Source organism: Bacillus sp. SRB_331 (assembly GCF_003264175.1).
Classification (GTDB): domain Bacteria; phylum Bacillota; class Bacilli; order Bacillales; family Bacillaceae_G; genus Bacillus_A; species Bacillus_A mycoides.
Map to the genome: position 1 here is coordinate 1 of NZ_NADV01000018.1, position 57671 is coordinate 57671.

Here is a 57671-nt window from a genome sequence, read left to right on the forward strand (position 1 = left end):
TTTACAAAGGGTACAGATTACAAAAGTACAGCTGCTTTTTTCTTGAAAACATTATTATGCAAATAGCATACTTAACGTAAACTTGCGCTTAACGGTACTTGTGAATAAATTGTGAAATTGCTACTCTATGTTTCTAACTAACATTTTTGCACCAGAACCATATAAAAAGATGACGAATAGTTACGTCTTCTTTTTATATGGTTATATTAGTTACAAAATAATATCATTTAAATAAATCTTCTATTATATTAGCAGGGGATAGTGATAGAAAAGTGTGTTCCTTTTCCTAGTTCACTTTCTATCTCTATATCTCCGTTTAATTCTTTAATAATACTGTACGCAATCATAGTACCAAGGCCAGTACCTTTTTCTGTTGTTGAATAAAATGGCAAGGCAATACGTTTTATTTGTTGGGAAGACATTCCTATTCCTGTATCAATAATATCAATTACAATATTATCTTTTATTTTTTGTATATTTATTTGTAATACGCCACCATTTTTCATAGCCTCAATTCCATTTTGTATGATGTTGGTTAGACATATTTTTAATTTTTCAGTATTAGCATTTATGTAAAGGGAATCTGTTGTAATATGCTGTTTTATTTCAACATTATATGAAAGAGCGAGTGGTGAAATATTATCTTTCACTTGATTTAATATGTAATTAATATCTAGTTCCTCTTTTATAATGTTTTGTGGTTTGGTTAAAGATAAATAGTTATTAATAGTAGATTGTATTTGCTGCATTTCAAGTAACATAATTTCTAAGTACTTATCTTGAGACATCTTAGCACTCTCATCTTCATTTAGTAATTGAGTGAATCCACGTACCGTGGTCAGTGGATTATGAATTTCATGCGCGATCGATGCAGCTAGTTCGCTAGCTATATAAAATTTTTCTGCTCTTTGCATTCTTTCTTTTATTTTATATTTCTCGATCATTCCTTCTATTAAATAAACTGATAATAATACTGTGAAAATATTTATGATTATATAATTGAATAAATATTCAATGAGAGTAGAGTCAATTTTACCACCTGTATTTATTTGCGTTACAATACCGCAGATAGAAAGGGAAGTTGTACATATCAAAATAAGTAGAATACTTAATAATATCTTCTTTTCCTTGAAATAAGTAGGTGACAAGTAACGAAACATGATTGTAATAACAGAAATAATAGTAAAGATAATAAATGATGGGAAGACTCCGCTTCCACCTAAGTAAAACCTATAAGAAAGATATAAAACTCCAATACAAATAATGCTCTTTGTATTTCCATATAGAAAAACTAATATAATGGGAATAAAACGTAAATCATAAATGAACCCAGCGTGTAAATGAAAAGGAAAAGTCATACAAAAAATAATTGTAATGGAGGAAAGTACAGAAATTAATATATTATTACATGCCATTTTTTCTTTATGTTCTAGCCAAAATACTTGGTAACTAAGGATACAAATAATAATAATAAATGTATTTAATAATAGTGTAGGAATTCCCATAGTTTATACCTCTCTGAGAGTTTGTAAGTAGGATTATGTATGTGTTTAATCTAGGTGTTTGATTTTATTAGATTTTCTATCTTTAAAAAAGAAAAGGAAGGGCACTTGAAAAAGTGCTTTTTTACTATTTATATTAAAATCGATGAGGAAGATAGAAATAAAAAGTTACTTTTACTTATGAACAAAAAAATTGAAAGTAGCCCTTGTATAGGTAAAAGATGAAGTAAATTACTGAAATAGTTACGTTTCTCTGGAGTGAATATTCCGAAAAAACATTGTGTATGGCGAAATCCATTTTATAACCTTCGCCATATTAACATGTAACTTATTAAATTACAAAGAAAAAATTAAAAATTATTATTTTTAATTTTTTCTTTGTAATTTTAATTTATTTAAAAACGTAAAAGTATTCAAGAGGTTACCATTGAGATGCTAGTCTACTTAGACCAATATTCGAACTTCATAATAACGTTGTTACTTTTTTACTAATATTCTTAATACTAATTTTAGTATAATTAATTGAAAGTTCCGATAAATATCTACGTACCCCTTTTTTTATATCATTTTATATTAAATACAATGATATTTATTGTCACATAATAATGCAAATTTCCAGTAAACTAATAGAAAAAATCCTATAAAAACATAATTTACTATCTTTTATATAAACATTGCAGGTGTAAATGCAATAAAATTTCATTATTAATACATATATTCAATCTGAAAATATCTGTTTACATATTAAAATATCTTTGTAGTGGTCCTTCATGCCAAGAATCGTTTCCGTACTCCAACTACCGTTATTCTAGTATTTTACCAAGTTTCTTATTTTGTTAAGGTATCCTAATATTGTTACTTTCGTGAAATGAAATGTTTTAATATTATAATTTATAGTGGATATTGAGAAAATAAATAATTTGTAAAAATAATATAATATTTGTAACTTTATGTCTTATAATATGAAATATCTTCGTTGTGATTATTTTAAATATTTGAATAATACATCGGATTCATTTTATCTAGGGAGGTTTTAAAATTTGGGAGAAGAGTTGTTAAAAGAGTTTTTGCATTATTATCAGTACTAGCATTATTCTTTAATGTGTTTCTACCGAAGGCAAATGCGGAGGTTATGACGCATGAAAAGTATTCAATGAACTGGAGTTATAGCAACAGTTTAGGTAAGTACATTCGAACTGAAATTATTAAAAATTCAAGCGGTCAAATTGCTTATTGTTTAACTCTTGGCTTAAAATCACCAAATGGTGAAGATCTTCCTGAAATGGGGAAAACAGATAATGTAGTATATAGGGTTCTATTAAATGGTTTCCCACAAAAAAGTATAGAACAACTGGGAGTAGCTAATAAGAATGAAGCACATTATGCAACTCAGCTTGCGGTTTGGAATGCAATAGGTCAACTTGATGTAAATGAATTAAAGCATGAAAATAAAAATGTTGAAAAAGCGGCTAAGACAATTATTAATGCTGCAAATAAAAGTGAAGATACTCAAGATATTTTTATGAATGTGATTCCTGCTGAAAAGCAAAAGGCAGAATTAAAGGGTGAGTTTTTTGAAACAAACCTATACACAGTACAAACAAATGCTAAGAGTGGTTCTTATAAAGTAGTAGCGAAAAATGCACCTAATGGAGTTAAAATTGTTAGTGAAAATGGAGAAGTGAAAGATCAGCTTTCAGTTGGGGAAAAAATCCGTATCCAAATTCCTAAAGATACAAAAACAGGTGAATTTAATCTAAGTGTTGCTGCAAATTTAACTAAAGTTCAAGCAATTGCTTATCGCGGTACTGATACTGTTCAGAATGCTACAGTGCTACTAGAAAGAAATGAGGAAAAGCTTAGTAGTGACCTTGCAGTAAATTGGGAAGCTGCTGGTTCTTTAAAAATTAAAAAGGTTGGGGAAAATGGAGAAGTATTAGCTGGTGCAGTATTTGAAGTCTTTAATGCAAATAATGAATCAGTTGGAAAAATCACGACGGGTGCTGATGGTACTGCAGAATTAAATAACCTACCAATTGGTACCTACACAGTAAAAGAAATTAAAGCACCAACAGGTTATGTTTCAGGTGATAAACCACAAACTATTGAAGTTAAGACAGGGGAAATAGGAGCTGTTCAAGTAGTAAACAACAAAGTAAAAGGTAACATCGAAATAAAAAAACTTAGTGATTCAGGTAAGATGTTACCTAATGTTGAATTCACGGTCTTTACTGAAGATGGAAAAGAAGTGAAAAAAGTAGTAACAAAAGAAAATGGAATTGCAAATGTTGATGGTCTTACGTATGGTAAATATTATTTCTTAGAGACAAAAACACCTAATGGATATATTGGAAATAAAACAAAGTATCCTTTTGAAATTAAAGAGCACAATAAAACACTTACTTTTACAGTGGAAAATACAGAAGTGAAAGGTAGTGTGAAATTACTAAAAGTAGATAATGAAGATATCAGTAAAAAATTAGAAGGTGCAGTATTCGAGTTAAAAGATGCAAGCGGGAAAGTAATTGGGGAATATAAGACAGATAAAAATGGTGAAGTTAACGTCAAAGATTTAGCGTATGGTAAATATTCATTTGTAGAAAAGGCTTCTCCAAATGGTTACGTTCTTATTACAGAACCAATTGTGTTCGAAATAAAGGAACACGGAAAAATTATTGAGTTATTAGCAGTTAATCATCTTATCAAAGGTGATCTAGAAATTACAAAAGTTGATGTAGCTGATGGAAACAATAAGCTTCCGAATGCAGAGTTTGCTATTTATAATGAAGCAGGAAAAGAAGTAGTTAAAGGGAAAACAGACGATAAAGGTATCGCGAAGTTTGAAAAGTTACCATTTGGAAAATACACATATAAAGAAACTGTTGCACCAAAAGGTTATGTATTGAATGAAGAAATATTCTCTTTTGAGATCAAAGAGAATGGTCAAATCATTAAACATATTGTCAAAGATGAAAAGATTCCATCAGTAAAAACAACAGCTACTGATAAAACCGATGGTACAAAAGAAATGCACACTTCTAAGTCTGTAACAATCCAAGATAAAGTGGAATACAAAGACCTACAAGTAGGTAAAGAGTACACTTTAAAAGGTAAATTAATGGATAAAGAGACTAATAAACCATTAGTTGTAAATGGTAAAGAAGTAACTGCTGAAACTAAGTTTACACCAAAAGAAGCAAACGGTTCTATTACACTAGATTTCACTTTTGATGCAACTGGTTTAGAAGAAAAAGAAGTAGTAGTATTCGAAGAGTTACTGAAAGACGGAAAAGTTGTTACTACACATGCTGATATCAATGATAAAGGTCAAACAGTTAAGTTCGTTAAGCCATCAGTAAAAACAACTGCTACAAACAAAGCTGATGGTGGAAAAGAGATTCATTCAAAGGATTCTATCACTATTCAAGATAAAGTAGAGTATACTAACTTAGTTGTTGGTAAAGAGTACACTGTAAAAGGTAAATTAATGAACAAAGCTATTAACAAACCATTATTAATTGATGGTAAAGAAATAACAGCAGAGACTAAGTTCATTGCAAAAGAAAAGAATGGTTTTGTAACATTAGACTTTACTTTCGTTGGTGCTGAACAGCAAGGAAGAGAAGTAGTTGTGTTTGAAGACTTATTGCATGAAGGTCAAGTAATTGCAACTCACACTGACATTAACGATGTAGGTCAAACAGTTCGATTTGTAGAGCCTTCTATTAAAACGACAGCTACAAACAAAGCTGATGGTTCTAAAGAGTTAGACGCTTCTAAATCTGTAACAATCCAAGATAAAGTGGAATACAAAGACTTAATCGTGGGTAAAGAGTACGTTGTAAAAGGCAAACTAATGGATAAAGCAACAAAAAACCCATTATTAGTTGATGATAAAGAAGTAACAGTAGAATCTAAGTTTACTGCAAAAGAAAAAAATGGTTCTATCACATTAGATTTCACATTTAATGCTTCTGCATTACAAGGTAAAGAAGTAGTAGTATTTGAAGAACTGTATCAAGATAATATCTTAGTAGCTATTCACGCTGAATTTGAAGATAAGGGACAAACAGTGAAATTCAAAGAGGTAAAACCGGAACAACCTAAACCAGAACAGCCGAATCAAGATAAAAATACTCCAACATCAGAGCAACCTAAAGAGCAAGTAAAAGAGCAACCACAACCTAAGAAAGAAATTCAATCTAAAATTGGATGGTTACCGCAAACAGGCGCTGACCTTACAAGTTGGATCTCTATGGCTGCAGGTGCATTATTGTTAATTGTTGGTGGAGTGATTTTCCTAAAACGTAAAAATGCATAAAAATTAAAAAATAATTTAGTCCTATTTACAGTATTTTAATCTATTTGCTTATTTTTGAGTTGTTGTAATAATTCCCTGTTTTCTTTTCCTTAGCCTCCAAAGTGTCAGCTTCTAAATTCACTGTGAGACAAAATCCCTTAGCTATTTCAAAAGGTCTCATAGAGAACTGGGGGATATAATGCTCTTTTTTTACAAACTGTGTTTTTTCTGCCGTGATAAAGCAACAAATCCTTTCCTGCTATCATTATAGAGATAATTTTATCAAAAAAAGAGAGCGTTATCTCTTCAATTTAGATAAATGGGACACAAAGTAGTATGGTGTGACAGAAGTGGCTTTGGCCTTACTGAAATGTTAAAGGGAATTTTCATTCATATAGATTGTTTTAAAAAAGATGCGAAGTCAATTCTATGACTTTGCACCTTTTTATTTCACTTGAACTTTGTTTAAGCGCGTTTATCTACTCATTGTTACGCGTGAATTGCGTTTAAAATCGACACTTTATTCGTAGTAAATAATACATAATTTTGTTTTACAGTTCTAATTAATATACGATCAGTTGTCCCATATGCTGTTCCGATACGGATTGCACTTGGTTCTTCAACACCCGCATAGGTAGCATCTTCGGTAACCTCAATCACATCACGTAATGGAATCGTGACCTCCGCAAATTGCCATGAAATAATTAACTCTTCTTTTGTTTTTTTGACATCAATACCTAGCATTATACCAAGACCTTTCTATAATAGAATGCTACACTTCTTATCTTATTATACAAATTTTTAGATTATTTTTCTACATGTATGAATAGAGCTGATATTTTAAGGGTGCCAAAAGAAAGGGAAGATATACTATCAATCTATTAAGGAATACGTTATGAAGAAAAGTTCACAGGGAATTAATATGGATTTGATATGGTTGAAGTATGATGAATGAGTAACAGTAGGAGTTGCAGGAAGGAAATGAATGATGAGACTTAAATTAGTAGGAACCTTAACTTGTATAGTAGTAATGCTAGGTATCTTTATCATTTACACCAATATATCTATTGGTAAAGAACCATATAAGACAAACCATGAAACTAGTGAAAACTCCATAAATAAAGAAAAAAATAGTAAGCAAAATGGGACTTCAAATAAGATAGCAAGTTCCTTTGCTAGTATACAGGCTGTAGTAAATAAGGAATATGGTTTACCCGAAGACTATATGCCAGAGGATTTAGTTGTACCAAATGTACCGTTCTCATTTAGTGGAACGGTAGAAAAGAGTCATCTTCGTAAAGAAGCAGCGGAAGCGTTAGAAAAACTATTCCTTTTAGCTAAGCAAGATGGGATCCAGTTGAATGCTGTTTCAGGATTTCGTTCCTATGAGTATCAAAAAGGTCTGTATGCCAACAATGTTAAAAAGAAAGGGCAAGAGCATACGGATCGCTTCTCTGCAAAGCCAGGGCATAGCGAACATCAAACAGGGTTAACGATGGATGTTTCTTCTAAAAGTGCGAACAATGAACTAGAGCTATCCTTTGCGAATACGGAGGAAGGAAAATGGCTGAAAGAAAACGCGCATCGTGCAGGGTTTATCATTCGTTATCCTAAGGGGAAGGAAAGTATTACGGGTTATGCATATGAACCTTGGCATATTCGCTATGTAGGAGATATTGCTGAAAATATATATAAGGAAAAACTGACTTTAGAAGAATATATGAATCTGTGAAAATAGAATTGAAGAGTTAAACTGTATTCATTGTTTATGAATGCTACTTTTTCTATTAAAAAGCCTAATTTCTCAATGTTTTGTAGAGAAATTAGGTTTTTTTCATCACTTCATTAGAGTTTTTTAGGCTTCGTTCGTTGGTATACTTCACACAATATTATAAAGGAAATAGAACTTACTGAAGATAACATATGAATGTTTTATAAATGTATCAAAAAAGTGAACAAAATCGTTATTTTGCACAACAAGGTAGTCAGCTTAATGAAATAACTGCTTGTAAAAAAAGAAGCCCTACAGGAAATATTACAGGGCTTCACCAAGTTGAGTTATGTCGTATTCACAAGGGATTTTAACATGATATTTGTGTTGAATAAACTGGTAAATCTGTCCAAGTAATTTGGAGCTATTTTATAAAAAAAGAGAAGCGCTTAATCAGGACGCTCCTCTTAATGCCAATACACAATAACTATCCCATTATACTGTATAAGCGTAAAATATTTAACAATTACCTTCATGGTAAATATTTCATTTTGTCTTAGTACCTTTAAATCACGAAAAAAGGTTCCGCTGTTTCCAACAGAACCTTTCCTAAAATGGCAAAGAGTAACTCTTACCTTACTCTTTGTTCATATACTACAGGAGTTTTAATGAAAATCCAAGGCTCCTTATATTGAGAAATAAAGAAGAATCATTCTAAAGAATCTTATCTTTGTTATAAATATAAGAGCAGTTAGCAAAAACTAACTGCTCAATACAAGGAGATACAGAGAAAACTAAATGGATTTTGGCATACAGCCTATCAACATTATGGACATAATATTGATTTTTATTCGAAGGAATTCATGTTTTACAAATCAGATTATGATAGTCGATATTCTCCATATTGACCAGAAAAGAATCAAGAATTCTAGTGAAATTCCAAGTGTTCTTTTCCTAGTTTTTTGAAATTCTTTTACTAAATAGCCAATAGCGCTAATTGCTATAAGAATGAAAAGAATAAGTTCTAGTGTAACTGGCATTTGATTTACTCCTAATCTTTTAATTTAATTTAGTATATAACGATTATAAGATATTTTTTTGTGGTTAGTGGTGAGAAATTAAACAAAACCATCTCTTTACGAAAAAAGGTCCTGTTGTCTCCAACAGAACCTCTCCTAAAATGGCAAAGAGTAACTCTTACCTTACTCTTTGTTCATATACTACAGGAGTTTTAATGAAAATCCAAGGCTCCTTATATTGAGAAATAAAGAAGAATCATTCTAAAGAATCTTATCTTTGTTATAAATATAAGAGCAGTTAGCAAAAACTAACTGCTCATCTCCAAGGGGGAACAAGGAGAAAAATCTAATGTCATCTATATTATTGACGGAATATTGAGTTTTACTCATAAAAAACTACGTTTAACTTAATGCATAACCCACAGTCAAAGTTAGTGTTAAAAACACTGATAATAACAATGTTAGTAAGACTGTTGCTACACTCCTAAGCATCGCAATCCAATTATTCATCTTAGAAAATCCTATAATGCCAGCAAAAAAAGTTCCTATTGTTAAAACTAGTAATATAAATAAAGGGTGAATGTGTAATGAATCCGTGAAAAATTTGAATAATTCAAGTGGAATTTCAAAATATAAACGGAATAGTCCAACGCAAATCAAAGAGCATATAAAGGACCATAGATTGAGGTTATGCTTCATAGCTTTCTCCTATGTTTTCAAAATAGTTTTACTCAATTTTAATGGGAAATGAAGGGAAAAGATAGAGGTTATAAATTAGAATCAATTTTTAAACAAAACAATCCTTTTAATAGAAAGCGAGGAATAACAATGGGACTCGGAAACCGTGGGATGGCATTTGAAATGCTTATCAATCTAGCGAATGAAATGTATCATAGAAACAATTAAAGAAAAAGGCGCTTCTATTAAGTCGTTAAAAGACAATTGGCTTGATACTACAAGCGATAATCCATACAGCACTTTCCTACTCACTGTAATGGCTGGTGTTAATCAGTTAGAACGTGACCTAATTCGAATGCGGCAACGAGAAGGTATTGAACTAGCTAAAGAGCGTGGTGTTTATAAAGGGCGCCCTAAGAAGTACGATGATGATAATCCTAATATGGAACATACTTTAGATCTGCTTGCAAACCGAAAGGAAAACAAGCTTACAGTAAAGAAGATATGTGAAGTTACAGGTGTAAGCCGCACGGTTCTTTATGAGAGAGCAAAAGAAAAGGGAGTTATGTAGATTTTAAAGCAGCGAATCCGCTGCTTTTTTATTTTATCAAATAAATTGTTTTTGAGTAGAAATGAAAATAGGGGTTTGCCTTAAACATTTATTATTAATCAAGAATATGAGTATAGAAACAGGCTTAAAATTTGTAATGGTGGAGGGGATTGTTGTGGACATAACTCAAAGTGTGGTAAGAATAGTGGTTAATGGGAAAGACCTTCCGTTCACTTCAGTTCAAACCTCTGCATGGAATCATGGACCTGTAAATGATTTAATCGTTTCGACGAATCAGAGAGTGAATGAGCTTTATCAATTCATGTGGTCACAAGTACCAGTTACGATCTCGGTGTATTTTCTTCAAGGGGCGGACTTAATGAGATTCGCTAGGATCGCTGGAATTAATGAACGTGTAACGGGAGAATATATATATCATTTCATTTGGGGATAAGAAGAATTCAAAGGAGCTTAACAGCTGCTTTTTTATTTTGCATAGAAAAAGGAACCATAATAGGCTCCTTAATTTGATTCAGAAGTTGTGTAGTTTTTCTTGATGATATCTTTTATGTTGATAATTAAGGATATAAGGAATCCAGCAGCTAGGATACCGTTTACCCAGTAATATGTATTCCCGGATGTAAATTTATTATAAAAGGAATCGATATTATAATACACTAAGCCTGCTGAAATGACGGTAGAGATTACTAACGTACCAAAACTTTTCATGACGCTGCCCTCCGATTCTGAAATTTTAGACTTTTAATACAATTGTACATTTAAATAAAAAGGTTTACAAAGGAATTACCATAAGGAGGAGTTATAACGAGTTTCTTCCAATTGATGGTTTTTATTTTTGAAAAAATAACTATTTTATAAAAAATATTTTTTTGACCCCCATAAAATTATTTGTTTCTTCGAATATATATAAGTAGAAGAAAACAGTAGAAGAAAACAAATGGAATAAAAAGCTAAAATTACCAAAAATATAGCGAAGAGTTATTCAAAGATTGCAGCTAAAATAGAAAAGAGCAAGAAGAACAAGTGGTATTGCAAAAGAAAACAAGAAAGTAATACAAAATACAGACTTCACTTTAGTACAAGTGGAAAAAATAGTCATATAAAAAGTCGGCCTCGAAAAATATGAGCACCAGCAAGAAGACAAGCCCAAAGAAAAGTACTAAGAAAATGTGGTTAAATGGTCACTTGTTTAGTGGCCATTTTGCTATTTGAAGCAGAAGGAGGCAGGGAGATTACTAGTGTTGAGTTTAGTAATGAAAATCTTAAAAAAAACGAAAATAGAAGATATCGTATTTAACATACAAAACAACGGAGGAGATAAGGAAGCTTTTATCGTACAGTATCAGCCGTTTATTAGAAAATCAATCTCGTCTGTCTGCCGCAGGTACATTACAGAACAGGATGATGAATATAGTATTGGATTGTTTGCGTTTAACGAAGCAATTGAACAGTATTCATATAAAAAAGGAAAATCTTTTCTAGCGTTTGCTGATCTTCTTATAAAAAGAGATGTAATTGACTATATACGCAAGGAGTCTAAGCATAATCTTGTCTTTTTAAAAGAAGATAAGCAAGAGGAAATATTAGAAATACAAGTATCGCTTACGGAGTATATGAAAGAGATGGAAAATAGTAACCGTAAGGAGGAAATTCTTCATTTTCAAAGTGTGCTAGCTGAGTTTAAAATCACATTTTCAGAGCTTGCTAAGGAATCCCCTAAGCATCGTGATACGCGTGAGCACTTAATAGAAATTGTAAAGATTATTATAAAAGACGAGAAAATGATGGAAGAGCTGTTCCGAAAGAAAAAGTTACCCCTTAAACATATTGAACCACGTGTTAGGGTAAGTCGTAAAACGTTGGAGCGACATCGAAAATACATTATTGCGATGTGTATTATCTTTGCAAACAACTATACATATATTCTGGATTATATAAGAGGGGAGAAGCATGATGAATAAAGGAATTGTGATGGATATAAAGAAACATAACGTAGTTGTTTTAACTCCAAATGGAGAGTTTATTACGTTTAAAAGAAAAGTACACTCTTACATGATTGGAGAGGAAATCTCGTTTAACGAACAAGAGCAAAGAGCACCGCGTTTTTCAATGCCACCTTTCTTAAAGCCTACAACAGTAATTGTTGCTGGTTTTCTATGCGTATTGCTGTTCTTCTACAATCAACCAGAAGAAAAAGTGTTTGCTTATGTCTCAGTTGATATAAATCCAAGTTTAGAGGTGAGCGTAACGGAAGATCTTCGTGTTATAGATTTGCGGGCTTGTAATGATGACGGAAGGCGTATTTTAAAAGAAATGAAAGGGTGGGAAAATAAGCATCTGCAAGATGTGATACGCACTATTATAAAGCAGAGTCAAGAGGATAAGTACTTAACGAATGATAAGCAAGTTATGCTAACAGCTGTTGCAAAGGACAAGTCGCTAGAACCACAGTTGGAAAAGGTTATGCAGGAATTAAAGAAAGAGTATGAGATAAAACATATTACAGTTGAATATCAAAGCAGTACGATGCAAATGCGGGAGGATGCCAAGAAAGCAGGGGTTGGAACGGGCGTTTATATAAAACAAGAGAATGAGAAGCAAAAATCGCTTACTCCACCTGCACCTCCGTCTAATCAAGAACAACAAAAGTCATCTTCTGATGCATCATCGGACGCATCTCCTGTAAAAGAAGAAAGCAACGAGAAGAAAGAGCATATAGAACAAAAGCAATCTAATGAACAACAACCGAAGCAAATAAAAGAAAATAATGGGAATCAGCAAGAGAACAACGGAAGAGGATCACAAGGAAATAATGGAAATGGGCAAGGAAACAACGGCAGAGGGTCACAAGGAAATAATGGAAATGGGCAAGGAAACAACGGCAGAGGATCACAAGGAAATAATGGAAATGGGCAAGGAAACAACGGAAGAGAGTCACAGGGGAATAATGGAAATGGGCAAGGGAACAACGGAAGAGGGTCCCAAGGAAATAATGGAAACCAGCAAGGGAACAACGGAAGAGAATCGCAAGGGAATAATGGGCATCAGCAAGAGAATAACGGAAGAGAATCGCAAGGGAATAATGGAAATGGTCAAGGGAACAACGGAAGAGAATCGCAAGGGAATAATGGGAATCAGCAAGGGAACAACGGCAGAGGGTCCCAAGGAAATAATGGGAATCAGCAAGAGAACAACGGTAGAGGGTCCCAAGGGAATAATGGACATCAGCAAGAGAACAATGGCAGAGGGTCTCAGTAAGGAAAGCTCCTACCACATAATATTTAGTGAAAGAAAAATCTATAGAATATTGAACGGAGGGGAGATTCCTTCCATCTGAAGATATTTTTTAACATTTTTTTAAAATGACGGACATAAAATCGTATATCCTTTCGAATTATATATATGGATATCATTAATGTTTATATAAAAGGGGAGAAAAAATATGAAAGAAATGTATGAAGAAATCACTGAAGTATTGAAGGTATTAGCACATCCTGTCCGTTTATCATTAGTAAAAATAATGCTTGCAAAAGGTCCTATTAACGTAACGACAATGTATGAAACATTACAAATGCCTCAAAGTACAATTAGTCAACATTTATCTAAACTAAAAGCTACAAAGGTCGTTACAGGTACTCGGAAAGGGTTAGAAATTTTTTATGAAGTAACAGATAATCGTACAAAAGCGATATTATTAAGCTTGGCTTAAAGGGTAACTGTTTAGATTTCAAAATTAAGTAAGCAATTCAGCGACTATAATTTTCTTATTAACATTAGTCGTATGTGTTGTTGTTTTTAATTTGTTTAATACATTTCTTTATTAGGGTCTTGCCGTATCACTATCAAGCTAAAGTTTAAATGGATTATAAAAATGAAAGTTTTCTTATTAGGGTCTTTTTGTTAGCTTGATAGTGATGTGCCATTCCCACTAGTATGTAAAGAATTTGGTAGTTTTTTTAGTCATTTAATCTTTTGATCTGATGGTCTTTTCCCCATTCAAATAGTTCATCCATAATTTGCATTAAAGATTTTCCATGTTCGCTTATTGTGTACTCAACCTTTGGTGGTACTTCTTGATATACAGTACGATGGATAATCCCATCAGCCTCAAGTTGCCGAAGTTGCTGTGTGAGAACTTTTTGTGTAATGTTTGGAATTTCTCGTTTTATTTCATTTGTTCGCATTTTTCCATCCGCCAAAACACATAAAATATGAATTTTCCATTTTCCACCGATCACGTCGAGTGTCGTTGCGATTGGGCAATTATCATTTTGATTCATATAACACCTCCAAAGGTACTTTAAGGTTCCTATAGCACTTTAAAGTACGTACTTTTCAATTATATGTGACTCATTCATACTAATACTAAAGCGTTTGAATTATTTATAAGGGGGAAGAAAATATATGAAAACACTTGTAATTGTAGCACATCCTGATATTGAAAAGTCTCGAATTAATAAAAGATGGGTAGAAGAACTTGAGAAATATCCAGATGAAATAACGGTGCATGAATTATATAAAGTGGCACCAAATTGGGAATTTAATATTGAAGAAGAACAAAAGCTGTTAGTAGAGCACGACCGATATATATTTCAATTTCCACTCTACTGGTATAGCTCACCACCATTATTAAAAAAATGGTTCGATGATGTATTAACATATGGATTTGCCTACGGATCAAAAGGGGATAAAGTGAAGGGGAAAGAATTTGGTTTAGCTATTTCTATGGGTGGCTTAGAAAAAGACTATAAAAATAGTGGAATTACAATGGATGAATTAACGAAACCATTCCACGCTACGAGCTTATATACAGGAATGGAATTTATACCATCATTTTATTTATATGGTGCGGAATATGAAATCAGTGATGAAGAGATTGACAAAAGTGCACCTGAGTATGTGAAATATGTGATGAATAAGGAGTTTTCTAATATATAAGGAGAAATAGCCATTTACTTGTTAAGTAGATGGCTATTTTTGTTTATCCCGCATTAACCGCCCGTAAGGTGTGGACTAATAATCAGTGGGGATGAACACCCCACATCGACTAAAGATTCACTTCATTTAAATTCACTAAGTTTAATCTTTAGTAAATTAATAATTAATCTGGTAAAATAAAAACCCTAACATATATAAAGGGGAGTTTTACTTGAGAACGATGCGACAATTATTACAAAAAAGAGCAATGCAGTCACCAAATTTGGAAGCGCTTATCGGTGGAGAGAAAAGGTATTCGTTTCAGCAGTATAATGAACGAGTAAATCAGCTTGCACATTATTTGTTACATACCGGTGTGAAAAGAGGGGATCGTATAGGAATTCTATGCAAAAATAATCATCCGTTTCCAAGCGTTATGATGGCAAGCTTAAAAATTGGAGCGGTATTTATTCCGCTTAATCATCAGCTTACTGCTTATGAATTAGAATCGATTGTAAAAGAAGCGAGATTAAAAGTATTAGTTATTGATGATGAATTTAGTGAAGTTGTATTAAAGATTAATGCAGTTAAAGAAATTCCTTATGTAATTGAGACGACAAAAGAAGGATTTGGCTCATTTGAATTAAAATTAAAGGAACAGCCAATAACAGATCCGAATGTGGAAGTTCATGAAGATGATGATGCCATTTACTTATTTACTTCAGGAACGACTGGACAGGCAAAAGCATGTGTAATTGGTCATAAAAACTTACATCATTATTTTACTGAAATTGCGGGGCAAAGAGAAATTCCAGCAGGTGAACGCTTTTTATCAGTGCACCCATTGTTTCATATGAGTGGCGTGCTTTCTATTTTAAATTGTATTTATCATGGCATTACGATGGTCTTTTTAGCTGATTCGAATCCTACTCTTATTTGGGATAAGATTGAAGAAGAGAAAATTACTACAATGCTTGCGTTCCCAGCTGTTTATAGTTACATGCTTGATGAATTAGATAAAAAAGAGCGCAACATTTCGGCCTTTAAAGTAGCGCAAAGTGGTGGTACAAAGGTGCCAGAAACACTCATTCAAAAATATATGGAAAAAGGTATTTATATGGTGCAAGGTTATGGGAGTACAGAAGGTTGGGTAGTAACTTCTTGGCATCCAAATATGGGAAAAGAAAAAATGTCTTCTGTAGGGAAAACTTTGAAACATGTAGAGCTGAAAATTGTTCATCCAGAAACAGGTGATGAGCTAACAACAAATGAAGTTGGAGAGATCCACGTAAGAAGCCCGTACATGTTTAAAGGATATTGGAATAATGAAATGGCGACAAAGAAGGTAGTAAAAGATAATTGGTTTAACATGGGTGATGCCGGTATGATAGATGATGATGGGTTTCTACATATTATGGGAAGATATAAAGACGTTATCGTACGCGGTGGTGACAACGTATATCCAGATCAAGTAGAAGATGTAATTCATGAAATAAATGGTGTTTTAGAAGTTGCAGTAGTTGGGATTCCAAATGACTTTTGGGGGGAGGTTCCAACAGCTTACATTGTAAAGGATATTCAAACGTCTTTAACAGAAGAAGAGATTATTCAGCATTGTAAAGAAAAACTAGCAAGCTATAAAATACCAGAAGTTGTATTTATGGACGAATTACCGAAAAACGCTTTAGGGAAAGTGTTGAAGAGGGAATTAAGGGATGTTTTTCTTGTGAAATAAAAGGTTATTAAATAATGAAGAATCCAGTTATGTAAAAAGCATAACTGGATTTTTGTTTATAAAAAACATAATGATTTACTAGATTTTGTATTTTGTGTAAGATAATAAAGAATATTCAATTAACAATTAAAGGAAGAGATATAAATGAAGCTGCCACTATTACAAGTAGAGACAGAGAGACTGATTATTCGTCCATTTCAAAAAGAGGATTATGAAAGTTGGTTAGATGGATTCAATAAGAGGTTATCATCTCAATATAAATACGATGATGGCTATCATGACATGTCGTCTTCAACAAAAGAATGGTTCACGGAATGGATAAGAGGATTTGATGAGGCGGCACGACGGGATGAAATGTATGTGCTAGGTATTTTTCAGAAAGAAGATGGCGCCAATATTGGAAAGCTAGAACTTATAAAAATTTTACGTATGGACTATCAATGGGCGATGATGGGTTACTCTATTCATAATCAACATTGGAAAAATGGATACGGAGCAGAAAGTGTAATAGCTGCGCTGCCGTTATTTTTTAATGGCCTTCAATTTCATAGAATCGAATTACATATACATATCGATAATGAGCCATCTATTCGTCTTGCAGAAAGAGCTGGTTTTTCATTTGAATGTACGAGAGAGGCATTTTCTATGGGGAATGGTAAGTGGGCAGATTTTCTTATTTATTATAAAAATAAGGAGATGGATATATGAGGGTACTTATTACAGGTGGAAATCGTGGATTAGGGTTACAGCTAGTGAAAGTGTTTCATGAAAATGGACATATTGTTTATCCGCTAGTTAGAACTGAGGTTGCGGTAACGCAATTGAAGAAAATGTTTAGTTCTAGATGTTTTCCTATATTAGCAGACTTATCGATTGATGAGAGTACGGAGCAAATTAAGAACCAGCTGGAGGAATATACAAAGTATATTGATCTAGTTATAAATAACGCTGGAATTACTGGTAAGGAAACCGAGATTTTACGTACAAATTCTGAAGAGTTAATGGAACTATTTAATGTTCATTGCTTAGGAGTTATTCGAGCTGTAAAAGGTACATATATGGCTTTAACTAAGTCGAATCAACCAAGAATAATAAATGTATCCTCTCGTTTAGGTTCATTACATAAAATGGCCGGAAAAGAATTTCCACAAGGGCAGTTCTCATATTCATATCGAATTGCTAAAGCCGCACAAAATATGTTAACGCTCTGCTTACAACAAGAGTTTGAGAATAAAGGAATTCGTGTAACCGCAATTCACCCTGGAAAATTAAAGACTGACATTGGTGCCTTTGATGCGAATATGACTCCGGCTGAAGGAGCACAAAATATATATGATTGGGTAATAGATTCAAATGAGAAGGTTTCAGGGAAGTTTATTGAGCCGGGTGTAGGTGAAATAAAGTGGTGAAGTACGATCTTACAGTTGTTCAAAATTTATTTGGTCCTTCGAGAAAAGTATTAAATGGTTTACCAAATGCAGTAACGATTGAAGAAATAGAAGAAGATGTTTTTTATAGCGTACAAACTTACAAAGAAAAGGTAAGTAGATTTGAAGAAGTTTGTTTTAACTGGGAGTTAAAAAGAGCGAGTATTGTATTAAACAAAAGGTTTAGTAGTTATAACGCAAGTGTAAAAGTGTTACTTGATGAGGGCTTTGATTTGTACGCGGCAAAGATAGAAGTGTGTAGAGAGTTGAACAATATAGAGGCGCTTGAAAAACAATATACATATCGCTCGATAGAAGAAGGGACATTATCGGAAAGGGAATTCACATGCATCTGGGAGCAATGTATGTTGGAATCAGGAAATCGACCGTCAATTCTGAATGTCGATGAACATTTGCATTCAGTGCAAACAGAGTTAGGTAAAGGTTGGGAAAAGTCATGCATTGTTTTTTATGATAAAAATGAGCCGATTGGTTTGTCCATACCGTATATAGAGCCTGGAACAGAAAGTGAAGGACGATTATTTTACTTTGGGGTAATGCCTTATTATCGCGGGAAAGGAATTGCTTCCCAACTGCATCTTCAATCTTTACATATGTTAAAGGAAATGGGGGCTACTTATTACATCGGAAGCACACATACTTCAAATGAAAAGATGCAGAGGATATTTTGGAGAAATAATTGTGTGATAAAAACGGAGATAGAGAGTTATTATAAATTATTTAAAAAGGGTTAGGAGATAGGTAAATGAAGAACATAAACGTATTTCATTACGACGCATTTACGAATAAAACTAATATGGGAAATCCAGCAGGTGTTGTACTAGAGGCGGATGGATTAACGGAAGAGGAAATGCAGCGTATTGCTGAAAAGGTTGGATTTAACGAAACGGCTTTTGTTCTTTCTTCAGAAGTAGCAGATGTAAGAATTCGCTATTTTACACCTGGTCATGAAAATGATTTATGTGGTCATGCGACAGTAGGGACTATATATGCACTTCATGAAAGAGGTTTATTAGAAGGGAAACATAATTTAACAATTGAAACGAAGGCAGGGGTTTTGCCAATACATATAGGTACGAATGAAAATGGGGAAACATTTATTAAAATGAGACAAGCAACACCTCAGTTTCAAAGTTTTTCAGGTTCCAAAGAGGCATTAGCTAAAAGTATTGGTCTTGAAATGAATGATTTAGATGAAAATGTACCGATTGTATATGGAAGTACTGGTATTTGGACTTTAATTGTACCTATTAAAAAACTTGAAGCATGTGAAAGGATGAAACCTAATAATAGTGAATTTCCATCTGTATTAAAAGAAATGCCAAAGGTTGCTATTCATCCAATTTGCTTGGAAACATATGATGCAGAAGCAAAAATGCACGGTCGTCATTTCTCATCACCTTATTCTGGAACGATTGAAGATCCAGTGACAGGAACAGCTTCAGGTGTAATGGGAGCGTATTATGTGACGTATTTGGAGAAAGATTTTGACCATGAATTGGAGTTAATCGTTGAGCAAGGACAGGAAATAAATAAAGATGGCCGTGTGACGGTTTATGTAACGAAAGATGTAGAAAATGAGAAGTTACAAATAGATATTGCTGGAACGGCGGTGTATGTAAAAGAGTTTGAAATTTCAATATAAAGTGAAACTTTAATCAGTGGGGGTTTTGTTCATCCCCCACTGATTATCAACCCTCACCAATCGGGCTTTTACGGGCAGTTGATTCCCCACCTAACTTCTTTGCTTCCGCTGAATTTTGAGGTGGAGGTCTTACTGCACGGCAAATAGCGGGATAAAAAAAGAAAGCCCGGAATACATCCAGACTTTCATTATCTGTTCAACACTTCAATATACGAAGCATCTCCAGTTGTTCTTAAAGCAGAGCGGAAATTGTTGTTTTTTAACGTTTTAGCGACTTGTTGTAATTGCTGTGCATCATCATGATGGATAAGTAAGCTGTCGGCACCGCTTTCTTCTATATGAATGTGTTCGACACTTCCAATGGCATCATGTACTGCTTTTAAAAATTCAGGTTTCATATTGTCCTCCTAATATGTATGTAACGTTGTTGTTAGTATTTCCTTATTTTTGAAATATAAAAGTAAATGATTTTTTGTTATATTAAGATTTTGGAAGGGGTTTCCTATTCGTTTGTCAAATAATAGTAAAGTTGTCTTTTGAATTGGGGGAATCTTCGGAATTAAAGGGTGAGAGAATGGGCATTTCAATAATTGCTGCACAACTAGTTAAGGAGAAAGTTATTTCACATGATCCAAATAGCGTAAAAGCGTTGAACGGAGGAACGACAAGTACTGTATATTTGTTGGACGAAAAATATGTAGTAAAGCTGAATGAAGCGGAAGTAATACGTGAAGAAGCTAATTTTCTCTCATTTTATGAGGAGAATAGTTTATTTTCAAAGCTTTTGTATAAGGAACCTTTACATACATATTTCGTGTATTCTTTCCTTGAAGGTAATACTTCGTGTAAACAAGGATATAAACGAAGTACGCTTCGTACACTTGTAAAAGAAGTTATCAATAAGTATAAAATGGTTCCAGGGGCAGAAGGCTGGGGATGGAAAGAAAGTCCGGTTCAATCTTGGAATGAATTTTTAACGGCAAATGTGATGGAAGCTTATGAAAATGTAAGACGTTACATAAGTGAGGAAGATTATAGAATTGTTCTTAAACTAGCAAATAGGGATGCCGGAGTAAATCAGCCATTTTTATTACATGGTGATTTCGGATTTCATAATTTTATATTTCGAGAGAATAGGTTACATGGGGTAATTGATCCGTTACCTATTTTAGGAGATCCTTTATATGATTTAATTTATGCGTTCTGTTCAACTCCGGAAGATGTAACAAAAGAAGCGATCGATTATGTGATGAAACAATGTGTATTTCTTAAAAAAAATCGAGATCTATACGAGGAAATAGTCATAGGATTATATTTGCGTATAGATACATGTTTGAGACACCACCCGAAAGATTTAGAAGATTACTTAGTAGCTTGGCGTTATTGGATGAACGAAATTGAGCCGGCTTTATAGTACAAATAGTTTGGGGGAGATAGTGAAATGAACATAGCAGAAGCAAAACGAGATTTAGCACAAAGAACGAAGAGGGGAGTTCCTGTTATAATAGCTGGTATTTTGTTTTGGATTGTAGCGAGTGTAACGGGTATTCTTCTTTCAGAAAAACAAGTTGTGTGGGTGTATTTAATTGGTATGGGTTGTGTATTTCCTTGTGGCTTAATGATAGCTGCTATATTGAAAATTGATATGTTTGCGAAAGGAAATCCGCTAGGGACTTTAGCTGGAATAATTGGTGGGATAAATGTATTAAATATTCCGTTAGTGTTACTTGCATATTTTCAATTTCCAGAATGGTTACCTTTTGTAGTAGCAATGTTAATAGGTGTTCATTTTGTACCATACGTATGGATTTATGAAAGTAAAAGTTATGGTGTATTGTCAGTAGGAACCGTATTTGTGACGTCAGTTTGCGGGATTCTTTTTGCAGACAATGGACTTATTGTAATTCCATTGTCAGTTACAGCTGTCTATTTACTGACTCTAATAGGTTTAGTAATCGAAAATAAAAAAGCAGAAAACTATCAAAAAATATCAGCTTAATAAAAAATTAAAGGGATAGGGGAATGAATATGAATAATTTCGTTTGTACAACGTGTGGCGTGCAGTATGCAGCGAGTGTGGAAGAACCGGTAAGTTGTGTTATTTGTGATGAGGAGAGACAATATATTAATCCGAAAGGGCAGTCTTGGACGAGTTTAGAAAACTTGCAAACGAGTGATACATATAAAAATGAAATTATAGAAGAAGAAAATGGGCTTTATAGTATTACGACAAAACCAGAATTTGCGATCGGTCAGACGGGATTTGTAGTAAAAACAGAGTCATATCGTTTGTTATGGGATTGTATTACTTATTTAGATGAAACGACAATTGAGAAGATAAAAGAGTGGGGCGGATTAGATGCGATTGCACTATCTCATCCGCATTATTATTCAACACAAGTAGAATGGGCAGAAACATTTGATGTACCAATTTATATACACGAAGACGATAAAGAGTGGGTTATGCGCCCAAGTAGTCGTATTATTTATTGGTCTGGCGAGTCTTTACAATTAGCAGATGGAATTACCATTCATCGTCTCGGAGGACATTTTAGTGGCGGTTCTGTATTACATTGGGAAGAAGGAAATGATGGGAAAGGTATATTATTAACAGGTGATATCATTCAAGTTGTAGCGGATCAGCAGTGGGTAAGCTTCATGTATAGCTATCCAAACTTAATTCCATTACCGGCGAGAAAAGTTGAGGAAATGGCGAATCGAGTGAAACCGTTACAGTTTAATCGTCTATATAACGCCTTCCACCGAGTAGTAAAAGAACATGCAAATGAGGCAGTTGAACGTTCTGCGGAAAGATATATGAAAGCGATAGAAGGAAAGCTGTTTCGTACGTAAAGGAGTGCTAGATTAATGAAAAAGACGATTTACACTTTGGACCACAAGGTTATGGGTATTTAGCGAAGTTAATTAGTAAAAAGTTAAAAGGGATTCTATAAGAAGCAAAGCGCCCAGCGCTTTGCTTTTCATTGTTTCTTTTAAAGTAAATCAATCTAGAAATGCTTGTTGCAATGCCTTCAGACCATCGCTGTAGATGCCATGAAACAGATTAATTGCCTCTTCATCATTAACCCCTACAGGAGTGAAGTTACCAGACCACTCTACTAACGATGTGTTACTTTCAGTACCTTCTTTAACCTGGATCGTGGATAGATAATTAGTGACTGGGAAGGATGCATTCATAATTGAATACGTGTAGTAGCGCTCCTTATCATTGAATACTTCTAAGCGCTCTATAATCGTATCACCATCTGGATTAGCTAGATGACGTACGCGTCCACCTTCAGCTACTTTACTGCTAGGTATATAAGGTAGCCAGTCTGGAAGGGAGTTGAAACCTCCGATTAATTGCCATACTTGTTCAGGTGAAGCAAAGACTGTCATAGATGTAGTAGTATGTGCCATGTTCATTACGCTCCTTTTTATCCCGGTATTTGCGGGCAAATAATCAGTGGGGGTGGCCCCACTGATTAAAGTTTTAATTTATCCCGCTATTTGTGGGCAGTAAAACTCCCACCTCAAAATTCGGCTGGGGCAAAGAAGTTAGGTGGTAGATCAACTGTCCGTAAATGCCCGATTGGTGAAGGCTAATAATCAGTAGGGGATAAACCGTCCCACTGATTAAAGTTTCACTTTATTTTACGTTGATTGGTAGTGGTGCATTAGGTGCTACTAGTTTTTGTTCGCGCATTTCTTCCCAGAATGCTGTTGGAATTACTGTGTTTAATGCAGCTTGGTCTTCTACAATTCGTTCCGGCTTACTTGCGCCAGGAACAACAGCTGCAACAGCTGGATTAGCTAGTGAAAATTGTAATGCAGCAGCTTTGATGCTGATTTCATGACGATCTGCAAGAACTTTGATTTTCTCAACTTTTGCAATGATTTCTGGTGATGCTTTTTGATATTCGAAGTGAGCACCTCCAGCAAGAATACCTGAGCTATATGGGCCACCAACAACAATATCCATATTATGCTTTACAGCTGCAGGCATTACTCGTTGCAAGGCACGCTCGTGGTCTAATAATGAATAACGACCAGCTAACAAGGATATATTTGGCTGCGCTTCTTCTAAATCAAGCATCAGTTCAATGGATTCTACTTTGTTTACTCCAAGTCCCCAACCTTTAATGACCCCTTCTTCACGTAAACGTGTTAGCGCACGGAATGCTCCTGTACGAGCCGTTTCAAATTGTGAAATCCACTCGTCGCCATAAAAGTCTTGTGCTAAATCATGAATGAAAACAAAGTCTAGACGATCTGTTTTTAAACGTTTTAAACTTTGCTCAATAGATGTGAAAATCAAAGGCTGACCAAATCAATCTATGCCATCTCATTGCCTGACAAAATGCATTATAAAAGTATTTAAACAGTTAAAAAAGTACGCACTTTAAAGTACGATGGGTACTAAAAGGTAAAGTAGGTAATTTCTAATACTGTATTACTCACTCAACTCTTACATATGCCATTATGAAATGTATTTTACATAATAAAAAGTATGTACTTTAAAGTGCATCTGGAACTGGTTGGCGTAACACTACGGGGACATTCACACAAAAGAAAACGATTTGTTACGTTAATAGATTTAATCCAAGACTTAACAGTTGATTAATATAACTGTAAAGTTTAAAATTACAGTATGGTTTTAAGAAGTGAGTTGTCATCGTCTGTAAAATGTAGATACAGTAATTTTATTAAAGCATCATTATAAAAGGGAACGGATAGTTAAGATAAATTAAATATTGTCGAATAAATAACATTACGTGAATTTAATTCTAAACTGTAATTTTTTTTAATACATTTCAATAACCTATATTTAAAATAATTGTACGTTTGATAAAGAACATTAAAGGAGTGAGTAAAATATGGTGATTCTATATACGACAGCAAGCTGTGGTTCATGCCGAAAAGCTAAAGCATGGCTTGAGGAGTATCAAATTAATTATATTGAAAAAAACATCGTATCAAATTCTATGACAGTTGATGAACTTAAATCAATTCTTCGTTTAACTGAAGAGGGGGCTACTGAAATCATTTCAACTAGATCTAAAACTTTTCAGGAATTAAATATAAATATCGAGGCGCTTTCGCTTAATGAATTTTATAAATTAATAATTGAACATCCACAAATGTTGCGTCGCCCAATTATGCTGGACGAAAAAAGATTACAGATTGGTTTTAACGAGGAAGAAATTCGCAAATTTTTACCACGTAGCGTTCGAACAGTTTTGAGCATGGAATTGCAAAAGTTGGCTAATTAATAAGTAATATTTCTTAAGGAGAATTTTTTTGAAAGGAGGAAGTAGAAGATGATTGAAGTATGCGTTACAGTTAATTATAAAAATAGAAACTATCAAACAAATGTTATTGTGAGCAAAGATACGATATGGACAAAAATTAAACAATTAGCAGAAGAACAAGTCAAGAAACAGTGGGATTTTTAAATTTATTTTAAACTTAAAAAGCATGAATGATAAAAAGGTTGTTCAAATAGCTAAATGAATTTATTTAGACATAGATGAGCTAGGATAGAATACAAAGGAATTTATTTCTTCATGGTAAGAATTATTTATATATCTTAACGTTTGACAAACTTATCTGTAATATTTATAGTTACAGTATCTTGGAAAGTGATTAGCAATTTATATCGTAGGAGGAAGACCATGAACAGTGACTTTACCTTGGCCGTTCACAGTTTAACTTATTTAGCTTTACAGCCAGACCGGATGTCAACAAGTAATGCTATTTCAGAAAGTGCAGGTGTTCATCCAGTACGCATTCGCAAAGTGTTAAGTTTGTTAAAAAAACATAAGTTTATACAATCAAAAGAGGGAATTGGTGGAGGATTTATTTTCGCTCAAGATTTAAGTGAAGTTAATCTCTGGCATATTTATCAAATAACCTCAGAAGGTGCTTTGCAACCTAAATGTCCAGAATCGAATGACCAGTGTATTGTAGGTTCGAATATGCGAAAAGTCCTTTTTACTATTTTCTTAGGTGCTGAAGAACATCTAGGTGAATATTTAAAGAACTATACGATGAAAGAAGTAGTCGATCTAATCAATCAAGAACGATAAACGGCTTAATTGTTACATAGCCGTGTAGTTCTTATTGTCTAAATGTAATGAAAAACATTACAGTTTGAATTTTTTTGTATATCTTGTTTGTCGCCTCTAAAAATGAGGAACTACTCCTAATATATTAATACTAAAATCATTTGTAGGAAGGTGAAAAGGTATGATGTCAAATAATAATCATGTTTTAAAAGTAGGAGATTGGGTTCGTGGAATATCAATAGAGGGTGAATTAATACTTGGTTATATTGAATCATTTGATAATGTAGGGGAAGTAGTTAAGGTTAATGTTGTTAAATGTGACAACAGAGATACAATAAGTAAAACAATGTCCTTTTTGAGTAACCATGTAAAAAAACTTCCTGAATCAAAGGCAATAAACAAGGAGCAAATCCTTTTTCTTATAGATTTAGCATTATTAACAGGAGACGAAGAATGGTTTATCGGACTTTCTTCAAAATTAAACTCAATAAACGAGTTAGTTAATGGGGGAGTTTGAAAATTATAATAAATATGATATCTATTTGTATTTTTAAGTTTCTGTAAAATCAATCCTTTGGTTTTAAATAGTTCCATTCATCAAATATTAGCTATCATCAACAACTTAGATGTGTAAAGTCATTTCACTGCCAATAACGATAATTATGTAAATAAGCTGTCCATATGGGCAGCTTATTGTAATTAGTCACGTCTAAAGGGACCTTTTGGAGCAAGAAGCTCTAAATTAGTACCATCTGGATCACGGAAGTAGGCAACTCCTGTACCAAATCCAGATTTCAAGCCATCATCTTCTTGGAAGACAATTGGTTCTCCATCTGGTTCTACCCCAATTGCTTTTAAACGTTCCACAGCGGCATCAATATCTTTTACTTCAAAACAAAGATGCTATGACAAACAAGTTTCCTTTAAAAATTCATTCTTTTCATTAATGTTTTACTGTAATTAAAATGAGCTTTTGATAGAAGTTCTATTCTAAGTCTTTTATAACAATATAGGAAAGAGTTTATACATATAATCGTATCGTGAACGAAGGTCTTTATTATGAATAAAGGCATGGAAATATAAGAGTGTTTTTCGAGCAGGAAAGAATCTAATACCGACTAGATTCTTTTTGTTCCACTTGATAAAAAAAGCTATGAATGAATGTGGAGTGCAGTCATTGAGCGGAAAAAGTTTTATATTAAAAATATTATTGTTTAGTACATACATTTTTAATGTGTTAAATATATTTCATAATAGCCTACGCAAGAGGGGGATAAGTAGGATAGTACTTTAAAGTACCTATAGCACTTGAAAATGCTTACTTTTTATCATTCATAATAGCACTAGTAAGGAGAAAACAAGCTTTACGGTACTAGTTACCGATGCTGTTACAGCAGTTTATTTAGATTCAGAAGTATTGAAAGGTGATACTTTAGAGTAGGGTAATTTCAAAAAATGCCAATGTGGCATAAAACGATTATGGAGGTTGAAGATATGAGTACTTCAAATTTGAGTGAAATAAGTAAACAAATTTTAATAGACGAGGAAACACTTCAATTTTCCTCTTTTACAAATGAAGATGCCTTGCAATTAGGTTTATTTATCGTTGAAACAGCAAAGCGAGAGGGAAAATTGATTGCTGTTGATATAACAAAAAATGGTGTGCAATTATTTCATTTCAAGATGACAGGGACAACTGAGGAAAATACGAAATGGATTGAGCGTAAAAAACGAGTCGTTTCCCTGCATAATCATAGCTCGTATTATATGCAGATACAAAGTGAAATAACTGGAATTTCATATAATGAAAAATATCTGTTAGATGCTTCGGAATACGCTGCGTTTGGTGGATGCTTTCCTATCCAAATAAAAAACGTAGGGGCTATTGGAATGATAACAGTTTCAGGATTACCACCAGAAGTAGATCATGAATTGGTTATAAGAGCAGTTAAAAATCATTTGAATCAATAATAAAAGTAACTTTAATGGTTAATTAAAAAAGGCAAAAACGGACATATCCCTGTTCGTTTTTGCCTTTTTATTATTTGTCTACTGTAATGAGAATAGACGTATTTTCATTTTTTTTCGAGATGACATTCCTAAAAAGTGCAAAGTGAATCTAGTATGGACGCTAAAGGCCAACCATATTCGGCTAAAGAACATTTTATTTTCGGTGGTACGCTATTCATTGAATTATACCGTCTGCTTCTAATAAATAGACAAAAACTGAAAAATATTACGAAATGAAAAGTCTTTAATTCGAGACATTTTTCTTGACGATAATAATTTATGTAGTTAATATGCTAGATGTAAGGTTATCTAATAACTAAAAGTAATTAAATATATATTATTAAGTATAGTTCGATAAATAAGCAAGTTGTGGTAGAAATGCTTTGAATTGCCACTATTGATATTGGGGACAATTAGAAAGCGAAAGGTATAAAAGAATTGAAATTTGATAACTCTTTGTTTTTTATAAAAAGAAAAGAGTTAGAAGATAAGAAGAAGCAAGAATGAATCAACAAGAGTATGAGCTTCTGTACAATTCATTTTTAATATAGTGACAATGATTATACACCATGAGGGGGACTGAAATTGGAATCAATGACCTTTGTTTTATTTGGAGCGACAGGGGACTTAGCTAAAAGAAAAATTTACCCCGCACTATATAACTTATATAGAGATCAAAAGCTTCCAAAGCAAATATCTGTTATCGGGCTTGGGAGACGTCAAGTATCTCATGAAGATTTTCAAAAAAGAATAAAAGAATCAATAGAGACGTTTTCCCGTCATAGAGAAGAAGGTACTCCAGAACTCGAAGGTTTTTTAGATAATTTTCGTTATTGCCCATTAGATGTGAGTAAGCCGGAAGACTATGAGAGGTTATTACAAGTCGTACGTGAAAGGGAAAAAGAACTAAATATAAAAGGTAATAGAATGTTCTATCTTTCAGTTGCACCTGAATTTTTCGAGACAATCGCTTTAAATATTAAGGAAAGCGGACTTGATAAAACGGATGGATGGAAACGCCTGATGATTGAAAAACCATTTGGGCACGATCTTACATCTGCTCGTGAGCTTAATGATAAGCTTAGTCGAACGTTTGAAGAAGACGAGATATACCGTATTGATCATTATTTAGGTAAACCGATGATTCAAAACCTTGAAGCACTAGAATTTGCAAATCCTGTTCTCCAATCGATTTGGAACAAAGAACATATAGCAAATGTACAAATAACAGCTAGTGAAACGGTTGGGGTTGAAGAAAGAGCCGGATATTATGATCACGCAGGAGCCATTCGTGATATGGTTCAAAATCATATGTTACAAATATTAATGATGACTGCCATGAATCTGCCGGAAAAGATTAACGCGTGTGAAATTCGAGAGGAAAAACGAAAGGTAATGGAGACGCTTCGTAAAGTGAAAAAAGAAGACGTTCAGGACCATATCATTCGCGGTCAATACTCTTCGGGAGAGATAAAGGGACAACAAGTTGTAGCATATAAAGAGGAGCCAGGAGTAAATCCTTCTTCTAACATAGACACATTTGTTGCTGCACGCTTATGGATCGATAATCCGTTTTGGACTGGCGTTCCATTTTATATACGAACAGGCAAAAGAATGAAAGAAAAGTCTACTCGTATTGTAATTGAATTTAAAAATACGTTAAAACAGCAGTATCAAGATAATAATCCAAATGCAGAACCTAACTTATTAATAATTGAAATTAGCCCAGGTGAGAATGTTTCATTACAGTTAAATAGTAAAAATCCATTGAAAAATGGAGAGATTGAACCGATCCGTATTAACTTTACTTGCGAGCAAGTGGATGTGGGAGTACCTGAAGCGTATGAAAGACTTATCCATGATGCTGTGAGTGGAGACGCTACATTCTTTGCACATTGGAGAGAAGTTGAATTGTCATGGGAATGGGTACAACCAATTCTTGAAGCATTCGAGGAAAACTTATTACCACTTCATGAATATGAGTCTGGTTCATATGGTCCAGATGCGGCTAATGAACTGTTACAAGAAAGTGAATTTAAATGGTGGTTAGATCAAAAAACGGAAAAATAAGTACATTCTTTAATGAAGGTATTTAGGGGGACAATTATTATGGCACAAAACATGAATCAATTAGCAGTTAATACACTTTGTACGTTATCGATCGATGCTATTAATGAGGCGAATTCAGGTCATCCAGGTCTTCCGATGGGAGCAGCACCAATGGCTTATGCATTATGGGCGAATCATTTAAATCACAATCCTAATCATCCAGAATGGTTTAACCGTGATCGTTTCGTTTTATCGGCGGGACATGGATCGAGCCTACTATATAGCCTACTTCATTTAGCTGGGTATGACGTTTCAATTGAAGACTTGAAAAGTTTCAGAAAGTTAAATAGTAAAACACCGGGACATCCTGAGTTTGGTCATACCCCTGGAGTTGAAGCGACTACAGGCCCGTTAGGACAAGGAATTGCCAATGCTGTCGGAATGGCAATGGCGGAAGCTCATTTAGCAGCGAAGTTTAATGAGGATGGTCACTCTATTATAGATCACAATACGTACGCTTTAGTTGGAGATGGTGATTTAATGGAGGGTGTCTCTTATGAAGCGATGTCAATGGCAGGACATATGAAACTTGGTAAGTTAATTGTACTGTATGATTCAAATGAAATTTCACTTGATGGTGAATTAGGCATTGCTTTCTCTGAAGATACTCAGAAAAGGGCAGAATCTGTACATTGGCAATATGTAAGAGTTGAAGATGGAAACGATGTCGATGCTATCACAAAAGCCATTCAATTAGCGAAAGAAAATACGGATCAACCTACTCTTATAGAAATTAGAACAATTATAGGTTATGGAAGTCCAAAAGTTGCTGGAACAAATAAAGCGCATGGTAACCCGCTTGGAGTAGAAGAGGCGACAGCGACAAAACAAGTGTATGGTTGGCATTATGAGGAAGATTTCTTTGTACCTGAAGAAGTGAAAGCTCATTTTAATGAACTGAAACAAAAAGGTATTGAAAAAGACAACGATTGGAATGAGCAGTTCAACTTATACAGAGAAGTGAACCCTGCACAAGCAGATGAATTAGAAAAAGCGATTACAGGTGAGGTTTTAATCGAAGCGAATGATATTCTATCCTTTGATACTGAAAAAACAATTTCAACTCGTGTTGCAAGTGGGGAAGCTATTAATCATTATGTAAAATCGATTCCTTCTATTTTCGGTGGAAGTGCAGATCTTTCACATTCTACTATGACAGATATGAAAGGTGAAGCAGTGTATGCAGTAGAATCGTTTGCTGGCCGAAATATATACTTCGGTGTACGTGAACATGCAATGGGAGCGGCAGCGAATGAGCTGGCACTTCATGGAGGAGTAAAACCTTTCGTAAGTACATTCTTTGTATTTAATGATTATCTTCGTCCATCAATTCGACTTGCTGCATTGCAAAAGTTACCTGTTACTTATGTATTTACACATGATTCGATTGCTGTAGGAGAAGATGGTCCAACTCATGAACCAATTGAACAATTAGCAGCTCTTCGGGCAATTCCTGGTCTAACAGTTATCCGCCCATCAGATGCAAATGAAACAGCGAGTGCTTGGGCCTATGCTTTACAGCAAACGGATGGTCCAGTCGTTTTAGTACTTAGCCGTCAAAATTTACCGGTGTTTGATGAAACGAAAGCGAATATAGAGAATCTTTCTAAAGGAGCTTATGTATTAACACAAACAAATGAAAATCCGGATGTGATTTTAATTGCGACAGGTTCTGAAGTATCATTGGCTGTTAGTGCGAAAGCAAAATTAGAAGAAGAACATGTTTCTGTTCGTATTGTTGCAATGCCGAGCTGGGAGTTATTTGATCGTCAATCGCAAGAATATAAAGAATCGGTTCTTCCGTCTTCTGTAACAAAACGAGTATCTCTTGAGATGGGTGTATCTCTCGGTTGGGAGCGTTATGTAGGCCAAGAAGGAAAAATATTATCAATTGAAACATTTGGAGCTTCAGGAACTGGAGCTGAAGTCATGAATCTATTTGGATTTACGACAGAAAATGTTGTTCACATTACACAAAATGTATTGAATTCTTAAGCTATGACTGTGAATACCTTTCTGGATTTATCGATACTGAAAGGTATTCAAAATCGTAGTGATATGGATTTTTAATAAAAGATAATCTGAGGAGGAATTATATTATGCAAGTAGGATTAATTGGGTTAGGTAAAATGGGATTAAACTTAGGGGAAAATTTAATTGATCATAAACATGAAGTAGCAGCATTTGATTTAAATACGAGCGCAGTAGAAGAAATGAAAGAGTATGGGGCTACAGGTACATCTAGTTTAAGTGAACTTGTTCAGTCATTAGAATCACCAAGAATTCTTTGGGTTATGGTTCCGCATGCTGTTGTTGATTCTGTTATTGATGAGGTTACACCATTGCTTTCAAAAGGAGATATTTTAATTGAAGCGGGTAATTCACATTATAAAGAGTCTATTCGCCGATATGAGCAATTAAAGAAAGATGGCATTCACTTTATGGATGCAGGAACTTCTGGCGGAATGGAAGGCGCTCGTAATGGTGCTTGTTACATGATCGGAGGAGATCAAGAAGCTTGGGAAATCGTTGAACCTATCTTCCGCGATACAGCTGTAGAAAATGGATTCTTATATGCTGGAAAAGCTGGTAGTGGTCACTTCTTAAAAATGGTTCACAATGGAATTGAATACGGTATGATGGCTGCTATTGGTGAAGGATTTGAGATTTTAGAGAAAAGTGAATTTGATTATGATTATGAAAAAGTATCAAGAGTATGGAACAACGGTTCAGTAATTCGCTCTTGGTTAATGGAATTAACTGAAAATGCATTTTCTAAAGATGCAAAACTTGATGAAATTAAGGGCGTTATGCATTCTTCTGGTGAAGGCAAATGGACAGTAGAAACAGCATTAGATCTTCAAACAGCAACGCCTGTTATCGCAATGGCTCTATTAATGCGCTACCGCTCATTAGACAATGATACATTTACAGGAAAAGTTGTAGCAGCTCTGCGCAATGAATTTGGCGGACATGCAGTAGAAAAGAAATAAAGTGAAACTTTAATCAGTGGGGGTTCTTTATCCCCCACTGATTATTAGCCTTCACCAATCGGGCTTTTACGGGAAGCCCGACCCCAAACCTAACTTCTTTGCTTCGCTGAATTTTGAGGTGGGGGTCTTACTGCCCGGCAAATAGCGGGATAAACATCTTAAAATTATAACTCGTTAACGTTTAAAAACTGGAGGGAATTAATCATGAAGTTTTTTATTGATACTGCAAATCTTGAGGACATAAAAAAAGCATATAAACTTGGAGTTTTAGCTGGTGTTACAACGAATCCTTCTTTAGTAGCAAAAGAGGGCGTTAAGTTTGAAGACCGTATCGCAGAAATTTGTCAGGCAGTACCTAAAGTTGAGTCTGTTTCGGCAGAAGTAACGCCAGATGCTGTTACAGCTGAAGAAATGATTGCTCAAGCAGAAGAATTAATTAAAATTAACGGTGGCGATAAAAACGTCACGATAAAACTTCCGATGACGTTAGCAGGATTAGAAGCTTGTCGCTATCTTACTGAAAAAGGTGTGAAAACGAACGTTACACTTATTTTCACTGTGAACCAAGCTCTTTTAGCGGCCCGAGCAGGTGCAACGTACGTTTCTCCATTTTTAGGACGTTTAGATGATATTTCTGAAGATGGTGTACTATTAGTTGCTAAAATTGCTGAATTATTAGATATTCATCAATTAGATACACAAATTATTGCGGCTTCTGTCAGACACCCAGATCATGTAACTCGTGTAGCGATGGCAGGTGCTCACATTGCAACAATTCCTTATAAAGTAATTGAACAACTTGCTATGCATCCATTAACAGACCAAGGTATTGAAAAGTTTGCTGCGGATTGGGCAAAAGCGCCTAAATTATAATGAAGTGAAGCTTTCACTAATTGCTTTTTTCATGAGAAGACCACTCTCTATGTAACTTCATCCTGTAAACTTAATCTCGAGTTTGGCATCTTATTACGTGAAAACAGCAATATAAAAAGAAACGATTCATTTTCAAAATAGCACAATAGTTATGAAAAGGACCCCCTTATGAGTGTAAAGTTTATTTGGACGTAACTCTCATAAGGGAGAGTTTTTTTTCGTATAAATCATGGTGATTTCAAGTATGTATGTAATCAAGAAAGAACTTTGTGGGTGCTCTTTTGTTATAGGAATATTTTGAAAGGGGTTACATAGTGAGCTCGAAATATATGATTGGTGTAGATATTGGAACAACTAGTACAAAATCAGTTTTATTTTCGATTGATGGGTCTGTTATTGCAAGCCACGGGATTGAATATCCTTTATATTCTCCAGCGCCAGAAATAGCAGAACAAGATCCAGAAGAGATTTTTCAAGCAGTGATACATACGATTAAAGAAGCTATACAATCAAGTGATGTACAACCGATTGATATTCTTTGTGTTTCCTTTAGTTCGGCAATGCATAGTGTCATTGCTGTAGACGAAGAAGGGAAGCCGGTAGCGAGATGTATCACTTGGGCAGATAATAGAAGCGCAAGCTGGGCAGAGAAAATAAAGAATGATATGAATGGTCATGAAATTTACCTTCGGACTGGAACACCAATCCATCCTATGTCACCGCTTTCGAAATTAGTTTGGCTACAGAATGAGCATGCTGAATTGTTTGCAAAAAGCTCTAAATTCATTTCTATTAAAGAGTATGTTTTCTATAAATTATTTAAGGAATATGTAATTGATTATTCTATAGCATCAGCAACAGGAATGTTTAATTTAAAATCTTTAAAATGGGATGAAGAGGCTTTACAGATTGCAGGGATTACAGATGAAAAACTTTCTAAACTTGTTTCAACTACACACAGCTTAATAGGATTAGATGAAGAACTTGCAAAAGAGATGAATGTACTTGTTTCTACGCCCTTTATAGTAGGAGCGAGTGATGGAGTACTATCTAATTTAGGTGTAAATGCCATAGAGCCTGGAGTTGTTGCTGTTACAATTGGTACGAGCGGTGCGATACGTGCCGTCACAAATCGTCCCGTCACAAATCGTCCCGTCACAAATCGTCCCGTAACGGATCCAAAGGGTAGAATTTTTTGTTATGCCCTAACTGAAGACCATTGGGTAATTGGCGGGCCAGTTAATAACGGTGGGATGATTTTTAGGTGGGCTCGTGACCAATTAGGCACTTCAGAGATTGAACTTGCGAAGCGTTTAGGAAAAGATCCATATGAAGTGCTTACTGAAATAGCAGCAAAAGTTAACCCTGGATCTGACGGTTTATTATTTCATCCGTATTTAGCAGGAGAAAGAGCTCCTTTATGGAATGCAAATGCGCGAGGGTCTTTCTTTGGACTTGGATTACATCATAAGAAAGAACATCTTATTCGTGCTGTTTTAGAAGGAGTAATTTATAACTTGTATACCGTTCTGCTTGCTTTAAAAGAGCTTATCGGCGAACCGAAAAAAATTCAAGCGACAGGTGGTTTTGCAAGGTCGGAACTTTGGAGACAGATGATGGCAGATATCTTTCATCAAGACGTATATGTTCCTGAAAGTTTCGAAAGTTCTTGCTTAGGAGCTGCGATCCTCGGTTTATATAGTTTAGGTGAAGTAGATACGTTGCATGTAGTTTCTGAAATGGTTGGGGCAAATTTTTATCATGAACCAAACATGGAAAGCGTGGAAAAATATAAAGATTTAACACCAATCTATATTCGTCTGTCCCGTCACTTGGAAGAAGAATATGAAAGTATAGCAACTTATCAAAAAAAATGGGTTTAAAGGCTATTTAGCAAGAAAATATGGTAACGTATAAAGAGGTACTCCGATTTTTTAGGATATTCTTTCAATATAAATAGTTTAAGGCTACTTAGTAAAAAGTATGATGAACAAAAACTATAGGGAGAGGGTTATGAAAATGAAGGATAACAAAAAGTTTATTGGATATGTTGGAACTTACACGAAAGAAAATAGCGAAGGAATATATACGTTTACTTTAGACACGGAAGCAAAAAAAATTAGTAATGTAACACTTGCGGCCAAACTGGATAACCCTACATATGTAACTATTAACCGAAATAATGAATATCTCTATTCTGTTGTTAAAGAAGGCGAAACTGGTGGTGTAGCTGCTTATTCAATTGATAGTCATACTGGAGAACTTCAGGCAAAAAACAGACAAGTAGTAGAAGGGGCTTCTCCTTGTCATCTTAGTGTTGATAGTGGAAATCATACGGTAGTTACAGCGAATTACCATAAAGGAACGATTGAGTCTTTCGGAGTAAATGAAAAAAATGGAACTGTAAATCCTGCAGCATCTATTATGGCACATGAAGGTTCAGGTCCAAATAAAGAAAGACAAGAAAAACCACATGCACATTACGCGGGATATACTCCTGATGAAAAATATGTGGTGGGTGTTGATTTAGGAATTGATAAATTAATTACATATGAAATAAAAGATAGTGCATTAACAGAAGTGAATAGCTTATCTGTAAATCCAGGAAGTGGTCCGAGACATATTACTTTTCATCCAAATGGAAAGTACGCCTATGTGATGACTGAGCTGAGTTCAGAGGTTATTGTGTTAACATATAATTCAGAAGAAGGGGCTTTTACAGAATTACAGTATATTTCTACTGTTCCAGAAGAATTTGATGGAAACAGTCAAGGGAGTGCTATTCATATTTCTTCTGACGGCCGTTTTGTGTATGCAGCTAATCGTGGTCATAATAGTATCGCTGTTTTCAGTGTGGATCAAAACTCAGGTCAGCTTACATTTATTGAACATACATCTACAGAAGGAAATTGGCCGAGGGACTTTGTATTAGATCCGACTGAAAAATTTCTTGTTGCTACAAATGAAAAGTCACATAACCTTGTGCTATTTTCAAGAAATGAATCTACTGGTAAGTTAACACTTTTACAATCTGATGTTGTTGTACCAGAGCCTGTTTGTGTTAAATTTTTAAATGTTTAATTTGTGAGAGAGATTGAAACTCAGTTCATGTAGAAATGTCTTTATTTATAGGTAAGTCGATATAATTTCATATAACCCCAAAATAGGGGAGAGAAAAAAGAAAAGCGATATCGCCTTGCTTTTTTACTGTTTCTTTTTCGGTCTACGTACTAACTCACCACCGCAGTTTGGACAAACGTTGTGTCTTTCTTCTGTACATGGTGCACAAAATGTACATTCATACACGCAAATGTATGCTTCAGAATCTTGCTCGAGAGATTGATCGCAAATTTGACAGTTTGTTTTCATTTCTAGTGCCATAGTAATTCTCCTTTTAGTTTGAAAATTTATAATTTAATTATAATTCATTAGGTAGAAACTGTCTTTTTCAATTGAAAGGAAATTGAATGATAAAGTTATGAATTGAAATGAAAAATGCCAGTTTGTTTTATAATTGATTATTTAGTGCAGTTGGAATATTATGAAATAGTCAAAGGACAACAGGGGGTATAGATTTTGACTAATCATAACGATCATTTAAAAGCAAACTGCGAAAAATGCTTTGGTTTATGTTGTGTAGCGTTACCGTTCGCAACATCGGTAGATTTTGCGGTAAATAAAGATGGTGGTAAACCATGTTCCAATTTACAATCAGATTTTAAATGTAGTATACATAAAAATCTTAGAGGAAATGGCTATAAAGGTTGTACAGTATTTGAATGTTTCGGTGCTGGGCAAAAGATTTCTCAAGTTACGTTTAAAGGGATTGATTGGCGGAAAGATGCCGGGCATGCAAGGAAAATGTATGATGCTTTTCCAGTTATGCATCAGCTTCATGAAATGCTTTGGTATTTGAATGAGGCTATTCTTTTAAAGGCGACGCAGTCAATTCATAAAGAATTAAAGGAAGCAATTGAAGAGACAGAGCGACTTTCGAATTTAAGTCCAGATGAGTTAATGGAAATATATGTCCCGGTGCACAGAGCAGAAGTGAACATTCTCCTTTTAGAAACGAGCGAATTAGTATGGAAGGAAATGAATGCTGCGCGTAAGAAACGAATCATTCACCGCGGAGCAGACCTTATGGGAGCGAATCTTAAAAAGAAAAATTTACAGGGAGCGAATTTCAGAGGAGCATATTTAATTGCGGCTAACTTAAATGGTGCAGACTTACGAGGAGCAGATCTTATCGGGGCAGATTTGCGAGATGCAGATATTCGCGGAGCAGACTTTACAAATAGTATTTTTCTTACGCAAGTTCAAATTAATGCGGCGAAAGGGGATAAACATACGAAATTGCCGGAATTGTTATCCCGCCCTGCGCATTGGACTGCGTAAATTGCATGTAGTGGTTTGCAAAGTAATATACCGATTTGTATAGGATTCCATGATCAAGACCCAATTATGCGAACAGGCAGAGACTAAGTCTCTGCCTGTTTTTTTTTATACTATTTTTGCTTTTCAAAAGTAGTAATTATAACACTGCATATAATAAGGATACCACCAATGAAAAAGTTACTGTTTAACGTCTCATTTAACAGGAGCCAGCCAAGTAATGATCCTACGATCGGTTGGAAGAAGAAAAATAATGAACTGATGCTAGCATCCATTAATTCTAATCCTTTATTCCAAAGAAAAAATGCACCTGCGGTTGAGACGATTCCTAAATAGAGTACGCCTAATAATACGTACATGTTTATATGTTCAATAGGACTTGATTGGAGTTCCCATACCATGCACGGTGTAATGAAAAAGAGTGAAAAGAATATTGCGTGCGTTGTAATAATTAAAGATGAAAATCGAGCGGAAGCGATTTTTACATAAATGGATAGTAAAGCCCACGTAATAGCGGCTCCAACTAAAATGATTGTACCGATAAAATAGGAGCCGATTTCAATATCCCATCCGATAACGATAATGACACCGATTGTCGCTATTATAGTTGATAAAAGTCTACGAGCAGTTAGTTTCTCTTTTAAAAGGAGCGCTGCAAATATAACCATAAATGCAGGTGTAGCTGATGTTACTAAGGAGCCTGTATGAGCATCGGATAATTTCGTTCCGATAAATTGACATGTGATCGAAATGAAATACCCGATGAATCCAATCCAAGCGAATAATAGCCAATCTTTTTTGTGTATGGTTACTTTTTTCTTTTGCTTTTTTTCAGTTGTTTTCAAAATCGCATATAAAACAACAAAAGCGATAATAAAGCGTAGCCAAACGAGTGTAAGTGGCGGAATAAAGTCGAGTACGTATTTACTAACGACGTACATACCGCCCCAAATACTTGCTGCTAGTGATAAACATATAGCTCCTAAAATGGTTTGTTTCATTTGAATAACCTCCGTCTATTTTTAGGGTTATGATTTATTCCCTAAGACGAGGCATGGTGCACTTGTTATATGAATGCCCGTCTTAGATTATAGACGGACTACAGGTTGATCGTTTTCGAATGAAGTGTTGTAGTACATGAGCGTATTCCTCCTTCATAATTTTATAATGATATTATAACTTAATTTTCAGTTTATTGGGATGTTTCTTTAGAAAATGGAAATGATGGTTGTCTAAGAAAGCATAGTATATGGTAGAAAAACATATTTTTAAAATAAAAGAAACCAATTACATAACTGATAAGTATATTAAGAGTAGGATAAAAAAGTAGATTAATAGAAAAAGAGGAGGAGATTGTTATAACTACGACCGTTATTTCTCATTTTTACAATGAAGAGTATTTATTACCGTGGTGGCTTTCTCATCATACGAAACTGTTTGATTATGGCATTTTAATTAATAAAGGTTCAACAGATCGTTCGGTTGAAATTTGTAAAAAATTCGCACCACACTGGGAAGTACGAGATTCTGCAAATCCAGAATTTGATGCACTAGCGACAGATCATGAAGTGATGAGGATAGAACAAGAAGTAGAAGGATGGAAAATGATTTTAAATACGACTGAGTTTCTTTGTGTGCAAGATAAAAATCAGTTTTGGAAATCACTAAATGAATTGGGAGGGAGGATGTATTGGCTGGAAGGGCTTATTATGGTCGATGATCTTAACTATAATTATCCGGACCTTAACTTTGGAATACCTTTAATGAAACAGCGATTTCACGGTTATTTACCAGAAGAATGGGCGTTATGGAGAAGAGGTAGATTTATTCATAATCATGAACACGGAAGTTATACGGTTGGAAGACATTTATCTGCGCATGAATCTATGACTTACCCGCCACTTGCGTGTATTGCATGGTTTGGTTTCAGCCCTTGGAACGATGCGATGAGAAAGAGGAAATTACAAATTGGTCCGACTCTTTCTGAAGCTAGTAAGCATGGGGGAATGGGAACACATCATATTATTACACCTGAAAGATTAGAAGAATGGTATAAGGATTTAGCAAGAGGGACGAAGGATTTACGTTTTAGTGATGCGTATCGTTATGCTTTTTTATAAATGATTCCCACCATGAAATTGTTTCTTCGATTCCAATATTTAGATCGTATGTCGGTTTCCAGTTTACTTCAGTTTTTAAACGTTCTACATTAACGCCGACGAATAAAGGTTCATCTTTAGAGAAAGGAATCGCACCTAGTTTAATTAAATTTTCTTTTCCGATCTTTTTAGCAATGATAGAAGCTAATTCTTTAATTTGTACAGATTGACCAGAAGCGATATTGATTGTGCCTGTAACGTTGTGTTCTAATACTGTTACGAGAGCATCAGCGACGTCACTCACATGGAGGAAATCTCTTGATTGTTTTCCATGTGTACATAGTGCGTCCTCATTTTTTAATAAGGACGTGATAATGTTAGAAAAGAGTCGATTCCCTTGTTCGTGAGGGCCATACATATGAAAAATGCGGCCCCAACACATGCTGAGGCAGGTTTGTTGTGCGTATGATTGTAGCCAGGAATGTAGTGCGTTTTTACATAATGAATACGGGGTTTTATAGGAAAGAAGCGGTGAATCTTCAAATAATACGCCGTTAAACCATTCATACTCTGCGCCAGTACCGGCAACGATGACTCGCTTTCCGCCGCACGTTGTGAAGTGTTGAATTAATGAGATACTGGATATAAGCCAATAGTAATTATTAATAGATACATAACACGCTGGCGGCACTGCTTCCCAAGCTAAATGAATGAGATGACTAGGCTTAATGTCGTAAATGAGTTTTTTTACTTCTTCATCGCAAAGTAAGTTTACTTTATGCCAATCGCAAGAAAGGTGAGAAGGCTTATTTGTATGGAAAGTGGCGTGCACTTCATAGCCCTTTTGTATAAGAGAATTTACAACATATTTACCAATCCATCCACTACCGCCTGTTACAAGGATTTTTTTCATGGCTCAATTACCTCAACTTCTGGAATCGTTACTAAAAATTTGCCGCCCCATTCACGAATGAAAGAGCATTCTTTCATAATTTCGTCTTTCAAGTTCCAAGGAAGTATGAGAATGTAATCAGGTTTTGTACATTTTATTTCTTCCGGAGATTGTATTGGAATGCGGGTTCCTGGTAGAAGGAGATTTTGTTTGTGAGGGTTTTTATCTACAGTATAATTTAAAAATTCTTTTCCTATCCCGCAATAATTTAAAAGGGTGTTTCCTTTAGCTGGAGCGCCGTAACCGATAATTTGTTTGTTTAAAGCTTTTGCTTCGATAAAAAACTTTAAAATACTTATTTTCAATTGTTCTATGCGTTCAGAAAAAAGGAGATAGCAATCTAATGTATCTAGCCCGTGATCTACTTCTTTTTGGATTATATTTGTAACACTGGAATGGATAGTGGATGAGTCACTGTGATGGTTTACAAAAATACGCAATGAACCACCGTGCGTTGCAAGTTCTTCTACATCGACAATTTGTAAATGATGATGAGCTAAAACTTTTTGAAGACTTATAAGTGAGAAATAGGAGAAATGCTCATGATAGATTGTGTCAAACTGTTTAAAGGATATGAGGTTTAATAAGTGCGGGAATTCAATTGTTATCGTGCCATCTTGTTTTAATAATGTTTTTAAACCGGCAACAAAATCATGCAAGTTCGGAACGTGTGCTAATACGTTATTTGCGACGATTAAATCTGCTTGCGGTAATTTTTTTGCTAAGTCATTGCTGAAAAAATTCACTTCAGTAGGAATTCCTTTTTGGATAGCGATTTCTGCTACATTTTTTGCTGGTTCAATTCCTAACGTTTTGATATTTTCTTTTTGAAAGTATTGTAATAAGTACCCGTCGTTACTTGCGATTTCAATCACTTTCGAATGGTTTGTTAAGTTGAAACGCGTAATCGCCATTTCTACATATTGCTTAGCGTGTAGTAGCCAACTGGAGGAGTAAGAGCTAAAGTATAAATAGTCATGAAAAATATTGTGCGGAGATTCAAATTCATCTAATTGTACAAGTAAACAAGAGTTACAAACAAACGTGTGCAGCGGATAAAATGGCTCCATTTTATATGAGTGTTCTGGAGCTACAAATGAGTTAGCGAGAGGAGAAACGCCTAAATCTAAAAAAGTATTTGTGAGTAATGAGTGGCAAAAACGGCATTTTTTCTGTTCCATTTTATAGCCCCCTTATAAATTTTTGAATGCATCGATTTGTTGTCGCGTGAAAGATTCCATATTTTGACCAGATGCATATTTTTTGTACCAATCAACAGTCCAAGCGATAGAATGATCTGTTGATAATTTAGGAGTCCAACCGAGTTTATTTACTGCTTTTGTACTATCAAGTGTTAAAATAGGTGATTCATAAAGAGTATTTGTATGAGGGGAAAGGATTGTTAGTGGTTGATTCCATAATTTTATTATAGATTGAATGACATCATGAACGGTTCTGTTAAGTTCATTCATCGGGCCGAAATTCCAAGCTGCTGCATATTCGGCGTCTTTCGAAAGGTTTTCAGCTAAAAGAATATAGCCATGTAAAGGATCTAATACGTGTTGCCATGGGCGAATAGCGTTTTTGTTTCTAATATTTAATGTATTATCTTGTAAATATGCACGAATGATATCTGGGAATAATCGGTCTTCTGCCCAATCACCGCCGCCGATGACATTACCTGCTCTTACTGAGGCAAGTTTAGGAGTGTTAGTGTGGAAGAATGATTTTTGATATGATGTTGCAACTAGTTCAGCACAAGCTTTACTAGCACTATAAGGGTCGAAACCTCCTAGTCGGTCAGTTTCCACGAATGCCCGGTTACCGCTCCCGTCATTTTCATAGCATTTATCACTTGTAACATTAATGATGCCACGTATACTTTCTATATGCTTTGCCGCTTCTAATACGTGAACAGTACCTAAAACATTCGTTTTAAATGTTTCGATAGGATTTTTGTATGAAGTGGTGACGATTGGCTGAGCTGCTAAATGAAATAGTATGTCAGGGTTATGTTGTCTCAGGGCATGGAATAAAGAATCGTAATCTGTAATATCGCCTTTAATTGTTATGCACTCTTTTGATACGTTACATTGTTCAAAAAGGTTAGGGATGGATGGGAGGTGAGAAGAATAGCCAACTACTTCTGCACCTAATGAAGTTAAAAAAAGGGTGAGCCATGAGCCTTTAAAGCCAGTATGTCCTGTAATAAATACTTTTTTCTTATTCCAAAAAGATGATGAAGCCATATTACCAAACCTTCCACGGAGCGTTATTACTTTCCCATAGCTCGACTAATTTATTTTTATCGCGCAATGTATCCATTGGATGCCAAAAACCAGTATGTTGATATGCTGCCAATTCGTTTTTATTTACTAACTGAACTAAAGTGTCTGTTTCAAAAATGGACTTATCTCCGCTAATATAATTGAAAATGTCATGGTTTAAAACAAAGAATCCACCGTTAACCCATCCACCATCACCTAAAGGTTTTTCTTGAAATGAGGTAACTGATTGCTTATCTATAACAAGGGAACCGAATCTACCAGGGGGTTGTACGGCAGTTACAGTAGCCATTTTCCCATGTTTTTTATGAAACGTAAGGAGTTCTTTTATATTTACATTACTTAATCCATCGCCGTAAGTTAAAAAGAAAGGTTCGTTCCCGACGTAATTTTGTATCCTTTTCACTCGGCCACCTGTTTCTGTATTTAGACCAGTATCGATAAGAGTAACTTTCCATGGTTCTATACGATGTGAATGGCTAGTGATTGTGTTGTCGCTTAATTGTATTGTGAAATCTGACATGTGTAAGTTGTAATTTAGAAAGAACTCTTTAATTGCATAGCCTTTATAACCTAAGCAAATAATAAATTCAGTAATACCGTAATGACTGAACAGACTCATAATGTGCCATAGAATAGGCTTTGTCCCAATTTCAATCATAGGTTTTGGTTTTAAGTGTGTTTCTTCCCCAATCCTTGTACCGTATCCACCAGCAAGAATAACAGCTTTCATTTTGTCCTCCTAAAATAAAAAGTTATAGTAATTACAGTATTCATATTTTATGCGAATGGTTTTATATTTTTTGCTAAGTAGGAGGAATTGTGTGAAAATATGCCAGTGCGTACAACATTACGGTTTGAATTTTGGGAATAATTCTTGATATTCAGGATGATTACGAAGGTCTTGTGTTACGTTACTAAGCTCTAAAAAACGGGTTTCGAGTTCCTCAGGAGATTGTCCATAATGAGTTTGGAGTCCCATTTGAACACCCATTTTTGAAAGGGTGGGTGTAATTTGTAATTTTCTAGCCTTTGTATGTTCATTCCAAGGGCTAAAATAAAATTTTAAAATAAATGAAGGATAGTCATAAACTATGTTCCCGTGCCGCGAATAATGTCTACCAGGTAAATATGCTCCATCTAGGTGGTTGTGAATAAATCTCCAGGCACATCCGAGTTTTGGGTTATAAGGGAAGACGCCGTGGTATCGTTGCTCTACTAATGGGATAGAATATCTTGGCTTCGAATAATTATGGTTATCAATCATTAAAATCATTCTAATTGCATACATATTTTGTCCTAGTGTATGAAGAGATGAGAAAAACTCTTCTTTATTATTACAACAAAAGAATTCCGTAGTATTTAAAACGATTTTCCAACCTGAAACTTCTCTTTCAATTCCCATAACTTCAATGTCAGTATTTGTTGGGTCAAACTCAATAAATCTTGAATCTCGCACTTCCCAGTGGGGGGCGAATAATTTACAAATCTCAACGGAACGATCAGTGGAACCTCTATTAATTAATATACCGTGATCGAATATTTTTGTATGGTGCATAAGCCACCAAGGAAGCAAATATTCTTCGTTATAAAAATGAGAAATAATAGTTGTGGTAATTTCAATCTCCTCCTATAGAATAAATAATTTATATCGATATTATTATGATATGTTCGTAAATAAGAAAGGTTGAAGGAACGGGCTATTCAATGGCTACATTTCGGTAGTGGTGGTTTAATAAAAATATTGATTTTTATATATAATTAAATTAATAGATTATATGTTTATGGATAGTATAAGATGAGACGAGAAATTTTATATAAATTGTGAATAACAAACCGTCACGTTTGACTGTACAGTTTATGTATTGTATGATAATAGTAATATAAACAAGGGGGGAAGATCGTTGGGAAGGTGTATCGAATCGGACAGTTGGCTCTCATGGCTCACGTGTCGAAACGAACGATTGATTATTATACGAATCTAGGAATCTTAAAAGCGGAGCGATCTCAATCTAATTATCGCTATTACGACGAAACAGCATTTGAGACATTACAATTTATTGAGAAGTGCAAAGAAATGCATATGCCGCTTTGTGAGATTAAAGAGAAGATCGAGGAGAAGAAGCTGCTCGGTATCAATGAACACGTTTCGAAACAAGTGAATGAAGTGACAGACCATATTCATAGATTAGAAGCAGAGCTAACGGAGTTAAAGCCTCTTTTAGATGAATTGACTGATTCACAACGTGAAAAAATATCGAAATCTTTATCAGGTCAAACGACAGCTTTAATACAGACACTTGCTCTATTATTATAGAATAAGTGAAATCCGACCTCTTTAATTTTTGTATCGGGCTATGTTTTCTAACGAACAAATAAGAAAACATTATAGTATACAGGAGGTGGACACCTTAGTTTTTTAACTAAGGGGATTCATTGGAAATATTTAATTTAGTCATGGTTGCGATTTTAATCGCATTTACTGGATTTTTCGTAGCAGCAGAGTTTGCGATTGTTAAGATACGTTCAAGTCGCATTGATCAGCTTGTTGCGGAAGGGAAACGCGGTGCGTTAGCAGCGAAAAAGGTAACAACAAATTTAGATGAATATTTATCTGCTTGTCAATTAGGTATTACAGTTACAGCGATGGGATTAGGTTGGTTAGGTGAACCGACAATCGAAAAGTTATTACACCCGTTATTTGAGAAATGGAACGTAAATCCTTCTATCTCATCAGTATTAACTTTTGGTCTTGCTTTTATGCTAATGACATATTTACACGTTGTAGTAGGGGAATTAGCTCCGAAAACGCTGGCAATTCAAAAGGCTGAAAAAGTAACGTTGTTATTGGCAACTCCGTTAATGATGTTCTATAAAATCATGTATCCATTTATTTGGGTATTGAACGGTTCAGCTCGTGTTATAACTGGTTTATTCGGTTTGAAACCAGCTTCTGAACATGAAGTAGCTCATACAGAAGAAGAATTACGTCTTATTCTTTCAGATAGCTATGAAAGTGGCGAAATTAATCAAGCTGAATACAAGTATGTAAATAATATCTTTGAATTTGATAATCGCATCGCGAAAGAGATAATGGTACCGCGTACAGAAATCGTTGGTTTCTATCTTGAAGATTCAGTAGAAGAACACATGAAAGTAATCCAAAATGAACGATACACACGTTATCCGATTTTTGGAGAAGATAAAGATGATATTATCGGTATGGTCAACGTAAAAGATTTCTTTATTCGATATATGAACAACGATCAAGAAGATTTATCATCGATTCGCACGTATATGCGTCCGATTATTGAAGTTATGGAAACGACTCCAATTCATGATTTATTACTGCAAATGCAGAAGAAGCGAATTCCAATGGCTGTTTTATATGATGAGTACGGAGGAACAGCTGGAATTGTAACGCTTGAAGATATATTGGAGGAAATCGTCGGCGAAATTCGTGATGAATATGATGAAGATGAAGCACCACCAATTCAACATGTGAACGAGTATCATAAAATTGTTGATGGAAAAGTGCTTATCTCAGAAGTAAAAGATTTGTTTGGATTACACATTGAAGAAGACGATGTGGATACAATCGGTGGATGGATTATGATGCAAAATCATGAAATCGAAGAAGGACAATACGTTGAAGCAGAAGGCTATGAATTTAAAGTATTAGAAAAAGATGCTTATCAAATTAAACGTGTTGAAATTCAAAAAATGGATCATGAACAAGAACAAGAGAAAGCAGCAACTGTGTAAGTTGCTGCTTTTCTTCTGACACATAATAAAATGTGAAATTAGGAGCGGATATTTTGATTCAAGTAGCCTTACGTGTATATCGATTACAATTGTATACGATCTTTAGTGGTTTACTACTAATGTGGGCGGTTACTCCGTTTGGAAAACAAGTGACAGGATTCGGTATTGGATTAGCTGTAAGTGCATACTGTCTTTGGTTATTAGCTCGCAGAGTTGAGAAATTAGGAAGAAGTATCGTGATGAAAGAAAAGGCTCCTGGATTAGGAGTTCTAAACCGATTTGCAGCTGCAATATTAGGGGCTATCATTATGTTTGAAATTGAGCATGAAATGGAAATGTGGGCATTTGGCACTGGAATATTGGGTGGACACTTTTTAATGATTGCGAATTTAGCCTATGCAAATATGCAGCTAGTAAAAGAAGAAGAGAAGCAAAGAGAACAAGCTTCGAAAAACATAGAGCTCTGATGAAAGGGACCTAATCAGGTTCCTTTTTTGCGTTTAAAAATAAATGATATAATACGCATGATTTACTGGTACTTATCGAATTTACGCCAAACATAATACGCTTATTTTTGGGGCATTTCAATAGTATGAAAAAAAATTAAAAAAAATTAAAAAACCCATCGATTTCTAAAGCTTATGTATGTTATCATGACAAAAGAATTTGCGAAAGAGGTGGATACCAATGTTACAAGCTTTACTTATTTTTGTGCTTCAAATTATTTACGTTCCAACTTTAACAATCCGTACGATTTTGCTTGTAAAGAATCAAACAAGATCCGCTGCAGGTGTAGGATTGTTAGAAGGAGCAATTTATATTGTCAGTTTAGGTATTGTGTTTCAAGATTTATCAAATTGGATGAACATTGTTGCCTATGTCATCGGCTTTAGTGCGGGACTATTATTAGGCGGTTATATAGAAAATAAATTAGCAATTGGATATATTACGTATCAAGTTAGTTTGCTAGACCGTTGTAATGAATTAGTAAATGAATTACGCCATTTTGGATTTGGCGTTACAGTATTTGAAGGTGAAGGAATAAATTCTATACGTTATCGCTTAGATATCGTTGCAAAGCGTTCTAGAGAAAAAGAACTGTTAGAAATTATTAATGAAATTGCACCGAAAGCGTTTATGTCTTCTTATGAAATCCGTTCGTTTAAAGGTGGATATTTAACGAAGGCGATGAAAAAGAGAGCATTGTTGAAGAAGAAAGATGAACATGCATTGTAAAGAAAAGGGAGTAGTGCAGCTTTAAAAGCACGGCATAATCCCCATAGAAAAAAGAGAGGAATCTATATTGAAAAGGATTCCTCTCTTTTTTTCTGCGTTATTTTTTTCTGCTTTTTCTCAGATTAACAATTAACCATACAACTTGAATAATTAGTGGTAATATAAATGCAATTAATAAAACGATAAATGCTATTAATTTCAGCTCAGGTGTTTGAGTAACACCAGCACCATCAACCTCTCTTAGCCAAATGATAGCTGCCAATATCCCAAAAATGGTAATCCAAAATATGTTACCAATCCACCAAAAAATCCATCGTCTTTTCATATTAGCACCTCTTATATTTACCCTCTGTTAAAAGTATATTTTCGGTTTTTATATTTAAATGAAATAACTATAAAACTACTTTTTTTTAACTGTATATCTAACTTGTTTAAAGGTTGCCATGTCTCCATCTTCGTTATCATCTTTCGTTTGCAAAAGTTGAACTCTTGGCTTGTAGTCTGTCCTATGAGCGTGCTCGATATCTTTAATGTTAAGTTTGTAGGATTCACCATTATTTATTTTTTGTTCCAATACTTTTTTATTGGCAACATAAATAAAAGTTACTTTATTTTCATCAATACCTTCAGTCTTAATTTCTAATTCATTATCTTTTGTTGTAATCGTTGGTGTTAATAATTCAATACTGCCGCTTCCGGTTTCTAAAGAATTTTCTACTATAGTTGAACATCCGGATAAAATGATTCCGATGAATAGAAGAACAATTAATTTCTTTTTCATAACATCCCCCAATTTCAAGTGATTTTTGATTTTGGTATTGCTAGACTGCTAGTGTGGAACGTAAATGTTTAGCTAGCACTTTTTTTATTGTACCATAATATGTAAATTTAAATAGGTTATATATCCAATTTAAGGGAGATTGAAAAGTTTACTTATTGTTGAGAATCAGTATTTTTACAGTAGGTATTTATTTTCTTTACAAAGCAGTGTTGCTAAAATCATTACGAATTGTATATCCAAATATATGCTGAAATGTAGACAGGAGAAAGAACTTAATACGAAGCGAACTTATTATTATGGAAATTACAATTTTTGCATATTAAAATAATGATAGGGAATAGATGAATTCATTCACTTCGGAGGTAGTTACTTGAACATTAACGAGAAGGCAATTGAAATATGAATATGTGGAAGCAATGGAACTGTTTCAACAAGCAGTACATGAATCTAGAGGTGTACAATCTCTCAATAATCTTGCTTGGATGTACTTTTATGAGGAAGAGAATGATGGAAAAGCTCTTGAATTAATAAAAGAAGCTGTTAAGTTGAATCCTTCCTCATACTTTCCTTATAACATCTTAGGGGAAATTTACATGAAACAAGAAAAGTGGGAAGAAGCGAAAGATGCATTACAAAAATCTATTTCGATTCAACCATCCGATGAAGCATATCACAATGTAGCTGTAGCTCATTATAATCTTGGAGAGTTGGAAAAAGCTTCGGAATTTTTCTTGCGAGTTGCAGGGGATTCAGACATTATAATGTATAACTATGTAAAGTATTTAATTGATTTAGGGCGAAAAACAGAAGCGAAAGAGAAGTTGGATGCTTTTAACAGGAAATCTGATGATTTTGTAGGAGAAATTAATGTAGCAGGTTTATATGTTGAGTTGAATTGCTATAAAGAAGCAATTGAATGGTTCGAAAAGGGATACAAAGAATACTGGAAAAGTCCCAATTGGATTGGTAGATTTGTTTATGCTCTATATAAAGCTAATAATTTCTCCCGTATAAATGAAGTTATACGGGAATCTATCGAAGCGAAAACAGCAGAAATAGAAGATGTTCAGAATGAAGAAGTAGAAGAAAATTGGACAGAAAAAGATAAGAAAGAGTTAATTGAGGAATATACAGAAGAGAATAATTGTTATAAAAAAATGATAGAACGTATCAAATCTGGATATGTTCCAGGATTAGAATTTGAAACTGATTATATAGGGGCTTGCTATTTATTTGGTTGTAAAAGACATAATCATCTTGAATATGAAAAATAAAAAGATTCGACTGTCAAATATGATGGTCGAATCTTTTTATTATAGGCTGCTTGTCTAAAGGTACCATCTCAATTGTAATGTGTTAAAGATGTTTCGTCTCATTACATAGGTATATATCCTCTTTAGAGCTCCCTTTTTTAATATTTAAAATATGGAGTGAAATAAAACCAATAAGTCCTATTCCGCCGAAAATAAGCCATGGTGTATACATTCCGTTTAAGTTGGATGTAAAAGATGTACCGGTATAATTACCGATGATAAAACCAAATGCGAGTGATAGTTGATAAAATCCGAAGTAAGTAGCTGTATATGATTCGTTACTGTAATTTGCAATAGCGATATCAGCGTTAGGTAATACGAGTGTTTCACCGATTGTAAATAAAATTACACAAATAAATAGCCAATATGGGTGTTGAAATAAAGGAATGAGTAAAAAGGAAATACTCATTAATAAAACACCGTATTTAATAATCGAAAGTGTGTTGTATTTATGAAATAGTTTTCGGAATAACACCATAAATATGACGCCTGTTATTGCATTTATCGTAATAACTAGTGTAGCAAGCTGGTTGCTATTACTAATGTTTTTCATATGAAGTGGAAGTGCGACAGTAAGCTGAGTAAACATAATATAGAAGAAAATCATAATAAATGAAAACAAAAGGAAAGATTTGTTTTGTAAGATAGCCTGTAGCCCTAATGTAATAGACGTGTTTTCAGTAGTGACTTGGAAGTGATTTTTAAGTAAGTAAAAGATAAAAGCGAATAACAGCATAAGAGATCCTGTTAGAGAAAAAGCATAGATTGGATCGAGTAAGAGTAAGAACCCTCCTGCAATTGGTCCGATTATTGCACCGCAATTAAAACTAAGGTTTAAATATGTAAATAAATTTTTTCTCATATGAGCTGGTTGTGAGCCAAATATGGCGCGCGCAGCAGGTTCGTAAAATGCAGTTCCGAAGCCAATAAGTGCAGAAGAAATAGAAATTGTATAGAAATCAGAGCATATTCCTAAAGCGATAAATCCGATTCCTCTTAAAAATAATCCGGCTATCATCATAATGATATAGCCTATTTTGTCAGCAATTAATCCTGAGAATAATGGGATAACTCGTGATGTGATTGTCATAACCGTCAACACTGTTCCTACTTGAACAGCAGAAAAATGAAGAAAGCTTAATAGATAAATAGCTAAAAATGCGTATACTGCAAAATACCCAAAAGACATAAAGAATGAAGAAATAAGCATGAAACGTATCGGTATTGAGAAACTTTTCATAGAACTCCTCCTAATATCGTAACCAGTAAAATTATTTAATGGTTAACTATTTTATATTATAATTATACATAAAGTCAGAAAAAAGTAAATTTTAAGAAGAAGGTGGATGGAATTGAATCAATATGCACCAAATGAATTAGAATATATTCGGGAATTTTTAAATACATGGAAAATACCAAACGATACGAGAGAGCCAATTGATATGCTGCAAACAGAAGAGGATATAAAGCTTTTTATGAAAAAATATTTTCATAAAGAGGTTCCATTTCATACGATAGAGGAATTAAAAAGTTTTCGAGAAGATATTCGGTTAACGGTTGAAGGCGAAGGATCATTGCAAAAGTGGTTAGAGAAATACCCATTTCATGTACATGTAAAGGAAGATATGAAAGGTATTACATACGAGCCTGTGCACGAAGAGAATGTATATACAAAAGTATTAAGCATTGTGTTAATGTCAATTCAAGAAAATTTGTGGGGAAGGTTAAAAGCATGCCCAGATTGTCGCTGGGTATTTTATGATCATTCGCGAAATGGAAGTAAAAGATGGTGCGGTATGTATGCTGGAGAAGCAGGAGGAAGAGCGTGCGGTACGATTGCGAAAGTGAAAAATTACCGGGCGAAGAGAAAAGGGAGATCGGGTTATAATGTGTAATTTATATTAGGGGAAGAAAATTAGATGGGGGAATGTAGGATATGAAAGGTACGCAAATGTTAGCTTTAAATAAAAAGTGTTGGGATACAGTTGCACCATATTTCTTTCAAGTGGATTGTTTACCGAAATATGGCCCGTATACAGCGTCTGAAGATGAGATTCATTTGTTCGATTCAATCAGAAATAAAAAGGTTCTTGATATTGGATGTGGAAGTGGGCATTCGTTGCAATATATGGCAGAAAATGGGGCAGAGGAAGTATGGGGTCTTGATCTTTCAAGTGAACAAATTAAAACAGCGAATGAAACGTTAAAGTGTTGCAATCCAAAGTTAATATGTGGAGCAATGGAAGAGGAAGTGGATATTCCGAAAGGGTATTTTGATATTGTATATTCCATTTATGCATTAGGTTGGACTTCAGATTTAAGAAAAACGTTGGAACTGATTTATTCATATGTAAAGCCAGGAGGAAGTTTTATTTTTAGCTGGGAGCACCCAGTATATTCGAATTTACAGTATGCTACAGAAGAAATTGCTTTAAAGTCTTCTTATCATGAGGAAACTCCTATTACGTTTGAAACATTTAAAGGAGAAAATGTACAAGCGACATTATATAAGAGAAAAATAAGTACATACATAAATGAGTTAAATAGAGTGGGATTACAATTGAGAGAATAGAAGAGCCTGAACCATCTAGCTCATTTGATGAAGAACTAGCTGAGCCGTCTACGAAATATTATTCTTTATATAAAGCTAGAATGGTGCCAACGACTTTTATTATTAAGGTGAGAAAGTAAAGTGCTTTATAAAAAGAAGCCTATCATTTCAAATAAATGAAATGATAGGCTTCTTTATTTTTAAAAAAATGAGGTCAAAGATGTACTTTTCATATAAAAATGCATTTCATATAAAAAGTGTAATTATTTTGGGGAAGGGGGATTGTTGTGCGTCATCATAGAAAGTGCAAAAAATTTGGAGTGGCACTGCCTCTTCCGCTTGAAGGAGCAACTGGCCCTACTGGTAACAGTGGTCCAACAGGTCCAACTGGAGGGCATGAAGGTCCAGTCGGGCCTCCAGGCATCACCGGTCCTACAGGGGCAACGGGTCCACAAGGTCCTCAAGGGATACAAGGAATCCAAGTTCCGCGAGGGACAACAGGAGCACAAGGAATACAAGGTGCCGTTGGTGATACTGGAGCGCAAGGTGTAACAGGTCCAGTTGGTTTGCAAGGTCCTCAAGGATTAATTGGAGAGCAAGGTCCAGTTGGTGATATTGGATTACAAGGACTAGAAGGTATACAAGGGATTACAGGCCCTGCTGGTAGTCGAGGGCTACAAGGTCCCCAAGGAATACAAGGAGAGATAGGAGAGCAAGGACAAACTGGCGCACAAGGAATACAAGGAGAAATGGGGGGGACTGGGATATCAGGTGTAACAGGTCCTCAAGGTCCCCAAGGAGCGCAAGGAATACAAGGAGAGGACGGAACTACAGGCATACAAGGAGAAGAAGGCCCGCAAGGAATACAAGGAATTACTGGAGGGCAAGGACCACAAGGTGATCAAGGGCTACAAGGTGTAACTGGCCCAACTGGTTCTACTGGAATACAAGGACCTCAAGGTATAAGTGGAATAAGGGGGATAACAGGTGTAATAGGTCCTCAAGGTCCACAAGGTGTTCAAGGAATACAAGGAATAAATGGATCCACAGGTTTTCAAGGAGCAAAAGGAGTACGAGGGATAACAGGAGCAACAGGGAGTATTGGTACGCAAGGCCTAGAAGGACCACCGGGTGGTCCGATGGGCACTACTGGTCCAATTGGTCCATCTAGTGGAGTGACTGGTCCATCTGGCCCACCCGGTCCACCTGGGGGACCAACAGGTCCAGCGGGTGAAACTGGTGCACAAGGTGTAACAGGTGTGACTGGTGCAATAGGTATACAAGGAATACAAGGGATAACTGGTCCGAGTGGTCCTCAAGGTGTAATAGGTCCTCGAGGTTCCCAAGGTGTAGTTGGAGCAGTTGGAGTACAAGGTGCACAAAGGTCCACAAGGTAACCAAGGAATAACAGGAGCAACCGGTGTAGAAGGTCCCATAGGTATACAAGGTCCGCAGGGAGAAATCGGTCCAACTGGTGCAGAAGGTCCTAAAGGAATGCAAGGTATACAAGGAGTAACTGGTCCAACAGGAGCACAAGGTATGCAAGGATTACAAGGCATAACTGGTTCCATTGGTACAACAGGAGTAGCTGGAGTACAAGGTCCACAAGGAATACGAGGAGAAACAGGAGCAGCTGGAGCACAAGGTATACAAGGTCTACAAGGAATACGAGGGGAAACAGGAGCAGCTGGAGTACAAGGTCTTCAAGGAGTGCAAGGAATACAAGGGGAAAATGGATTGACTGGCCCACAAGGTGCTCAAGGTATACAAGGAGTTCAAGGAATAACAGGTCAGGCAGGAGCAATTGGTTTGCAAGGGTCTCAAGGAATACAAGGTATAGTAGGCCCAACAGGAGCGCAAGGCTCTCAAGGTATGCAAGGAATACAAGGAATAATAGGTCCGGCAGGTGCACAAGGAATTAGAGGTCCCCAAGGGAATTTAGGAGAAAACGGGATAACAGGTTCTCAAGGAATTCAAGGAGTGCAAGGTCCACAAGGAGTGACCGGATCGACTGGAGCAACTGGATCGACTGGCTCAACAGGTGCGACTGGACCGACAGGGATACAAGGAATAAGAGGAGTAACCGGTGCAACCGGTTCAACCGGAGTAACGGGTCCAACTGGTGCTACAGGTTCAACTGGATCAACCGGTCCAACTGGATCGTCTGCAATATCAACAGGTGGCGGCTATTTCTTTTCTACCTCAACAAGTACAATTGCAGCAAATGCCAATATTCCAATTAATAGTGGGTCTACCGTATATGGAACAGGTGTATCTTTAACTAGTTCCACAACCGTTACCGTATCTACGCCAGGAATATATTTAGTAAGTTATTATTTTCAAGGTGATGCAAGTGCTGGGAATGAGACAGTATCTGTCAGATTACTATTAAATGGAAGTCAATTAACAGGGAGTTTTATACAAAACGTAACGACATCAACTGTAGTAATCGAGCCAGCCATTTCAAATACGCTTCTTGTGAATGTAGCGAGTGCAAATTCAACATTAGTATTACAAAATGGCCCGTTAGGTGTAGGGCATGTGACCACTATAGCAGGTGCGATTACGGCAAGTTTAAATGTGGTGAGGATATTATAAAAAGTATAGGGAATATAAAAAACACAAGGAATGTCTTTATAGACACACCTTGTGTTTTTTAATATTAAATAAACATTTTCTTTATCTTTTCGGTTGAAAAATATGCTGAAAGAAGTATTTGTGATGTAAGTTATCTACAACTTTATTTGCTTGATATGTGCGGTGTTGTTCGAGTCGAAGTCTTTGCTCCATCATTTTTATTGCGTGATCTGATAAACGTAACATTGTACCAGTCTCCTTTTCTATAAATATAGTTTTCTGATTGATATCGATTCCATATTTATAACTAAGGAGGCAAAGTGTGTAACATAGGCAAAAAGCACCTTCCTCTCCCATTACGCTTACGAGGTTAGCTGTCGGACTCGGGAAGTGAGAGTTTCCCTACTTGAAAAAGATTCGCCCCAAGTAGCATAGCTACAAAAATGGTTCCCCCGCTCCAAAATTTGGACTCAGCAAAAGGTTGTATAAAGTAAAAAATAACATAAATAAATAATTAAGTCAAACTATTTTGTTTTTTCTGTCTTTTAAGTTGCGTAAGAATCATGCCATCAGGTAGTGTTGTATCTGTTACTTCAATGAAGCTGTGTTTTTTATATAATGCCAGAGCTGGAGTATTGGCTTTACCTGTTTGTACAATGTATGTCATTGAAGACGAGAACATGTTAAATATATAAAGTAGCAGTTTCGTTGCGATTCCTTTTTGAAAAAAATCGGGCGATACAACTAATCTGTGGATATCGATTAGTTCTTCTTCTTGTATAAAAGAAATAAAGCCGACGAGTTTATTTTCAGAGAAATATCCATAGAATGTTTCATCACAATTTTGAATATCGTTTACAGTATCATATAAACGAGGTATTGCAGTACTGTTTAAAAAGTCTGCTTCAATTTTATAAGCTGGAATTTGAACATTTAAAATGGATGATGCTACTTCATAAGAAGTGGGAAGTAATTTATGAATCATAGATAATAACGCCTCCTTTAAATATGATATATTAATATAATTGATTTGTGGGTAAGTTTGACAATTTTTTTCTTTTTTGCATATAATATATGTATCTCCATACATAAAATGTTCGTAGGTATATTTCTATAGTAGGATATGGTTAGCGTAGATAAATACGTAATCTTATATAAGAGTTTAGCTACTCTTGTATTTGATAATACAAACTATAATAGAAATGAGGGACTAAAAATGGGATGGATTATCACATTAATAGTTGGTGCTATTATAGGTATAATTGCTAGTTCTATAACGGGTAAAAATTTTCCAGCTGGTATGTTTGGAAATATAATTGCTGGTTTACTAGGAGCTTGGTTAGGTAGTAGATTATTTGGATCTTTTGGGCCATCATTTGGTGGGATTCATGTCGTGCCAGCATTATTAGGTGCAATTGTGTTAATTCTTATTGTATCATTTGTAGTAAAAACTGCAAGAAAATAAAGGCTATTACTGATTGTTTTATAAAGCCCTTTTAGGGCTTTTCCTAATTAGAGAGGTGGTACACTTGGAGAAAGTAAATATAAGAAAAAGAGATAAGTTGAAAAAGTTTTTTAAAGAACAAAATTATTTAGCTGTACTACTTGGATTCGCGTTGCTGTTTGTAAATATATTATTACTTACAAAAATATCATTCGTCTTTACACCGTTCGTCGTATTTTTAAAAACAATCTTTTTCCCAGTATTATTAGCGGGAGTACTATTTTATATATTGCATCCATTCGTTTCTCTTTTAGAAAGAAAAGGTGTGTCGAGAATTGTGTCGATTGCCTCGATATATATAATTGTTCTTGGATTATTTGTTTTTCTTGCGGTCACGGTTATTCCAATTATTAAAGATCAAGTAAATGCTTTAATAGATAACTTGCCATATTTCGGGCATGAAATCGAAAGGGCAGCACGTAAATTTGGAGAAAGTAATGTAATTGGTAGAATGCAGGAAAGTTTAAATATTGATTTTGCTAATATCGTAAAAGATTCTACAATGAACTTTACAAAATCATTATCATCAGTAACAGGAAATGTAACTGGATTTTTAAGTACAATTACTGAAGTTGTTTTAACATTTGTAATGGTTCCGTTTATTTTGTTCTATCTTTTAAAAGATGGTGAGCAA

Annotated in this window: 54 protein-coding genes, 8 pseudogenes and 1 riboswitch (1 of these 63 running past the window's edge); of the genes and pseudogenes, 41 read left to right on the forward strand and 21 right to left on the reverse strand. The window is 34.8% G+C overall.

Features of this window, described 5'->3' with window-relative positions:
* Window positions 1–248: 248 nt before the first annotated feature.
* The gene (locus B5P42_RS12835; RefSeq protein ID WP_113734338.1) at window positions 249–1505 is read right to left on the reverse strand and encodes an ATP-binding protein; all 1257 of its coding nucleotides are present in this window, start codon (window positions 1503–1505) and stop codon (window positions 249–251) included.
* 1099 nt (window positions 1506–2604) lie between these two features.
* Between B5P42_RS12835 and B5P42_RS12840 the strand changes: the two genes are divergently transcribed.
* A complete protein-coding gene (locus B5P42_RS12840; RefSeq protein ID WP_483295818.1) occupies window positions 2605–5823 on the forward strand; it encodes a VaFE repeat-containing surface-anchored protein in 3219 nt (1072 codons plus the stop codon).
* Window positions 5824–6291: 468 nt separating this feature from the next.
* Here the strand turns inward: B5P42_RS12840 and B5P42_RS12845 are convergent, their stop codons facing one another.
* A complete protein-coding gene (locus B5P42_RS12845) occupies window positions 6292–6546 on the reverse strand; it encodes a SunI/YnzG family protein (RefSeq protein WP_002035246.1) in 255 nt (84 codons plus the stop codon).
* A gap of 244 nt (window positions 6547–6790) precedes the next feature.
* Between B5P42_RS12845 and B5P42_RS12850 the strand changes: the two genes are divergently transcribed.
* Window positions 6791–7534 (forward strand): M15 family metallopeptidase, encoded by a 744-nt coding sequence (locus B5P42_RS12850; protein WP_181458795.1) that lies wholly within the window; start codon window positions 6791–6793, stop codon window positions 7532–7534.
* Window positions 7535–8934: 1400 nt separating this feature from the next.
* On the opposite strand, the gene B5P42_RS32625 is transcribed toward B5P42_RS12850, so the two are convergent.
* Window positions 8935–9231: a hypothetical protein gene (locus tag B5P42_RS32625; protein WP_113734341.1), complete on the reverse strand. Its 297-nt coding sequence runs from the start codon at window positions 9229–9231 to the stop codon at window positions 8935–8937.
* Between the two features lie 129 nt (window positions 9232–9360).
* Between B5P42_RS32625 and B5P42_RS32630 the strand changes: the two are divergent.
* The 3 genes and pseudogenes from B5P42_RS32630 to B5P42_RS12865 form a co-directional block, all read left to right on the forward strand.
* A pseudogene (locus B5P42_RS32630) lies at window positions 9361–9429 on the forward strand (Holliday junction resolvase RecU); the annotation flags it as partial.
* Window positions 9422–9781: pseudogene (locus tag B5P42_RS12860) on the forward strand (recombinase family protein); the annotation flags it as partial. The pseudogenes B5P42_RS32630 and B5P42_RS12860, both read left to right, overlap by 8 nt.
* A 61-nt stretch (window positions 9782–9842) precedes the next feature.
* Window positions 9843–10214 (forward strand): hypothetical protein, encoded by a 372-nt coding sequence (locus B5P42_RS12865; RefSeq protein ID WP_113734342.1) that lies wholly within the window; start codon window positions 9843–9845, stop codon window positions 10212–10214.
* Window positions 10215–10282: 68 nt separating this feature from the next.
* On the opposite strand, the gene B5P42_RS12870 is transcribed toward B5P42_RS12865, so the two are convergent.
* Window positions 10283–10489, reverse strand: coding sequence for a hypothetical protein (locus B5P42_RS12870; RefSeq protein ID WP_000834521.1), 207 nt, complete (start codon window positions 10487–10489; stop codon window positions 10283–10285).
* Between the two features lie 530 nt (window positions 10490–11019).
* On the opposite strand from B5P42_RS12870, the gene sigI reads away from it, so the two are divergent.
* From sigI to B5P42_RS12885, 3 genes are all read left to right on the forward strand, one after another.
* A complete protein-coding gene (gene sigI, locus B5P42_RS12875) occupies window positions 11020–11742 on the forward strand; it encodes an RNA polymerase sigma factor SigI (RefSeq protein WP_002128341.1) in 723 nt (240 codons plus the stop codon).
* Complete coding sequence (locus tag B5P42_RS12880) at window positions 11735–13039, forward strand: anti-sigma factor domain-containing protein (protein ID WP_113734395.1); 1305 nt, start codon at window positions 11735–11737, stop codon at window positions 13037–13039. Before sigI ends, B5P42_RS12880 begins: the two co-directional genes overlap by 8 nt.
* A 184-nt stretch (window positions 13040–13223) precedes the next feature.
* Window positions 13224–13490: an ArsR/SmtB family transcription factor gene (locus B5P42_RS12885; protein WP_113734343.1), complete on the forward strand. Its 267-nt coding sequence runs from the start codon at window positions 13224–13226 to the stop codon at window positions 13488–13490.
* A gap of 247 nt (window positions 13491–13737) precedes the next feature.
* On the opposite strand, the gene B5P42_RS12890 is transcribed toward B5P42_RS12885, so the two are convergent.
* Window positions 13738–14061 carry a winged helix-turn-helix transcriptional regulator gene (locus B5P42_RS12890; RefSeq protein ID WP_012261317.1) on the reverse strand — a complete coding sequence of 108 codons (324 nt, stop codon included), beginning with the start codon at window positions 14059–14061 and terminating at the stop codon, window positions 13738–13740.
* Between the two features lie 124 nt (window positions 14062–14185).
* On the opposite strand from B5P42_RS12890, the gene B5P42_RS12895 reads away from it, so the two are divergent.
* The 6 genes from B5P42_RS12895 to B5P42_RS12920 all read left to right on the forward strand — a co-directional run bounded on the left by B5P42_RS12895 (window position 14186) and on the right by B5P42_RS12920 (window position 19526).
* Window positions 14186–14719 (forward strand): NAD(P)H-dependent oxidoreductase, encoded by a 534-nt coding sequence (locus B5P42_RS12895; RefSeq protein ID WP_012261316.1) that lies wholly within the window; start codon window positions 14186–14188, stop codon window positions 14717–14719.
* Window positions 14720–14930: 211 nt separating this feature from the next.
* On the forward strand, window positions 14931–16433 hold the full coding sequence (locus B5P42_RS12900) for a class I adenylate-forming enzyme family protein (RefSeq protein WP_113734344.1): 1503 nt from the start codon (window positions 14931–14933) through the stop codon (window positions 16431–16433).
* A gap of 144 nt (window positions 16434–16577) precedes the next feature.
* Window positions 16578–17141 carry a GNAT family N-acetyltransferase gene (locus B5P42_RS12905; RefSeq protein ID WP_088293845.1) on the forward strand — a complete coding sequence of 188 codons (564 nt, stop codon included), beginning with the start codon at window positions 16578–16580 and terminating at the stop codon, window positions 17139–17141.
* Entirely contained in the window at window positions 17138–17842 is a 705-nt protein-coding gene (locus B5P42_RS12910) for an SDR family NAD(P)-dependent oxidoreductase (RefSeq protein ID WP_113734345.1), read from the forward strand. Before B5P42_RS12905 ends, B5P42_RS12910 begins: the two co-directional genes overlap by 4 nt.
* A complete protein-coding gene (locus B5P42_RS12915; RefSeq protein ID WP_113734346.1) occupies window positions 17839–18615 on the forward strand; it encodes a GNAT family N-acetyltransferase in 777 nt (258 codons plus the stop codon). The genes B5P42_RS12910 and B5P42_RS12915 overlap by 4 nt, the downstream gene beginning before the upstream one ends.
* Window positions 18616–18626: 11 nt before the next feature.
* Entirely contained in the window at window positions 18627–19526 is a 900-nt protein-coding gene (locus tag B5P42_RS12920; protein ID WP_113734347.1) for a PhzF family phenazine biosynthesis isomerase, read from the forward strand.
* A gap of 188 nt (window positions 19527–19714) precedes the next feature.
* Here the strand turns inward: B5P42_RS12920 and B5P42_RS12925 are convergent, their stop codons facing one another.
* Window positions 19715–19924, reverse strand: coding sequence for a hypothetical protein (locus B5P42_RS12925; RefSeq protein ID WP_113734348.1), 210 nt, complete (start codon window positions 19922–19924; stop codon window positions 19715–19717).
* Between the two features lie 176 nt (window positions 19925–20100).
* On the opposite strand from B5P42_RS12925, the gene B5P42_RS12930 reads away from it, so the two are divergent.
* From B5P42_RS12930 to B5P42_RS33390, 4 genes and pseudogenes are all read left to right on the forward strand, one after another.
* Window positions 20101–20940: a phosphotransferase family protein gene (locus B5P42_RS12930; protein WP_113734349.1), complete on the forward strand. Its 840-nt coding sequence runs from the start codon at window positions 20101–20103 to the stop codon at window positions 20938–20940.
* A gap of 27 nt (window positions 20941–20967) precedes the next feature.
* Window positions 20968–21525, forward strand: coding sequence for a DUF7010 family protein (locus B5P42_RS12935; RefSeq protein WP_088293849.1), 558 nt, complete (start codon window positions 20968–20970; stop codon window positions 21523–21525).
* Between the two features lie 29 nt (window positions 21526–21554).
* A complete protein-coding gene (locus tag B5P42_RS12940; RefSeq protein ID WP_088293850.1) occupies window positions 21555–22379 on the forward strand; it encodes an MBL fold metallo-hydrolase in 825 nt (274 codons plus the stop codon).
* Window positions 22380–22393: 14 nt separating this feature from the next.
* Window positions 22394–22480: pseudogene (locus B5P42_RS33390) on the forward strand (esterase); the annotation flags it as partial.
* A gap of 49 nt (window positions 22481–22529) precedes the next feature.
* Here B5P42_RS33390 and B5P42_RS12945 read toward each other — a convergent pair.
* Together B5P42_RS12945 and B5P42_RS12950 are read right to left on the reverse strand one after the other, a co-directional pair.
* Window positions 22530–22946, reverse strand: a complete 417-nt coding sequence (locus B5P42_RS12945; protein WP_113734350.1) for an SRPBCC family protein — start codon at window positions 22944–22946, stop codon at window positions 22530–22532.
* A 229-nt stretch (window positions 22947–23175) separates the two neighbouring features.
* Window positions 23176–23832: pseudogene (locus tag B5P42_RS12950) on the reverse strand (aldo/keto reductase); the annotation flags it as partial.
* Window positions 23833–24403: 571 nt separating this feature from the next.
* Between B5P42_RS12950 and spxA the strand changes: the two are divergent.
* The 4 genes from spxA (at window position 24404) to B5P42_RS12970 (ending at window position 26111) form a co-directional block, all read left to right on the forward strand.
* Window positions 24404–24799, forward strand: a complete 396-nt coding sequence (spxA, locus tag B5P42_RS12955) for a transcriptional regulator SpxA (protein WP_088293851.1) — start codon at window positions 24404–24406, stop codon at window positions 24797–24799.
* A 48-nt stretch (window positions 24800–24847) separates the two neighbouring features.
* Complete coding sequence (locus B5P42_RS12960; protein ID WP_000573526.1) at window positions 24848–24982, forward strand: BA3454 family stress response protein; 135 nt, start codon at window positions 24848–24850, stop codon at window positions 24980–24982.
* Between the two features lie 219 nt (window positions 24983–25201).
* A complete protein-coding gene (gene saiR, locus B5P42_RS12965) occupies window positions 25202–25615 on the forward strand; it encodes an Rrf2-family transcriptional regulator SaiR (RefSeq protein WP_088293852.1) in 414 nt (137 codons plus the stop codon).
* Window positions 25616–25778: 163 nt separating this feature from the next.
* A complete protein-coding gene (locus tag B5P42_RS12970) occupies window positions 25779–26111 on the forward strand; it encodes an IDEAL domain-containing protein (RefSeq protein ID WP_088293853.1) in 333 nt (110 codons plus the stop codon).
* A 182-nt stretch (window positions 26112–26293) separates the two neighbouring features.
* Here the strand turns inward: B5P42_RS12970 and B5P42_RS12975 are convergent.
* A pseudogene (locus tag B5P42_RS12975) lies at window positions 26294–26497 on the reverse strand (VOC family protein); the annotation flags it as partial.
* Window positions 26498–27055: 558 nt separating this feature from the next.
* On the opposite strand from B5P42_RS12975, the gene B5P42_RS12980 reads away from it, so the two are divergent.
* From B5P42_RS12980 to B5P42_RS13015, 7 genes are all read left to right on the forward strand, one after another.
* Window positions 27056–27565 carry a heme-degrading domain-containing protein gene (locus B5P42_RS12980; protein WP_060750707.1) on the forward strand — a complete coding sequence of 170 codons (510 nt, stop codon included), beginning with the start codon at window positions 27056–27058 and terminating at the stop codon, window positions 27563–27565.
* A 624-nt stretch (window positions 27566–28189) separates the two neighbouring features.
* On the forward strand, window positions 28190–29674 hold the full coding sequence (zwf, locus tag B5P42_RS12990; protein ID WP_113734351.1) for a glucose-6-phosphate dehydrogenase: 1485 nt from the start codon (window positions 28190–28192) through the stop codon (window positions 29672–29674).
* Window positions 29675–29713: 39 nt separating this feature from the next.
* The gene (gene tkt, locus B5P42_RS12995; protein ID WP_113734352.1) at window positions 29714–31708 is read left to right on the forward strand and encodes a transketolase; all 1995 of its coding nucleotides are present in this window, start codon (window positions 29714–29716) and stop codon (window positions 31706–31708) included.
* 104 nt (window positions 31709–31812) lie between these two features.
* Window positions 31813–32706, forward strand: coding sequence for a phosphogluconate dehydrogenase (NAD(+)-dependent, decarboxylating) (gnd, locus tag B5P42_RS13000; protein WP_113734353.1), 894 nt, complete (start codon window positions 31813–31815; stop codon window positions 32704–32706).
* Window positions 32707–32910: 204 nt separating this feature from the next.
* The gene (fsa, locus tag B5P42_RS13005; protein ID WP_113734354.1) at window positions 32911–33579 is read left to right on the forward strand and encodes a fructose-6-phosphate aldolase; all 669 of its coding nucleotides are present in this window, start codon (window positions 32911–32913) and stop codon (window positions 33577–33579) included.
* 329 nt (window positions 33580–33908) lie between these two features.
* The gene (gntK, locus tag B5P42_RS13010) at window positions 33909–35462 is read left to right on the forward strand and encodes a gluconokinase (protein WP_113734396.1); all 1554 of its coding nucleotides are present in this window, start codon (window positions 33909–33911) and stop codon (window positions 35460–35462) included.
* A 130-nt stretch (window positions 35463–35592) separates the two neighbouring features.
* Window positions 35593–36660 (forward strand): lactonase family protein, encoded by a 1068-nt coding sequence (locus tag B5P42_RS13015; RefSeq protein ID WP_483295819.1) that lies wholly within the window; start codon window positions 35593–35595, stop codon window positions 36658–36660.
* A gap of 123 nt (window positions 36661–36783) precedes the next feature.
* Here B5P42_RS13015 and B5P42_RS13020 read toward each other — a convergent pair whose 3' ends face one another.
* A complete protein-coding gene (locus B5P42_RS13020; protein ID WP_001162789.1) occupies window positions 36784–36960 on the reverse strand; it encodes a DUF1272 domain-containing protein in 177 nt (58 codons plus the stop codon).
* A gap of 195 nt (window positions 36961–37155) precedes the next feature.
* Between B5P42_RS13020 and B5P42_RS13025 the strand changes: the two genes are divergently transcribed.
* Window positions 37156–37977 carry a pentapeptide repeat-containing protein gene (locus B5P42_RS13025; protein WP_113734355.1) on the forward strand — a complete coding sequence of 274 codons (822 nt, stop codon included), beginning with the start codon at window positions 37156–37158 and terminating at the stop codon, window positions 37975–37977.
* Between the two features lie 110 nt (window positions 37978–38087).
* Here the strand turns inward: B5P42_RS13025 and B5P42_RS13030 are convergent, their stop codons facing one another.
* Window positions 38088–38975 carry a DMT family transporter gene (locus B5P42_RS13030; RefSeq protein WP_113734356.1) on the reverse strand — a complete coding sequence of 296 codons (888 nt, stop codon included), beginning with the start codon at window positions 38973–38975 and terminating at the stop codon, window positions 38088–38090.
* 333 nt (window positions 38976–39308) lie between these two features.
* Between B5P42_RS13030 and B5P42_RS13035 the strand changes: the two genes are divergently transcribed.
* Window positions 39309–40094 carry a glycosyltransferase family 2 protein gene (locus B5P42_RS13035; RefSeq protein WP_113734357.1) on the forward strand — a complete coding sequence of 262 codons (786 nt, stop codon included), beginning with the start codon at window positions 39309–39311 and terminating at the stop codon, window positions 40092–40094.
* Here B5P42_RS13035 and B5P42_RS13040 read toward each other — a convergent pair.
* The 5 genes from B5P42_RS13040 to B5P42_RS13060 form a co-directional block, all read right to left on the reverse strand.
* Window positions 40063–40986 (reverse strand): NAD-dependent epimerase/dehydratase family protein, encoded by a 924-nt coding sequence (locus B5P42_RS13040; protein ID WP_113734358.1) that lies wholly within the window; start codon window positions 40984–40986, stop codon window positions 40063–40065. The genes B5P42_RS13035 and B5P42_RS13040 overlap by 32 nt on opposite strands.
* Window positions 40983–42206: a class I SAM-dependent methyltransferase gene (locus B5P42_RS13045; protein WP_113734359.1), complete on the reverse strand. Its 1224-nt coding sequence runs from the start codon at window positions 42204–42206 to the stop codon at window positions 40983–40985. Before B5P42_RS13045 ends, B5P42_RS13040 begins: the two co-directional genes overlap by 4 nt.
* A 12-nt stretch (window positions 42207–42218) precedes the next feature.
* Window positions 42219–43274, reverse strand: a complete 1056-nt coding sequence (gene rfbG / locus B5P42_RS13050) for a CDP-glucose 4,6-dehydratase (protein ID WP_044443284.1) — start codon at window positions 43272–43274, stop codon at window positions 42219–42221.
* 1 nt (window position 43275) lies between these two features.
* Window positions 43276–44043, reverse strand: a complete 768-nt coding sequence (gene rfbF / locus B5P42_RS13055; protein WP_044443287.1) for a glucose-1-phosphate cytidylyltransferase — start codon at window positions 44041–44043, stop codon at window positions 43276–43278.
* Between the two features lie 117 nt (window positions 44044–44160).
* Window positions 44161–44928 (reverse strand): glycosyltransferase family 2 protein, encoded by a 768-nt coding sequence (locus B5P42_RS13060; protein WP_107887990.1) that lies wholly within the window; start codon window positions 44926–44928, stop codon window positions 44161–44163.
* 294 nt (window positions 44929–45222) lie between these two features.
* Here B5P42_RS13060 and B5P42_RS13065 point away from each other — a divergent pair, with 294 nt between their 5' ends.
* From B5P42_RS13065 to B5P42_RS13080, 4 genes are all read left to right on the forward strand, one after another.
* On the forward strand, window positions 45223–45627 hold the full coding sequence (locus B5P42_RS13065; RefSeq protein ID WP_012261301.1) for a MerR family transcriptional regulator: 405 nt from the start codon (window positions 45223–45225) through the stop codon (window positions 45625–45627).
* A 119-nt stretch (window positions 45628–45746) separates the two neighbouring features.
* Window positions 45747–47075, forward strand: a complete 1329-nt coding sequence (locus tag B5P42_RS13070) for a hemolysin family protein (protein WP_044443291.1) — start codon at window positions 45747–45749, stop codon at window positions 47073–47075.
* A gap of 53 nt (window positions 47076–47128) precedes the next feature.
* Window positions 47129–47542 carry an ATP synthase subunit I gene (locus B5P42_RS13075; RefSeq protein ID WP_113734360.1) on the forward strand — a complete coding sequence of 138 codons (414 nt, stop codon included), beginning with the start codon at window positions 47129–47131 and terminating at the stop codon, window positions 47540–47542.
* Between the two features lie 220 nt (window positions 47543–47762).
* Window positions 47763–48311, forward strand: a complete 549-nt coding sequence (locus B5P42_RS13080; protein WP_060750669.1) for a DUF2179 domain-containing protein — start codon at window positions 47763–47765, stop codon at window positions 48309–48311.
* 97 nt (window positions 48312–48408) lie between these two features.
* Here B5P42_RS13080 and B5P42_RS13085 read toward each other — a convergent pair whose 3' ends face one another.
* Together B5P42_RS13085 and B5P42_RS13090 are read right to left on the reverse strand one after the other, a co-directional pair.
* Window positions 48409–48636, reverse strand: a complete 228-nt coding sequence (locus B5P42_RS13085) for a DUF3923 family protein (protein ID WP_002084381.1) — start codon at window positions 48634–48636, stop codon at window positions 48409–48411.
* Between the two features lie 75 nt (window positions 48637–48711).
* Window positions 48712–49092: a hypothetical protein gene (locus tag B5P42_RS13090; RefSeq protein ID WP_044443295.1), complete on the reverse strand. Its 381-nt coding sequence runs from the start codon at window positions 49090–49092 to the stop codon at window positions 48712–48714.
* A gap of 370 nt (window positions 49093–49462) precedes the next feature.
* On the opposite strand from B5P42_RS13090, the pseudogene B5P42_RS13095 reads away from it, so the two are divergent.
* A pseudogene (locus B5P42_RS13095) lies at window positions 49463–50366 on the forward strand (tetratricopeptide repeat protein).
* 82 nt (window positions 50367–50448) lie between these two features.
* On the opposite strand, the gene B5P42_RS13100 reads toward B5P42_RS13095, so the two are convergent.
* The gene (locus B5P42_RS13100) at window positions 50449–51645 is read right to left on the reverse strand and encodes an MDR family MFS transporter (protein ID WP_088293866.1); all 1197 of its coding nucleotides are present in this window, start codon (window positions 51643–51645) and stop codon (window positions 50449–50451) included.
* A 112-nt stretch (window positions 51646–51757) separates the two neighbouring features.
* Here B5P42_RS13100 and B5P42_RS13105 point away from each other — a divergent pair, with 112 nt between their 5' ends.
* From B5P42_RS13105 to B5P42_RS32640, 3 genes and pseudogenes are all read left to right on the forward strand, one after another.
* Window positions 51758–52300, forward strand: coding sequence for a CGNR zinc finger domain-containing protein (locus B5P42_RS13105; protein WP_060750708.1), 543 nt, complete (start codon window positions 51758–51760; stop codon window positions 52298–52300).
* Window positions 52301–52341: 41 nt separating this feature from the next.
* A pseudogene (locus B5P42_RS13110) lies at window positions 52342–53096 on the forward strand (class I SAM-dependent methyltransferase).
* Between the two features lie 147 nt (window positions 53097–53243).
* Window positions 53244–55554 (forward strand): annotated as a pseudogene (locus B5P42_RS32640) (collagen-like protein).
* An 81-nt stretch (window positions 55555–55635) separates the two neighbouring features.
* On the opposite strand, the gene B5P42_RS32000 reads toward B5P42_RS32640, so the two are convergent.
* Together B5P42_RS32000 and B5P42_RS13120 are read right to left on the reverse strand one after the other, a co-directional pair.
* Window positions 55636–55779 (reverse strand): hypothetical protein, encoded by a 144-nt coding sequence (locus B5P42_RS32000; RefSeq protein ID WP_000945246.1) that lies wholly within the window; start codon window positions 55777–55779, stop codon window positions 55636–55638.
* Between the two features lie 97 nt (window positions 55780–55876).
* A riboswitch (cyclic di-AMP (ydaO/yuaA leader) is annotated at window positions 55877–56019 on the reverse strand.
* A gap of 28 nt (window positions 56020–56047) precedes the next feature.
* Complete coding sequence (locus tag B5P42_RS13120) at window positions 56048–56518, reverse strand: GNAT family N-acetyltransferase (RefSeq protein ID WP_060750672.1); 471 nt, start codon at window positions 56516–56518, stop codon at window positions 56048–56050.
* Between the two features lie 231 nt (window positions 56519–56749).
* On the opposite strand from B5P42_RS13120, the gene B5P42_RS13125 reads away from it, so the two are divergent.
* Together B5P42_RS13125 and B5P42_RS13130 are read left to right on the forward strand one after the other, a co-directional pair.
* On the forward strand, window positions 56750–56998 hold the full coding sequence (locus B5P42_RS13125; protein WP_060750673.1) for a GlsB/YeaQ/YmgE family stress response membrane protein: 249 nt from the start codon (window positions 56750–56752) through the stop codon (window positions 56996–56998).
* Window positions 56999–57062: 64 nt separating this feature from the next.
* A protein-coding gene (locus tag B5P42_RS13130; protein WP_002033358.1) for an AI-2E family transporter crosses the window boundary here: on the forward strand, window positions 57063–57671 show its 5' portion. The gene runs 513 nt beyond the window's last position; 609 of the gene's 1122 nt are visible here — the first part of the coding sequence; the start codon lies at window positions 57063–57065; its stop codon lies off the right edge, out of view.

Excerpts from the sequence above, each read along its gene's own strand:
- B5P42_RS12935 (WP_088293849.1), top strand. The coding sequence starts at position 20,968 with ATGAACATAGCAGAAGCAAAACGAGATTTAGCACAAAGAACGAAGAGG.
- B5P42_RS12960 (WP_000573526.1), top strand. The coding sequence starts at position 24,848 with ATGATTGAAGTATGCGTTACAGTTAATTATAAAAATAGAAACTATCAA.
- B5P42_RS12835 (WP_113734338.1), bottom strand. The coding sequence starts at position 1,505 with ATGGGAATTCCTACACTATTATTAAATACATTTATTATTATTATTTGT.
- rfbF (WP_044443287.1), bottom strand. The coding sequence starts at position 44,043 with ATGAAAGCTGTTATTCTTGCTGGTGGATACGGTACAAGGATTGGGGAA.
- B5P42_RS12910 (WP_113734345.1), top strand. The coding sequence starts at position 17,138 with ATGAGGGTACTTATTACAGGTGGAAATCGTGGATTAGGGTTACAGCTA.
- B5P42_RS12940 (WP_088293850.1), top strand. The coding sequence starts at position 21,555 with ATGAATAATTTCGTTTGTACAACGTGTGGCGTGCAGTATGCAGCGAGT.
- B5P42_RS12845 (WP_002035246.1), bottom strand. The coding sequence starts at position 6,546 with ATGCTAGGTATTGATGTCAAAAAAACAAAAGAAGAGTTAATTATTTCA.
- B5P42_RS12895 (WP_012261316.1), top strand. The coding sequence starts at position 14,186 with ATGAAAACACTTGTAATTGTAGCACATCCTGATATTGAAAAGTCTCGA.
- B5P42_RS13020 (WP_001162789.1), bottom strand. The coding sequence starts at position 36,960 with ATGGCACTAGAAATGAAAACAAACTGTCAAATTTGCGATCAATCTCTC.
- B5P42_RS13100 (WP_088293866.1), bottom strand. The coding sequence starts at position 51,645 with ATGAAAAGTTTCTCAATACCGATACGTTTCATGCTTATTTCTTCATTC.
- B5P42_RS12925 (WP_113734348.1), bottom strand. The coding sequence starts at position 19,924 with ATGAAACCTGAATTTTTAAAAGCAGTACATGATGCCATTGGAAGTGTC.
- B5P42_RS12980 (WP_060750707.1), top strand. The coding sequence starts at position 27,056 with ATGTGGCATAAAACGATTATGGAGGTTGAAGATATGAGTACTTCAAAT.
- saiR (WP_088293852.1), top strand. The coding sequence starts at position 25,202 with ATGAACAGTGACTTTACCTTGGCCGTTCACAGTTTAACTTATTTAGCT.
- B5P42_RS12880 (WP_113734395.1), top strand. The coding sequence starts at position 11,735 with ATGAATAAAGGAATTGTGATGGATATAAAGAAACATAACGTAGTTGTT.
- gnd (WP_113734353.1), top strand. The coding sequence starts at position 31,813 with ATGCAAGTAGGATTAATTGGGTTAGGTAAAATGGGATTAAACTTAGGG.
- tkt (WP_113734352.1), top strand. The coding sequence starts at position 29,714 with ATGGCACAAAACATGAATCAATTAGCAGTTAATACACTTTGTACGTTA.
- B5P42_RS13040 (WP_113734358.1), bottom strand. The coding sequence starts at position 40,986 with ATGAAAAAAATCCTTGTAACAGGCGGTAGTGGATGGATTGGTAAATAT.
- B5P42_RS13090 (WP_044443295.1), bottom strand. The coding sequence starts at position 49,092 with ATGAAAAAGAAATTAATTGTTCTTCTATTCATCGGAATCATTTTATCC.
- fsa (WP_113734354.1), top strand. The coding sequence starts at position 32,911 with ATGAAGTTTTTTATTGATACTGCAAATCTTGAGGACATAAAAAAAGCA.
- gntK (WP_113734396.1), top strand. The coding sequence starts at position 33,909 with ATGATTGGTGTAGATATTGGAACAACTAGTACAAAATCAGTTTTATTT.
- B5P42_RS13120 (WP_060750672.1), bottom strand. The coding sequence starts at position 56,518 with ATGATTCATAAATTACTTCCCACTTCTTATGAAGTAGCATCATCCATT.
- B5P42_RS32625 (WP_113734341.1), bottom strand. The coding sequence starts at position 9,231 with ATGAAGCATAACCTCAATCTATGGTCCTTTATATGCTCTTTGATTTGC.
- rfbG (WP_044443284.1), bottom strand. The coding sequence starts at position 43,274 with ATGGCTTCATCATCTTTTTGGAATAAGAAAAAAGTATTTATTACAGGA.
- B5P42_RS12945 (WP_113734350.1), bottom strand. The coding sequence starts at position 22,946 with ATGGCACATACTACTACATCTATGACAGTCTTTGCTTCACCTGAACAA.
- B5P42_RS32000 (WP_000945246.1), bottom strand. The coding sequence starts at position 55,779 with ATGTTACGTTTATCAGATCACGCAATAAAAATGATGGAGCAAAGACTT.
- B5P42_RS12905 (WP_088293845.1), top strand. The coding sequence starts at position 16,578 with ATGAAGCTGCCACTATTACAAGTAGAGACAGAGAGACTGATTATTCGT.
- B5P42_RS13015 (WP_483295819.1), top strand. The coding sequence starts at position 35,593 with ATGAAAATGAAGGATAACAAAAAGTTTATTGGATATGTTGGAACTTAC.
- B5P42_RS13085 (WP_002084381.1), bottom strand. The coding sequence starts at position 48,636 with ATGAAAAGACGATGGATTTTTTGGTGGATTGGTAACATATTTTGGATT.
- B5P42_RS12920 (WP_113734347.1), top strand. The coding sequence starts at position 18,627 with ATGAAGAACATAAACGTATTTCATTACGACGCATTTACGAATAAAACT.
- B5P42_RS13125 (WP_060750673.1), top strand. The coding sequence starts at position 56,750 with ATGGGATGGATTATCACATTAATAGTTGGTGCTATTATAGGTATAATT.
- B5P42_RS13030 (WP_113734356.1), bottom strand. The coding sequence starts at position 38,975 with ATGAAACAAACCATTTTAGGAGCTATATGTTTATCACTAGCAGCAAGT.
- B5P42_RS13045 (WP_113734359.1), bottom strand. The coding sequence starts at position 42,206 with ATGGAACAGAAAAAATGCCGTTTTTGCCACTCATTACTCACAAATACT.
- B5P42_RS12885 (WP_113734343.1), top strand. The coding sequence starts at position 13,224 with ATGAAAGAAATGTATGAAGAAATCACTGAAGTATTGAAGGTATTAGCA.
- spxA (WP_088293851.1), top strand. The coding sequence starts at position 24,404 with ATGGTGATTCTATATACGACAGCAAGCTGTGGTTCATGCCGAAAAGCT.
- B5P42_RS12970 (WP_088293853.1), top strand. The coding sequence starts at position 25,779 with ATGTCAAATAATAATCATGTTTTAAAAGTAGGAGATTGGGTTCGTGGA.
- B5P42_RS12890 (WP_012261317.1), bottom strand. The coding sequence starts at position 14,061 with ATGAATCAAAATGATAATTGCCCAATCGCAACGACACTCGACGTGATC.
- B5P42_RS13080 (WP_060750669.1), top strand. The coding sequence starts at position 47,763 with ATGTTACAAGCTTTACTTATTTTTGTGCTTCAAATTATTTACGTTCCA.
- B5P42_RS12870 (WP_000834521.1), bottom strand. The coding sequence starts at position 10,489 with ATGAAAAGTTTTGGTACGTTAGTAATCTCTACCGTCATTTCAGCAGGC.
- B5P42_RS12850 (WP_181458795.1), top strand. The coding sequence starts at position 6,791 with ATGAGACTTAAATTAGTAGGAACCTTAACTTGTATAGTAGTAATGCTA.
- B5P42_RS12865 (WP_113734342.1), top strand. The coding sequence starts at position 9,843 with ATGAAAATAGGGGTTTGCCTTAAACATTTATTATTAATCAAGAATATG.
- B5P42_RS12930 (WP_113734349.1), top strand. The coding sequence starts at position 20,101 with ATGGGCATTTCAATAATTGCTGCACAACTAGTTAAGGAGAAAGTTATT.